Raw genomic sequence first — 57,671 nt, 5'->3', positions numbered from 1 at the left:
CGGGGATTTGGTTATTAGCCGCGTTATTGACCATGGGAAGGTCAAGGTTGTGCTTGGCCGCACAGTCTTTTGCTATGTCATAGCCTGCATCGGCATGACGCATTACACCCGTAGCAGGGTCATTATGAAGCACCCGAGCAATACGCTCGGCCGCTTTATCTGTACCATCGCAAACAATCACCACGCCCGAGTGCTGGCTGAAACCCATTCCTACGCCACCACCGTGATGAAGGCTTACCCAAGTTGCGCCACCGGCAGTATTTAGTAACGCGTTCAGCAGCGGCCAATCTGATACAGCATCTGAACCATCGAGCATGGCCTCTGTTTCTCTATTGGGTGAAGCTACCGAACCAGAGTCGAGATGATCCCGTCCAATCACCACTGGCGCGCTTAGCTCGCCACTGCGCACCATTTCGTTAAAGGCAAGCCCCAGCTTTTGTCTTTCACCCAGCCCCACCCAACAAATACGCGCGGGTAGGCCTTGGAACTGAATACGTTCTTTGGCCATATCTAGCCAGTTATGTAGGTGCGGATTATCGGGTATAAGCGCTTTAACTTTTGCGTCGGTTTTATAAATATCTTCTGGGTCACCTGATAAGGCAGCCCATCTAAAGGGGCCAATACCCTGACAGAAAAGCGGACGAATATAGGCGGGTACGAACCCTGGAAAATCAAAGGCATGTTCAATGCCTTCTTCTAGCGCCATTTGTCTGATGTTATTACCATAATCAAGTGTTGCAGCACCGGCTTGCTGAAAACCCAACATGGCTTTTACCTGAAGTGCCATCGACTGTTTTGCGTTCTTTACAACACCCGCCTCATCTTTTTGACGCTGCGCTTCGGCTTGATCCAGCGTCCAACCCGCCGGCAGATAGCCATTAAGTGGATCGTGTGCACTCGTTTGGTCGGTCACAACGTCGGGAATGATCCCTTTTGCTAGCATATCGGGAAAGACCTCTGCCGCATTGCCGAGCAGACCAATGGAGACGGCTTTATTGTCTCGTTGGGCTTCGTCAAGTAGCTGCATGGCTTCTTCTAACGAACGCGCTTTTTTGTCCAGATAGCCCGTTCGAATTCTGAAATCTATGCGGGTTTCATCCACCTCCACCGCCACCATTGAAAAACCTGCCATGGTAGCAGCAAGGGGCTGTGCTCCGCCCATACCACCCAAGCCGCCGGTTAAAATCCAGCGCTTCTCAGTGCTGCCTTCAAAATGCGTTTTGGCCACGCTCACAAACGTTTCATAAGTACCTTGCACAATACCTTGCGAGCCTATGTATATCCATGACCCTGCGGTCATTTGCCCGTACATCATCAAACCTTCTTTATCCAAAGCGTTAAAGTGCTCCCAGTTTGCCCAGTGGGGCACAAGGTTAGAGTTGGCAATCAACACACGAGGTGCGTTTTCGTGAGTGGGGAATACCCCAACCGGTTTGCCTGATTGAACTAGCAACGTCTCATCAGTATTTAAGCGCTTGAGTACTTCTACAATTTTGTCGTAAGACGCCCAGTCACGCGCCGCTCGCCCTATTCCGCCGTACACCACCAAATTTTGTGGGTGCTCTGCGACGTCTGGATCGAGGTTGTTCATTAACATGCGAAGCGGCGCTTCAGTTTGCCAGCTCTTTGCATTTAGCGTACTGCCTCTTGGGGCACGAATTTCTCTTGTAGGGTCGAGGCGTTTCATAAACTTCTCCTAGGCATCTTTTTCTTTTACTGAAATATTTTCGTTATAAGAAGCAGTATCTTTATAAAAAGCGCCTTGAGAGTTAGCGTCTTAGGCGCGTTTGCACTTAAAACTCCAAGTGTCCTCCCAGTCGGTATCTACTGCCAGGGTGGAACAACACAGCGTGGCTAACCACAGCGGCTGACCCATTGTCATTCCCTGTTCCACGAGAAAATGTCCTTCGAGTAATCTTTAGGCAAGGTTCTTTAGGCTTTATCAATAACGCTTGTGCAATATCTTTTTCAACAACTACAGCTTCTACACTGTGGTCGGCTTGTGAAAGGGGCGCGACCTGGTTCAAATAAAAGTTTGCGGTTTGCGCTTTAAAGTCTTTATCTAAGTAGTCACCAATCCATGTGGGATTAACCCACCGTTCTTCATACTGAACAGGTAAGTTGTTCTCGCAATGCACAATGATGCTGTGAAATACTGGCGCTCCTACATCAACGGCTAAGCGCTGGGAAATGGCCTCACTAGCAGACGCGGTTTCCAGCACCAAAATCTCGTTAGTGTATCTATGCCCTCGCTGCTCTATTTCATCGCGAATGCTTTTGATCTCAAGCATTGAGCTCATAGGGCGACTATCTGACACAAACGTGCCTATCCCCTGGCTGCGCATTAAAATGCCTTCGTCCACCATTTCACTTAACGCTCTTCGCGCAGTCATTCGGCTAACACCGTGCTGCTGTGCAAGCTGGTTTTCTGAAGGCACTTGGCTGCCCGGCTTCATCTCGCCACTTTCGATGGCATCCAAAATTGCTGTTTTAATTACTCTGTAACGAGGTTGCATATCGTGGGTTCACAACTAAATTGCTAATAATATGTTAACAGCATACTTGTATATACAAGTGTACACAAGTACACTGAAATCAAAATTTACACTGCGTTTCAGTAAAAATTCTGAACAAAGCCAAGACAAAGAATTAGACGACCAATTAGAAGAAAAACAAGACAAGGGGTGGCTTAGAGTGGAGCAGGTTATGGGTTATCAATACGACACGCTTATTTACAACGTTCGCATTGCATCTATGCAAGACAATGGGTTGCCTTATGGCGAATTAGCGCCACATGCCATTGCCATAAAAGACGGCAAAATTGCTGCATTACTTCCTTGCGATGACTCACTGGGCGAAGTGTTTACGCAGGCCAAAAACGTAATAGATGCCGCTACTCTAATTCCACGAAATGAAGGTGAAGATGAAGGAGCAATAACCAAACACCCATGGCTATTGCCTGGCTTCATCGATTGTCATACGCATCTAGTGTATGGCGGCAACCGCGCCGAAGAATTTGAAATGCGATTGCAGGGCGCTAGTTATGTAGATATTGCGCAGCGCGGCGGTGGCATTAAAGGGACGGTTGAAAAAACACGACGCGCTGACGAACACACTCTGCTTCACACTGCAGTAAAACGCGCAAAGCGACTGTGCGAAGAAGGTGTTACCACCATTGAAGTAAAATCAGGATACGGCTTGGATTTAGGCACTGAAGTGCGCATGTTACGGGTGGCTAAATCCCTTGAACAGCATCTTCCTGTGAGTATTCAAACTACCTATTTAGGCGCTCACGCCCTGCCCAATGAATTTGCCGAGGACTCAGACGGGTATATCGACTTTATTTGCGAAAAGGCACTTCCTTATATTGCTTCGCAAAACTTGGCTGATGCCGTTGATGTATTTTGTGAAACTATTGGTTTTTCTACTTCACAAACTGAACGTGTATTTAGCAGTGCACATAAGCATGGCTTGCCAATTAAAGCTCATGTAGAGCAGCTTAGCGACAGCAAAGGTGCAGTTCTAGCAGCTAAATACGGCGCACTATCGGTAGATCACATCGAATACTTAGCTGACAGCGATATTCCCTTACTTGCGCAAAGTGGCACCGTTGCCGTGCTTTTACCGGGCGCATTTTATTACCTAAGTGAAGTTCAAAAGCCACCGGTAGACGCCCTAAGGGCGCACAATGTGCCCATGGCCCTAGCGACTGACTTTAATCCAGGTAGTTCTCCGCTAGCCTCAATCCTTACCGCGATAAATATGGGATGTGTGCTGTTTCAACTGACGCCACAAGAAGCGCTACGCGGCGCTACTGCACACGCGGCTAGCGCACTCGGGCTAAACGACCGAGGTATTATCGACATAGGGAAGCTGGCAGACTTCACCTTATGGGATATCGAAACGCCGGCAGAACTTGCCTACTGCATTAATGGCCACCGCCCTATTGCTGTGTACAAGGAGGGGAAACATGTTTAAGTGGCAAGGCAGAGTAGACAGTGAGGATGGGGTTGAGGGCCTACGCTGGCATCAAAAAGTAAACGAACTTGAAGTGGGCGAAGCGTGTTCATTGACCAACTCCGTTACCCTTGTCGGTTTTGAAAGTGATTTGGGCGTGGCATTTAACAAAGGGCGCGTAGGTGCAGCTGCGGGACCAAACGCTATTCGCCAAGCACTTTCAAACTTACCTTGGCACTGGCCTACCGCGTCATTAATTGATTTAGGAAACGTCACCGCCAAGGAGAATTTAGCCCAAGCGCAAACCCAATATGCCGACGCCATCTGCTATGCGCTCAAGCAAAATGATGGATTGGTCATTGGGCTGGGAGGGGGGCATGAAATTGCTTGGGGTAGCTATCAAGGCGTTTTCAATGCTAAGCCACAAAGGGCCCGCATTGGTATTATTAATTTCGACGCCCATTTTGATTTAAGAAAGCCTTCACCAAACACCAGTTCAGGTACGCCGTTCAGGCAAGTGTATGAGCACTGTCAGTTACACGACACACCGTTTCATTACGCTTGTTTGGGCGTATCGAAAGCAGCCAATACACCAGCACTGTTTAACTTTGCCAATACGTCCAACACGCGCTATTTAACCGATGTGGCGTTAAATGATGAATCACTGTGTATGCAGCGACTAGATGAGCTGCTATCGCCGATGCTAAAAGACATCGACGAGCTTTACGTCACCGTGTGTTTAGATGCATTTCCAGCAGCACAAGCACCTGGCGTTAGCGCGCCCAGTGCGCTGGGAATTCCCCCCACACTTGTCATCAACACGCTGCACTTTTTAGCACAGCACCAATGTACTTACGGGTACCAATGGAGACTGTGTGACGTTGCAGAAATGAACCCCAATTATGACATTGATAGCCGCACAGCTAGGCTGGCTGCACGGCTAATTTTTGAAGCAGTAGATGCAATAAGCACGCAGACTTAACGAGTTAACGCTTTAACGTTTACTTGCCGCCTGCCCTTTCACACGCAGCGGCGGTAAACAAGACATCGGTGGAGCTATTTAATGCTGTTTCAGCAGAGTCTTGCAGTACGCCAACAATAAAGCCCACCGCAACCACCTGCATAGCCACTTCATTGGGTATATTAAACAGACTACAGGCAAGCGGAATAAGCAATAACGACCCGCCAGCAACACCTGAACTTCCACATGCTGATACCGCAGCAATAACGCTTAACAGTACCGCAGTGGGAAAATCTACAGAAATACCCAAGGTGTTAACCGCAGCTAGCGTCAACACGGTTATTGTGATTGCCGCCCCAGCCATATTAATGGTGGCGCCTAACGGAATGGATACTGAATAGGTGTCCTCATCAAGCTTTAGGCGTTTACACAACGCCATGTTTACCGGAATATTCGCTGCCGAACTACGGGTGAAAAATGCCGTAATGCCGCTTTCTTTCAGGCATTTGAACACCAAAGGATAAGGGTTCTTTTTCGTTGCCCAAAATACTAATAAGGGGTTGGTCACAAGTGCGATAAATAGCATTGCGCCAATCAGTACCGTTAATAAATGAGAGTAGCCAAGCAATGCGTCAAAGCCCGTTGTAGCAATGGTATTGGCTACCAAGCCGAAAATACCGAAGGGCGCGAGTTTAATAACAAAACCCACCACAGTTGTTACGCTATCTGCCATATTTTGAAGTAGCGCTTTTGTTGCCTCGCTAGCATGACGAAGACCTAAACCTAGACCTACAGCCCAGGTAAGAATACCAATGTAATTTCCATTTACTAATGCATTTACCGGGTTATCTACCATGTTATAAAGCAAAGTAGTAAGGACTTCCGACACACCTTTCGGTGCAGCTTGGCTAACTTCTGAAGTCACTAAGCTTAAGCTTGTAGGAAAAGCAAAGCTTGCCAGCACGGCGGTGAGTGCGGCCATTAACGTACCTACAAGGTAAAGCACTAAAACAGGCTTTATGAAGGTTTGCTCGTTTTGCTTGTGGTTGGCAATGGATGCCATGACCAAAACAAAAACCAATAAAGGCGCAATTGCTTTTAGGGCTTTTACAAATAAGTTACCCAATAGCCCTGCTGATTGAGCAGCTGAAGGTGAAAAACTCGCTATCGCAATACCACATACGATACCAATGATAATTTGCAGTACCAAACTGCCATTCATGTAGCGCTGAAACAGGTTCGGGCGTGACGTTGAATCCATAAATGTTGGTCCATTATTATTTTTGACGACGCACCATAATGTAAAACCCCAGGCAAATGAACCTGTTTGGTCTTAGTTACTCGCAAATAACCGTATGCTTGCCGTTTATAAGGGTTTACATGCCTTCAAGTATCTTTTGCGTATAAGACGTCCACTGGTAAAGAGGACGTTCTCCATCAATATAATAGTCTGGCTGAATGCCTACCCCATCAATGGCCATATGCGGAATGCGTAAACTTTTAGTCAGGCTGTAGTACAAAGTAAAAGTACCGCTCGGCGAATCAGTTTGATACATGTTAGATATATCAAGTACACCTGCGGTGGTTTGCCCAAACAACTTTACTTTTTTGCTTTGTTTAGCCGCCAGTAAGAACTGCTCAGCGGTGCTGCCATTACTTGAATCAACAAGTACGCCAATACTCTTCGGCAAGGGTTCAATTTTATCGAATGTCTCCACCGTTACGTCTTCTTCAATATTGATGTAGCTGCCGATATGCTGCTGAAGAATGTCGTACCCGTCTTTGGCCCACTGCTTTTCTTCTTCACTAAAATGAGGGTTGTGCAAAAAGCCCAGCATTCTAGAGTTATTAAGCTCGGTAGATAAGTATTCCATGCCTACAGTGCGAATAGGGTTGGTGTATAAAATAGGGAGTAAAGACGCATAGCTTACGTCGCTACCGCCACCGTTCCCTCGGATGTCGATAATGAGGTTTTCAGTTTTTAAAATCGTGTCTAGGTGCTTAGCGATAACCGCGTCGATATCTTTTTTGAAGGCATGGTCGAAAGCCGGTATGCGAACTAATACTGTGTTCTCTGAAATTTTCTCGAACAGCGGAGTCTTTGTACTAAGCAGGCGCACATAGCGTGTTATTTCAGGCGACGATTCTTGTCGCGGTTCCTCACGCGACATAACGATAAAGCTATTTCCCAATACCACTTCATTGTTACCCAAGAGCGTCATGGTATCTATTTGTCGGGTGGAGTGATCGCCCATGAAAAACGTCACTCTTGCAGTATTGTTGTTTTCAGGGTCGTTAACGATGAACTTTACTTGTCCCGCCTTCCAAGAAGGGTTAGCACTTTCAACGATATAAGCTTTATGGACATTGCCCTCTTTTTTTAACGCAACCGTATAGCTTGAGAATTGCCAGATCCCCTCAAGCGTCTCGTCCCGTTTGCTTTTTAAATACTGTTTAAATGCCGATACGTCGAAATCATGTACTGCCGATTCGGTTACCGTTTCGTTTGAATTATTTGTATTTAGCGCAAGACCAATATGGCCCTTGCGAAAAAACGCTAGCCATTCGCTAAGCACAGAGTGGCATTGCGCTTCGCTTTTCGCGCTTTGTACCCGGTCCAGAATAGCATTATTGTGAGCGGAATAAAGGTCGAGCCCTTTCTTTTCAACAGTATATTGAAAACCGGCATCGTTGTTTTCAAACGTGCTTTTTAGCCATGTAAACTCACTTTCGCACTGAAAGGTACTACCAAACGAACAGAAAGAGGCAACAAGAGGGAGTATCGCAAGTCGTTTCACTAAATATGATGTCCATATCTATTATTAAGAACGATAAAGTAACACAAATCTGCGAGCCAACTAGAGCTATATATGTAAATAGATTTTACAATAAGGACTGATAAAAGAATGACGTAATGTTTAACTGAAAAACCACTGCCGTATTGGACAGCCATCAAGCACGTCGTCTTTCAATAGCTCAGCACTTTTTGCCCTGCACCTAGCAGGTATAATTACTACGATTTGTTGCGTGTAACGCTTACATTATCAGGCAGTGAGGTTCCTTTGAGTTTTCATCAAGATCCATATAGTTCTTCATGACTGAGAGAACATTCCTAGCGAACGATTCCGTATCTAGAGAGCTAGTGAGTTTATCTAAGTAACGATGAAGCTGGTTACGCAATGTAGGGTTAATCTCTTGAAAGGCATCCTCTTTGAATCTTGAATTGTAATTCATCCAGACTCTGTTCGAATCAAGAATATAGTCTCTGCATAAACTCACGACCTGACTTGCCCAAATGACCTTTTCAGCGCTGCTGTTGCCCGTGTATTTCTCTACACAACCATCACTTAAGAAATTTAATAGGGATATACGTTTTGATTCTAGCTCCACTTCAGTCGCGTATCTGGGGCCAAGAGCCATAATTTCTGTCGCCAGTTTTTTCATGTACGCGGCTTGACCAAACTGGTCGTAGAGAATTTGACTCATTTCAAAGCTGACCGGAAAAAATGGGTGGGATGCAGCGTGTGAATCGCACAGAATGTTCAGTGCCTCACGAAAGTTAAGGATCATTGCCTGAATGAGAAAGCCATCCACTCGCTCTTGCTTTCTGTACCCTGTTTGGCAACTCTCATCGATTACAATTACATCAACGTCTGACTTGTCGTGCGCTTTGCCGTTTGCATAGGATCCAAAAAGCGCAATTGCTGTAACTTGCTGACAACTCTGCTGGCAAAACTTAACAATTATTGAGGTTAAATCGATCGGATTCTCTTGTGCACTCATATTTTTCCCTCTTAACTTTGTTTTTAACTTTTAATAAAGCCTGTAGTTGCCGCGCCGAATGCCCAACAATTTAAAAAGAACGCCCAATAAGCGTTATTTATATCGGTGTAATGCCAAAAGCAAAACAGCGAAATGATTGAAGGTGTAAAAATTAGAATGCTTGTTACTGACGCTAAGGCACTAGGTATTGACTGCCCTTTTGGTAACTGTATTTCGTTTCGATAGCTAACGATGCTAGCCACCGCAATGTTTATCAGGCCGTAAATGATTAATTTAGGCTCTACATTCGACACAAAGACGATAACGGGTACTATGCTAAAAATGAGTGCAAACAATTCAAATTCAGATTTCTTCATTGACACATTTCCTAATTAAAGTACCCGTAGAGAGTTCTTTAATATTGCCGATAGTTAGCTAAACCAGCTTCCGAACGTACCACCTATATAAGCACCAAGGCCACCGCCAATAGTGCCACCAAATCGCCCTCCGATGTAGCCACCAATAAATGCTCCTGCAACCGTTCCTGCAGGACCGGCAATACTGCCAATAACAGCACCAACTGCTACACCGGCTGAACGCCCACCAGCCGTACCAGCAATCCCCCCTGCGACACCGCCAATAGAAGCGCCCTCTCGCGTATAATCTCCACCTGAAACTACTAAGATTTCATTATCTGATAGTGGGCGAATCTCGCTGTTCACCGCCATATTTGTATTCATGATTTTTCCTTATTACATATGAATATCTTCTTACACTGAGCATAAGAAAACTACCACCGACGAATTTCGGTGACGAAGTAATTTGCGCAGAAATCTTCACGTAACACAAATTTCGCAAAACTCTGATAATTTGTTAATAAACAGAAGCTTAAAATCAAACATTACTATATGATAAGGAATAAATCATACAATATAAGACAAAAAATGGAGAGCCTCTGCTTTTTTTGGATGTACTTTTCGTCGGAAGGAAGTCGGACCTATTTAGCTTTATATGAAAAAGTTTATATAAATAAAATTCTGCTACTTCTTGCATATTTAAAAACAGTACTATTTAACGATAGTAAACTGCCCGTTTTAGTTCACCGCATATGGCTTTTCTAGTGCACTTAAGCCCACGCCGTTGCGTTTAATTACTTTTAACTGAGTAGGAATACGCTCTTTCATGGCTTCAATATGGCTTATCACACCAATCATTTTTCCGCTGGCATTTAAGTTGTCTAGTGCATCAAGGGCCACATCTAAAGTTTCCGCATCTAGGGTGCCGAAGCCTTCATCTAAAAATAATGAATCGATACTGGTCTTGTGACTGACCAAGTCAGATAAGGCTAAAGCCAGCGCTAGGCTTACTAAGAAGCTTTCTCCGCCAGACAGGGTTTTGGTATCTCGCACTACGTCACCTTGCCAAGTGTCTAATACACTTAAACCCAACCCTTCGTTTTCTTTTCGAATTAGCTGATAGCGACCGTGTAATTTATCAAGCTGCTGATTAGCAAGCTGTACTAAGTTGTCCAAAGTAAGCCCTTGGGCAAAACGCCTGAATTTGTCGCCGCTTGCTGAACCAATCAGTGAGTGCAGGTAAGTGATATCATCGTAATAAGCCTCGAAGGCGGCCATTTCGTCCACAAGCTGCTGCTGCTTTTCACGGGCTTGATTGTTAGCACTGAGCTGCTGTTCTATGTGTCCTATAGAATATAACAGCGTGTCACGCTGCTGGGTTTGTTGGGCAATTTTTGTATCAAGCCACTGTGCACCGTGCTCTTCTAACTCGCTCTGCCACTGCGCAGCATTGGCATGGGGTTTTAGTGATTGTTGGGTAGCTAGCGCGTTTTCCAGCTTTAAGTCTGATTGTTGTTTTTGCTGCGTTAATCGTTTTTGTAATTCAAGCAAGGTATTGCGGGTTCCTTCGTCTAAAAGTGCATTGCTGAACGCTTGCTCGTCGGCAAATGGGCTGCAGGTCAACTGGTGCTTAAAGTGCTCTGTTGCCTCTGTAAGTGCCTGCTCTTTTTCGCGCATTTGCTCATTAAGCTGGGCAATTTCTGCTTCTAAACGAGACAAAATAGTGTCCGTTTGTTGCAGGCGAGATTTGCATTCATTTACGTTTCGCTCAGCGTGTTCTTGGGCTACGCTTGCCTTATTCCTTGTTTCCGCAATATCACCTTCAGGAAATACGGTTGAACGTGAATCACGCAGCGCTTTCAGGTTGTTGTCTAGCCGCACAAGATCTTCGCATACACCCTTAAGCTGATTCTCAGCGCTTTCGATATCACGATTGACCACAAGCAAGGTGCTACTTACCTCTTGTAGCTCATCTTTAAGTTTGGCGTGTAGCTGATGATTGTGTTTATAGGTCTTAAGCGCTTCGGCTTTTTCATTTAACCACTTAGCAATTCCATCAATAGACAGGTTGTGAATGTCAGCACCATGCGCGATCATCGTTTCGCTGAGCGCTAAAATACTATCGTTAATCCCTTGTGTTTTGCTCGCTAACTCTGCATTGCGTTCGACGAATTGCTTTTCCAAGGTTTCGCGCTGCTGCAATGAAACAGCGCGCTCTGACTGTTTGGCTTGTAGCACCTGTTGCGCTTCACTTTTAGCCTGCTGTGCGGCGTTTAAGGCTTGCTCGCACTCTTCTAAACGCGTTAATTGGGCACTAATGTCATTGAGACGGTTTTTAAACTGCTCGGTAAATTGAGTGACGCTTTGCGATGTGTTGATGTCCACCCGCTTAAAGCACGGCAGGTCGGCGCTAAGTACGCTTGAAATCTGCTGCCACTTGTCTAACAACGTATCTCGTTGCGCGCTTACATGGTCTAGCTGCTTATTTACCTGAGTAAGAGTGAATTCAGTGTGTGTAACGCTTTCTTTTGCCCGCGCCCCTTGCTGCTCAATGTCATCTAACTGCTGCTTTAAGCTATCTCGCTTTTGGATAGTTTCAGGCACATCAATCGCCACGCTAGACGTGGTGTGCTCGTTAGCCCCACAAACAGGACACGGCTCGCCACTTTTTAATTGTGCGCGCAGGTGCGCCACTTCAGCATCCAGAGCGATAAGCGCCTCTATGTCTTTCAAATTACTGCGAATTTGCTTGTAAGCGTCAACCAAGGCTTGGCGGTCAGATTGCTGCTGCGCTAGTTGCTTCGCCAAGTCGTCTTTCTGTGCACTCAGGATTACTTTGTCTTGCTCTAGTGTCAAATATTGCTGTTGTATATGCCCTATCTGTACCACGTTATCCCAGTGATGAAGCTTGGTATCGCGCTCTTGCTGAAGGCTTGCTTTGCTAAATGCACTGGCATTAGCGCTAGCACTATTAGTATCAGTTAATTTGTCAGATAGCGCAGCATGAAGTGCCTTTTCGCACTTGGCAACTTGTACGTTTTTGTCATCGAAGGCCTGCGTTAACGCGCTTAACGACTCATTTGTTTTTACAATGGCTTCATCTAGGGATGAAAGCGCCTGACGATCATTCTTTACGCTTTGTGTCAGTGTTCCTAACTGCTTTTTATCATGTTCAATATGGCGCGCCGTTTCACTCCAGCCACTTATAAACTCCGCTATGCCGCTAAGTGAATGATGTTCACGTAAGTAAGTCTCCAGTTCAACAAGTTTTGTCTTGTTATCTGCCGACGCGCTCTCTATTTCCGTGCGCTTTAGCGTTAACGCGTTTATTGACTGCCTTAAACTTTCCGCGCTTTCGTTTGCTTTTTGCTGTTCGGTAGTGTGTTGCGCTATTTGGTTGTCTAGCGGCACCACCTGCTCATTTATGCGCTTTTCAAGTTCACTGCTTTGTTGCTTTGTATGCGCTAGCGCTTGTTCAGCATCGGCCACTTCCAAACTGAGCTGTGCCTTTTGCGTTTTTAAGTCGGGCAGTTGCGCTGCCTTCTCGTTGAGCTTTTCTTTATAACGGGATACGTCTTGCTGAAGCCCATTTCTTTGCAAGAATGGCAGGCGAAGCTTCTCAGCTGGCTCACTTTGGGTTAGAAGATCAAGCTCATGCTTCGCCTCATCAATGGCGTTTTTTGCGGCCTGGTGTGCTTCACGGGCCTCTTTAATAGTTAGCTCGTTAGCATTAAACGCTTGTTGCCACTGCTGTTGCTTTTGCAGTTCAGCAAGTGTTTGGTTAAACGCTGCGACTTGGCGCTTGGTTTGTGCTTGATCTGCTTCAAGCTGGGCGATTTGCTCGTCGCTTAGCAAGGTTACGCCTTCTAGCTTTATCGCAAACTCTTTTTTCTTTTGTTTAGCGTCACTAAATTGCTGATGCACCGTCTGTGATATCTGCCCGTAAATTTCGGTTCCGGTTAACTCTTCAAGCAGCTCGGCCCGGTCGGCCTCGTTGGCATTTAAAAACGCAGCAAAATCCCCTTGCGACAACATCATAGACTTGGTGAAGCGGGCAAAATTAAGGCCGGTCAGCTTTTCAATCTCTTCACTTTTTGGCCTAACTTGAGTAGCCAATACCTTGCCGCTTTCCACTTCGGCAAGCTCAACATCGGCACTTTGCAGGTTACCGTCTACTTTCCCTCTGGCACGGCGCATACTCCAAAACGCGCGGTATGCTTTACCTTTAATATCAAACTCAACCTCCGCCAAACACTCCGTCGTGCCGCGAGTCATGATGTCGTTGTTCGACGTTGAAATTGGTCCCAAGCGAGGGGTTTGATGATAAAGCGCTAAACATATGGCATCAAGCAGCGTGGTTTTACCCGCCCCGGTTGGGCCAGTGATAGCAAATAGGCCATTGTCGATAAACGGCGACTGAGTGAAATCTATCTTCCACTCTCCTTTTAGGGCGTTTAAGTTTTTAAGGCGTAAGGTCAATATTCTCATTGTTTTACTCGCCTTTGTTTTCTTTAGTGTTTGCCAATGATGCCTCTCCTGAACCACCGGCATCTTCATCATTGGTCTGCACCCGCTCTAGCGCTTCATTAAACAGCTGCCTTATCCGGTTTATGCGTGAAGCGCTTTTCTCTATGCCTGCTTCTTCCGCTTCTCCGGCGCTTTGGTCATCATTTAGCAGGGTTCCTTGTGCCGACTCACTTGGTGCTGACTCACTTGTTGGGTTATCTTCTATGCTCTCCAATGCCAAACGCGCTTCAAATACATCGTTTACCGACAGCTCGCTAAGTTGAACGTTTTGCTTTTCCGTTAAGCTATTTACCGTGCGCTTACGCTTGCGTTTTAACTGTAAAATTTCAGCGTTTTTCCCCTCTAATAAGCCCTGAATACGCTGCTGTAGATCAGTCAGATAGTCTTCTGTTTCAACTTCAATGCACAACCATACAGGGTCTTTTGAACCAAACGCTTTCTCGAAAGAACTTGAAGTATCATTATCGGCGAGAAGTTCTGAACTAGCGTTTTGCTCTTCGCCCGCTAGAGAAGCTTGTGCTATGGCTTCGCTTTTATTAATGGCCTTCTCAATCGTTTTTAAGTCACCTTTGATGACTTCCATGGCCTGAAAACGCGGCACCGGAAGTGATGAGATACTTGGCGTGGTATTTTCAGATTCAAACGACACTAACACCACTTGTTTCTGCGTGTTTAGTTCATCAAAACTTAGCGGTATGGGAGAGCCTGAATAGCGAATGTGCTCGGTTTTAGCCACTTTTTGTGGCCTGTGAATATGCCCAAGTGCAATATAATCAGCGGGCGGAAACCCTTTGGCATCAAAGCCTTCAAGGGTACCAATGTAAATATCACGCACACTTTCTGACTGACTCACACCTAAAGCGGTCAAATGCCCGGTAGCAATAATAGGCATGGCTGCACTATTTTCACTGCCCTCTTCTACTCGCTTTTCTTGTATCGAGGCGCGCAGTGACAGGGCTTCATTATAAAGCGAGGCATAATGTTGCTTAATCGCATCACCAAGTGCTTGACGCTTATCTGTTGCGCTTTGCCCTGCCTCACTGACCAGCACATCACGTGGGCGAATAAATGGTACGGCACACAGTACTGCACTGGGCTGCCCCTTGCGATCGTTAAGCGTAATGACTTGTTCACTTAATTCGCCGTATGTACTGGCAATTACGTGGCTGTTTAGGTATTTCAGTAGCGCCTTACTTTCATTTAACACCGACACTGAATCGTGATTTCCCCCCAGCACCACCAATGTACACTGCATGCCTTGAAGTTCACCGATAAACGCATGGTAGAGTTCTCTTGCGTAGCTAGGCGGCGTGCCCGTATCAAACACATCACCAGCGACAATAATCGCATCTATTTGATGCATTTCTACTTGTTGAAGAAGCCATTTAAGGAAAGCGGCATGTTCGTTTTTGCGACTTTTCGTAAAAAAGCTCTGACCTAAATGCCAGTCAGATGTATGCAGTATTTTCATGTAGAAGTGAACCAGGCTTATTGCATTGGAGATAGATAAACGCATTCGGCGCTGTTGCGCTGGAGCGTCGATGTTGGAAAACGCGCCGTACCGCAACTATAGAGATTTTGTGGTTTTATGACAATGGCTGATAGTGGGCTTGCTAGATATAAAATGTGACGTAAGTGCAAATCAAACTGGTTAATAAATATTATCCTAATAATCATTGAGTATCTTTGTTTGGGCCAAAGCGTTGTAATAGCATTGGGTGGTCTTATTAGTTCGAATGTTTCTTGTTAGATGGAAATAGTTACCGTACTGTAACAATGAAAACAAAAACTTATAAATAAATTAAGCCTAATTGATAATCCATTAGGCATAGACTTCGCCTAATAACTAAACGACATAAATATTAAATATAGTTAACATAAACTACACTGATACTTGATTATACTCGTAATTTTCGGAGACGTTATGTTCGTATCAAGTTCTCGATACAATAATGACATTTCGGCTCTTAGGGAAGAGAGCCAAGGCTTGCTTGGTACGCTGGATGCATTCAAAAACACAATGGCCTATGCCATCTACAGGACTGATGGACAGTGCACATTTGCCTCTCCCGTATTACTTTCCATTTTGGATTACCCAAATTCAACCGCAACGTCGTTTTCCCATGCGGCTATGCGCGTTGAAGGTGTTGAACCTGAGTCACAGTACAAATCGTTTTGGCAACATTTGGTCAATGGCGGCAGCTTTAGCGACACGGTTGCAAGAAAATCGGCGCTAGGTGAAACGAAGTGGTTTAAGGCAAGCTACGTGGCGGTGAATATGCGTGGCGTTACAGAAATTCATGCTATTTACCATGATATCACTGAACATGAAAATGCCTATTTTGCTGGGAAAGCTGTGACTGACGCACTAAACAAGTCGATGGCGGTAATTGAGTTTCATCCTGATGGAACAATTATCACGGCAAATAAGAATTTTACTGACACAATGAAACACCGTTTGACCGACATTCAAGGCAAGCACCACCGCATGTTCTGTCGCGATAAGTTCTATCAGGAAAACCCTAATTTTTGGGATAATCTTGCTCGTGGTAATTTTTCTTCAGGCCAGTTTGAACGTGTGGATGCACACGGTAACGCAGTGTGGTTAGAAGCGACGTACAACCCTGTATTTGATGCCTCAGGCAGTGTGGTGAAAGTCATTAAATTTGCATCTAATATTACCGACGCAGTTAACGAAAAGAATGCAATAGCACAAGCAGCGGAACTCGCAGTATCAACGGCAGAAGAGACTTCGCAAATTGCTTCTGATGGAGCGTCGTCACTTCAACGAAGCGTTGAGATTTTCAATACAGCCATGTTAGAAGTTGAGCAAACCAATCAACTTATGCAAGAACTCAGCGAGCAATCGCTAAAAATTGAAACCATTGTTACAACCATTAGTGGCATTGCTGAGCAAACCAACCTTTTAGCACTAAATGCCGCTATTGAAGCTGCGCGGGCAGGCGATCAAGGTAGAGGATTTGCTGTAGTAGCAGATGAAGTGAGGCAGCTGGCGCAACGTACCAGCGATTCGACTGTGGAAATTGAAAGTGTAGTGGCAGAGAATAGAAAGCTGGCTGACAAGTCAACGAAGAAAATGGCAGGCGTTAAAGACAGTGTTGACCAAAATAGTCAACAGATTGCGCAAGTGCAAAGCATTATTGACGAAATCCAAAAAGGCGCATTGAATGTATCTGAAACAGTGTCAGGCATTCTACGCTAACAATCATGTAAAATTAGTGAAAAGGGCTGTTGTATAATCAATAGCCCTTTTTTTACCCACTTTTTCACACAAACGATTTTTTGCGTACGCATACGTACAGGCCTAACACCGTTTAATTGTGGGGGTCATTTTGCGCGTGCCACGCTAGCAATTTGCTGCTGTTGAATATTCAGGTACTTCTTGATGCTTTCCCCATTCTTACCATATTGATCAACAAACGCAGCGACCGATAGTCCGTTACACGTCATATCCTGTGCTACGTACTTTTTATCTAACGCTGTTTCTTTAATTTTTTTATGTAGCTTCCACTTGTTCCCAGTGGCGGCTGCAACGCAAAGGCTGGAAGTAACCGAATCGTCGGTAGGCTCAAATTCTACAGAAGCTAAAGCACTTCCAGTGAAAGCAGATGTAAAAACAACAATAGCGATAGCAGTGATTCGTGATTTCATAGCATGATTTCCTTATTGGAACGAGGTTACGTTGTTGTGGCGCTACACCTTAGCCACATTCACATTAACTATTACAATCACCGCGCCAACTTTATAAAGCTATTTAAATTCAGAAACTTAAATAAGAAAAAAGAAATAAGAGCCTGCTAGAACGGTAAACGAAAACCGACCTTTCAAGGTATTTCGCCAAATAGTAGTACTTTTGACCACTGTGTTCTATATGAGCTTATCAACATCGAAAATTTCGCCTTATTTAGCGATAAAACACAGCACTTATATTATTAAGCTTAAATAAAGAATGGTCTTGGCTTACAATGTGCCGATGACTTATCCCGTTCCTGCCAAACAGGTTGAAACCCTGTACGAAATAAAAAAAAGTAAATTCATTGCTTGTGCCGGCTTTGCCAACTCTCGTGAAAGCGCAATGGCGCTTTTAGAAAGTGTTAAACAACAATACCCCGACGCCAGACATCACTGCTGGGCTTACGTTTTTGGCAACCCCAACGCACCAAGCAGTGCGGCAATGGCCGATGACGGTGAGCCTAGCGGCACTGCCGGAAAACCCATATTAAATGTACTCCAGCACAAAGATATCGGCGACATTATGATTATTGTCACGCGGTATTTTGGCGGCATTAAATTAGGTGCTGGTGGGTTGGTAAGGGCTTACTCGGCTGCTGCACAGCAAGCCATTGATGTTCTTGAAGTAAGACAAGAGATTAAGCTTGAACGGCTCAGTGTAGACATCGATTTCAAACACGAACAATTTGTACGTCATCTAGTGGAACAAGCTCAAGGTAACATTGCTAACTGCCGCTATGGAAGCAGTGTAATTGTAAATGTTGAACTACCTTTAGATGCACTGAATGACTTTAGAAAGCAGATGGCGCCCATTGCTTTGTCGGTATCTGTGGAAAACGAGTAAGCTACAGAAAACAAGAAGTTTACGTTGACTTATGAATTCGCTTAAGGTGTTTTTAGTATGTCAATAAAAAAGGCCCTCTTAAATACTAGGGCCTTATTTTTTAACAACATATTACCGTTATCACCGGTTAATCTCAGGCTTTAAACGTGCCTCGAATAGGGTAGTTATTTTCTGGGTTGCGAATAAACTCTAAGCCCGACACGAGTTGTTCTAAGTCTGGGCGTACAAAAGGCGCATTGGCAATTTCAGCAATATGGATATCGTTATCGCCGTTAAGAACAAACAATGCGGGCTCTGCGAAATTGTGATCCGTTTCTTTTTCTGAACGCGGCTCAGAAATATATAACCCCAGTTTTTCCATATCGCTTTGCGACAACCCGTAAGCAATAGGGAAGTTTATAGACAAGTCATTTAAATGTTCTTCAAGCTGCGTTTTACTGTCGCCACTTACTGCAACAACGTCAATATTAAGCTCGCGTAGTCGGCCTGTGAAATCTTCAAGTTTGTTCAAGTATTTGGTGCAAATTGGACAATGCTTACCACGATAAACCACTACCATTTTCCAATCGCACCCTTCGCTTTTATCCGCTAATGATATTGTTTCTCCTGTTTGTAATGTTGCCTTAACTTCAGGGAAAGTAGTGGCTGGGTGCATTTTTTGTGTATACATGAAAACTCCTTACTGTTTAATTCAAATCCTTCATCGTGCGCCTAGCAATTAAACTGCGAAGGTGCACTTGAACTACACTGAGTAAATACTAATACGCTACAGCTCACTTTAAGATCGCCCACTTGAACAGTTGTTCAAATTTTAAAAATTAATTTTAGTTCACTTGGCAATAAAAAAGCAGCGCCTATTGCGCTGCTTTTATCCCACTAATGATACAGCTAACGCTTAATTCACATAACCTTCGTTAGCTTTTACCGTAAGTGGATGATATCCCGATTTCGCTTCTTCAAACGCGCGCTTTGCAAAGGCTTTGCCTTCTGGCGTTTTAGATAGCTCACGGTAAAGGGGTTTAACAAGCTTATTGCGACCTATCGACACCAAGTAGCTATACAAACGATCATAGGCTGGCTGATAGTTATTCTCTACCGCTATCATCAACCAACTGTGAGCAATTTCGTTGTTTTTAGTCGAAGTGAGTGAAAACGCTGAATCTAGCTCAGCCAGCTGTGTTTCGCTTAACGAACCAGGCATGTTGTTAAGGAAATACAACCACTCGTGTACAGTCCATTGTGCAGTTTCAATTTCCGCTGCTTTTACGTCGCCAGAAAGCCAAGCGCTTCGCGTATCATCAATTTTGGTGAAGGCATCAGATTCTGGCTGTGGCGCACCTTGTGGAATGCCTGGCTCGAAAATCCATGTGTGAATGCGCTCTGCATCAAGTTTATCTGGGTACTGTTTTAACAAGGTATCATCTAAATAAGCGATGAACGTGTCGGTAGTAATGCTCTTGAAGGCAAAGTCTTTAAAGTACTGCATTAAGAACGCATCAAAGTTTTCGCGACCAATATTTTGTTCAACTTCACGTAAGAACAGTGCACCTTTTTCATAGGGAATATTTGAGAAAACATCGTCCGGATTGCGGCCACGAAGGTCGATAGCGAGGATTTCATCATTCTCATCTAGAGCTGCAATATCGTTCTCTAAATCTTGATAACCCAGCACGGCTTCTTTTTTGAAACGATCATGACCATAAATCATTTCCATAATTCGGTAAGTTAAATAGGTCGTGAAGCCTTCGTTTAACCACAGATCGCGCCATGTAGCGTTTGTCACAGTGTTACCAGACCAGCTGTGTGCTAGTTCATGGGCGATTAGTGAAACCAAGCTTTTATCACCTGCGATAACCGTTGGCGTGATAAATGACAGGCGAGGATTTTCCATACCGCCAAACGGGAACGACGGCGGTAGAATTAGCAGATCGTAACGGTCCCATTGATAAGGCCCATACGTTTTTTCTGTTACCTCTAGCATTGCCTCGGTATCTTCAAATTCTTTCGCTGCACTTTCCAGCAGCGCAGGCTCGGCATACACACCGGTACGCTCCCCCATAGCTTTAAATTCCAAATCGCCTATCGCCAGCGCAATAAGGTACGAAGGAATGGGTTGTGGCATAGTGAACGCGTACTCGCCGTCGCGCTCGGTAGTAGGATCGTTTGACGCACTCATCACCGCCAACAAGGCTTCGGGTGTCTTAATGGTCGCGTCGTAGGTTACGCGCACTTGCGGTGAATCTTGAAGCGGAATAAAGCTTCGAGCGTGAACCGCTTGCGCTTGAGTAAACAGGAACGGGTGCTTTTTACCTGCAGTTTGCGCTGGCGTTAACCATTGTACGCCAGACGCTTCAGATGAGGTCGAATACGCTACCGTTACTGCGTTTGCAGTGCTAGGTAACGTTATCGTAAGCGGTGTACCTAAATCAGGATCAGTCTCTCCCATTTCAAAAGGCACACTTTCACCGTTTACGGTAACGCTTTGAATATCTAATGCTCGCGTATCTAACACCAGCGTATTGTTGTTGGGCGTTTCACGCTTTACATCAAGGGTTACCTCGCCAACAAGCTGCTTGGTCTCAAAGTTTGCAGTTAGGTTTAGACTAAGATGGGTAACCCGAACCTCATTAGGGTTCGCGAAAGAGTGATAGTCTACGCCAGAGGCAATCGCTGCCTCGGTGTGGTTTTCTGCCGCGGTACCCTGTGCTTCAGCTTTTGCTAAATTGACGTTTTGTGCTTTATCTGTCTTGGCTGTGTCTACATTGCTGTTGTCACTACATGCAAACAACATAGGCGCGCATACGAATGTAGCCAGTAATCCGTATTTTTTCATATAACTTCCTAAAGGGTGATTGATACAAACTCAGTGTATCAATCTGTTATATGACTGGCGACTCTAATTCGAAGAGCTGTCATTGACGTGCGCTATAATTCAAAACCTTATTTTTCCAACGCAGTACAGCTAAATTTGAAGGATTATATCAATATCAACTGGCTGTGAGGCTTACCGTGAAAACTGACGCTATGTTTTCAAGGGGCAGAAGGACTTAATACAAATATTTACGCCCGCTGTGGCGGGCGTAATTGATGAGCCTGCTATCGTATGGTTAGGCTAAGGTGATGTCTACTTCAATATTATCGCGGGTCGCATTTGAATAGGGACATACCTGATGCGCAGTGTCCACCAAGCTTTGCGCTTGTGATTTATCCATATCGCCTAAATCTACTGTCAGTTTAACCGCTATGGCAAAGCCTTGCTCAATAGGGCCAATTGCTACATCGCCCTTCACACTAATGTCGTCGGCCAGCTTAATCTTTTGTGACGCAGCCACATGTTTAAGTGCGCCGATAAAACATGCCGAATAGCCTGCCGCAAACATTTGTTCGGGGTTGGTGCCTTCTCCACCAGTGCCCCCCAATTCTTTGGGTGTAGACAGTTTAAGGTCTAGCTTACCATCACTCGATTTCGCTGTGCCTTCACGGCCACCCGTTGCTGTAGCACTTCCGGTATAAACGACTTGTTGAAGCTTATGCATAGTTACTCTCCTCATAGGTTTATTTAAACAAATACTTTGCATGCAAATTAAATTAACATCGGACCAACTTGCAGATCAAGTATTTTGTATGCAAAATATTAATGGTAAATTAAAAAATGTATCGATAAGGGTTAAGCGACATGTCAGAATTATTAAAGTTGGAAAATCAGCTTTGCCACCGTTTTTATACGCTGTCGAATGCATTCACTCGCGCTTACCGTCCCCTTCTTAAAACATTAGATATCACCTATCCTCAATATGTCACCCTAATGGCACTGTGGGAAAATGACGACATCACCATTGCCGACCTTTTAGAGAAAACGGCCATCGACGGCGGGGCTATGTCGCTAATTCTTAAAAAGCTACAAGACAAAGACTTTCTCGTTATCACTAAAGATAATGCCGACAAACGCGTTAAGCGCGTTCAACTCACCGAAACGGGCAAAAAAAAGAAAGCCATAGCAGAAGACGTGCCTGTGCAAATGCTTTGCAAGCTCAACGGCATGAGTGTAGATGAAAGCCGCACGCTAAAAGCCCTGCTGGACAAATTAGGCGGTTGTTTCGAGAATGCGCACTGATAATTTCTCCTTGTAATCTAATTGTCATCACGTCATTTTAGTTATCTGTTATTAATTTTGTTTTGAGCGAACAAGTGTGCGCTATAATTGTCTTAATTGTGTGAATAGACACAAAAGAGGTGCGCATATTTCTACCGATGACAAAACAGGAGACGTGATGACAGACGTAAAAGAACAAACAAAAGCTATTTCTGCCAAAGCTTATTCTGTATTAGAAGAGTGGCTGAACAGTATTAGTCATGGGGTTGGCTTTATTGCCGCTATCGTAGGTTTAGTATTTATGTTGTATCGAGCGGAGGATACGCTCGCGTTAACTACTGCAGCTATTTATGGCTCTACACTCATTCTGGTGTTTTTAAGCTCAACCCTTTATCACGCTATTTCTCATCAAAAGGCAAAGGGATGGCTTAAGCTATTTGACCACAGTGCAATATACTTATTGATAGCAGGTACTTACACACCATTGTTACTGGTTTCGATTGGTGGCGTATTGGGTATTACCATGACCGCGATTATCTGGAGCTTGGCAATTGGCGGCGTGGCGTTTAAGCTCGTAGCGCAGCATCGCTTCCCCAAAGTATCTGTGATGACGTATTTGTTGATGGGATGGATTGCACTAGGTCTTATCTACCCTCTTTATGTCGCCCTTCCGAGCGCTGGCCTGTGGTTATTGGTAGCAGGCGGGCTGTGTTTCAGCGTAGGCGTGTGCTTTTATGTAGCAAAAAAGGTAAAGTACACCCATGCGATTTGGCACATGTTCGTTATTGGCGGATGTAGCTGCCATTACTTTTCCATTTATTATTTCGTTGTGTAACAAAAGGTCTTAGATAACGCAGCTATGCAAGAAGCTGAGAAACAAGAAAATAGCGCTACGGTAACCTCGAAGAATATCGCATGGTTTTCACTACGCGCTGGTCAAATATGCTTAGGGAAAAAGCCGGTTGAAAGTGACTTTAAACGCCTTAAGACAGTGGGCGTTACTCACATAGCAACAGTACAAACCAGTGAAGAACAAGCGCCTGTTATTCGCAATAATTCACTTGCTGTCGGATTAGAGTGGCTGTGGGTTCCTTTCTTACACCCATCGTCAGAGTCGCCGACAGAGGATGTACACCTACACCAATACCTTCATGAGTTGTCTCAAATGCTGACGGAGGGGGCTAAGATATATTTACACTGCGATGGTTCACAGCACCGCTGTAGTCTTTTGTTCTATGCACTTTGTCACTATTGCCGTGTTCCATCTAATAGCGCTTACAATGCGCTGCACAGCTTTGGGGCTAGTGCGGCAAATAACCTTAAGAGATCCGAACTCACATGGGCTGCAGAATTAGGGCATATTGCACCTAAAATGTAGGCTGTTAAAAAAAGCGCCTTTGTTAACAACGCTCATTAACGAAGGCGCGCGCGTTGTTTCAACAGAGCAAAGCATTCATAAGTGCCCTTAGCTATCTGTTTAAAACTGATAAATATTAGCGTTGGTAAGAAGCTTATTCGCGTCTATTTTTTCTTGAACACAGCGCACTATATCAGCACGAGTAAATACATAAATTCGATCTTTGCGCTCTCGGCTGTCGTCCATCTCAAAATCTTTCAGCACCATGCTGATATGTTCATTTTCCGGCAGACCCCGCAAGCCTGACCCAAATCTGCATAAGGTCTCGCTCATGCCCGACTCAAAACCGGCCAGAAACGTTTTGTAAGCTTGCTGCTGCTGCGCTTTACGCGCCTCCAGTTGTTTAGTCTGCTCTTTCTCAATTGCTTTAAGCTCATCTTTCATGCTTTTTTCTTTCGCTCCTAATTGCTTAAGCTGCTCTCCAGACCGCTCTTTTTGCGCGAGTAATTCTTTTTTTCTTGCCTCGTCTGCGTGACGCAGTTCAAAGGTAATATCTCGCAGTTCACGTTCTACTTCCCTTGCTTCCCACGCAAGCTCACGCTGCATGTTGCGTAAGTCCCGTAAGCGACTGTTGTTGTCAGCAAACGCCTGAGAAAAACGATGGCTGGTTTCCTCTGCGTACGCTTCCCACTCTCTGGCTGCTTCAAACACAATGTCGTCTACATCGCTAAACCCGTTTGCCGACGGGACTGGTGGTGCAGGCGGGGCCGGTGGCACTGAGCCAACCAATCCTTCTACCAGCGTTTCTATCTCTCGTACCCAATTACCGCTTTGGCCTCTTACTGAAAAAGTAAATACTGCCCCCTGCCCCGCAAGATAACTGGTTTCAATTTGACTCACTCTCCAAGCTTCTGTCGCGGCATTTTGTCGTAAGGACGTTTTGAGTACCCCTGACATTATTTCTAACTCATTCGATAGCGTGTCATATTTTTGTGCACTTTGTGCGTTCGCAAAACCACCAGCAGCAGAGCAAAGTAGTACAGCAGTTAATAAACGTTTCATAATTTCACCTAATTACATTAATCATCTAGCGACGACTGTGGATTGTTTGTTTCATACGGCATGGTTAATGGCACTTCAGAACGGCTGTTAGGTAAATTTACCGCACTGTACCCTATTTCAATGTCATCAATTTCATCCTGTAGACGCGTAAATTGGCGTGCATAGAATCTTTGATCATCAATACGCTGCTCGTTGATAAATTTAATAAGCTCGGCAAAGTCGTGTTTGCGTTCTTCTCTACTCGACGCTAACAAGTACTTAGTAAGCTCTGCGCTGCTTTGTTGCTGCTGTGTAGATAGCGCCTGAGCGTATTCTTTGAATAGTGTGTGGTTTGCTTGTTGATAGAAATCACGTTGCTCACCTAAAGCTTTAGCAACTTCTTGCGTAACGCGCTGCTCAACCATTTCATCCACTGTGTTGGCGCTTTTATTTGAAAACGTAAGCGCTATACCGTTATCGCTATACGACAGCTTTGCACCGGTGAGTACGGCTAACAGCGCACACGCCGACATGGCCATGGCACACGCTGGCAAGCTAAACCAAGACAAAAACGAACGTGGTTCATCTTTCTTAAAAAAGATCTGTTCTTTGTCCCACAGAGGAAGTGCCGGAGCGACGAAGCTTGCACTTGCGCTGTTCAAACGGGCGCTATTTTCTACCGCCTGCGCGAACTCAGAATCTGAGTCACACAACGCGTTAAACTGCTTTTCCTGCTCGCTATCCAGCGAGTTCTCCAGATAAGCTGAGAATAAGGCTTCTTTGTCATATAAGGTCATTATTCCAACTCCAACTTCAACTTTGCTAGGGCTGCGTAAAGTCGCGACTTAGCGGTATTTACTGAGATATCCATTTGCTGTGCAATTTCTTCGAACGTGAAGTGGCCGAAGAATTTCAATTCCACCACCGCTTTTTGGCCCAAAGGTAGGGTCTGCATAGCCTGTGTTAATGCTCTACTCTCTCTGTCACTATAAAGCTGCATTTCAGGGCATGGCGCGCTGCAAAGCGGCGCCTGTATATCGTCAATGTCTGAATGCGGCTTTCGCTTACGATACAGTTCAACGCAGCGACAGTGGGCGATGCGATAGAGCCAACTTTTAAAACTGCCCTCACCTTTAAAGCAGGCAAGGCTGCGAAACACAGAGATAAACGTCTCCTGCATTAAATCTGCTGCATCATGGCTATTCCCTGTCATTCGAATACCGTATTGATACATAGCGGTTTCGTAGCGAGATATAAGCGTAAACCACGCTTTTTTATTACCCTGTAATGCCTGTTCCACGAGTTTTTCATCTCGTTTTTTAAACACGCCGTTCCCCGTTTTTACGCTCTGTTTTTTTACTTAACCATTAAGTCGATAAGCGTTGCAAAAAAGTTTGTTTAAATGATAAATAAATTGCCATTTAAGCATTAACTCAGTGAAATGGCGCTTTGAGCAAAGGATGCAGGACTTTTTTGGGGAGTAATGCGAAGCGCAATAATTTATGTCAGCAATAAAAAAGCGGCTGAACCTGCAGGCTCAACCGCTTTAGCTAAATATGAAAGATAGCGCGCTCAGCGCCAACACTACTTTAGTGTGGGGATAGGCAGTAGTGGCGAGATAATTTCGCCGATACGACGAAACAGCTGCATGCGAGTTGTGCCTGAACGCCATACTAAGCCAATCTCACGAAACCCCTGCTCTTCCGCTGGAAAGCTTTTAAGACCGGTGTGTTCAAGAATAGATTGGTTTATCGCAAGTTCAGGTAAAAAAGTGTAGCCCATTTTGCTATTTGCTAATTGCACTAAGGTATATAAGCTGCTTGCCGCCACGCTGCTGATTTGGTCGCTATGCTGAAGATTGCACGCGCTTACCGCATGCCCGGTCATACAGTGTTCTTGCTGAAGTAAGAAAATACTCTTTTTAGGCAAGGTTGAAATGTCGACAGGATTAGGAAGTTGCTCGGCCATATCTTTGTGTGCAATAAGATGGAACGGGTCGTGCCCCAAGACCATCTGTTTGCACCCGGGCGTTTCCATTGGCAATGCTAGAATAAGTAAGTCCAATCTGCCGTCGGTTAACTGCTGTAGCAACTTCTCCGTAGTGTCTTCCTGCATTTCCAAGTTAATTTCTGGTAGGAAAGCTGAAAATGCCCCCATCATGCCTTCAAAAAGAAACGGCGCAATGGTGGGAATAACACCTAGTTTCAAGGTGCCTCGCTGCCAGTTGCCCGCATTTTGCGCATACTCAACCAGCTCTCCCGCTTCCTGAAGTAGCACTTTACTGCGCTCAACAATATCTAGCCCCAATGATGTAAACACAAAGGTTTTATGTTCACGTTCAAGAAGTTGGCTTCCAAAGTGCTCTTCAAGATTCTGAATGGCCGTACTCAATGTGGACTGGCTGACATTGCAGCGCTGGGCAGCACGATGAAAATGTTGCTCTTGATGTAGCGTCACCAAATAGTGCAGGTGCTTAAGGTTAGGCCATTTCATGGGCGTCTCACAGTTATTTAAAAATGGATTAAAAAATATTGGATTAATCTAACATAAAGATTAGATAGCGCCTAGGGTTGAAGCCATGGTTGGCGAATACTATCTTCTATTAACCACAGCCGTATTTTTCTTCCTCCGTAAAACCGAAGCAGATAATTCTGTTTAGCTCGTAACCTATAAGAAGCTTTTAAGAATTTGTTGTTTACCGCTGGAAAGCCTTTATAAGTAGCGTTAGGATTAAATTAAAGCGTTATTTACAACATATTTTTACAGCGAAGTAAGACCCGCTCTTGTATCATTCAGTCAATAAAGCGATTAACTATTGAGGGCAGTATGAAAGGACATTATAAGAATATTTTATGTGTATTGAGCGACTCTCACCGACAAGACGATACGGTTGCCCAAGCACTGCATATCGCCAAAGCACATCAAGCCTCGCTAACTATTATGCTTTCGCTAGAATCTTTGCCGCCCAATGCTAGTATGGTGATGGAGTCTTTCTCTTACGTTGATTCTCAGCAAACTATGGAAACCCAAGCCCAGCATTGGTTAAAAGAACAAGCGGAAAGCTGGGGAAAACACTATCCCGTGTCTACCGCGGTAACGGTAGGTCAGCCGCTTATTGACGTTGTGCGTTATGTAAAAAAGAACAATATTGATTTAGTGATTAAACGGGCAGAAGAAAGCTTTCTAGATAAGTTATTCGGAAGCTTAGATATGCGTTTATTCCGAAAATGCCCTTGCCCGGTTTGGATCATTAACCATAAGCCTCGCAGTCAGTACAAAAACGTAGTGGCTGCGCTGGATTTGAATTATCACTACCCTCAGCATGAAATATCAATTAGGCGAGACCTTAACCGCGACATTTTACGTCACGCTAGCCAGATAGCTCTGCTAGAGTTTGCACAGCTACACATTGTTCACGTTTTTGATGCGGTTCCTGAAAATATCGCCAGAGACGGTTTTATTACTGTCGATAACGATAGAATGGAAACTGATCTTGCTAAAATTCATGCCGAACGTGAAGCTGAACTAGATAGGCTGCTTGAAGAACTGGGTAATGAACTCGATGACAACGTATTAGAGTACTTAAAGCCTCAGAAACACATTGTTCACGGTTATCCTAGAAGAGAAATTGCAGCTACTACCACATCGCTTGATACCGACATTATTGTGATGGGTACAGTGGCACGTTTGGGCGTTCCGGGCTACATAATGGGTGATACCGCAGAAGAAACTATCCATCAGCTTAAGTGCGCTGTGGTAGGTGTTAAACCCAGAGGCTTTGAAACACCTATCTCTATTGATTAGGTTATTAAGCAAACGCTTAACAAGAAAAAAATACGAAACAAATAAAAAGGCCGCGCTTCACTTCAAGCACGGCCTTTTTAATGCTTTTCGCTTAATACGAACGTTTGTAAGTGCTAAGTTCTAGGCTACGCCAAACGACGCTTTAAGAATATAGAAGAATATGATCGAAAGAATTGCGCCCGCAGGCAAAGTAACAATCCATGATACGATGATATTTCTCACTATGCCTAGGTTGAGCGCCGATACACCGCGCGCAAGGCCTACACCTAATACCGCACCTACAAGCGTTTGGGTAGTCGAAATAGGTAAACCCGTCCCCGATGCAATAACTACCGTACACGCAGCAGCGAGTTCTGCTGCAAAACCGCGGCTTGGTGTTAAGTGAGTAATACCTTGACCAATGGTTTTAATTACGCGATGTCCAAATAACGCAAGGCCGGCAACAATACCTAACCCACCTAATGGTAAAATCCACCAGGCAAGCGTGGTGCTTGAGTTAATCTCACCACCGCTGGTAACGACACTTACTACAGCCGCCAGAGGGCCAATCGCATTTGCTACGTCGTTAGAGCCATGGGCAAATGCCATACAGCACGCAGTCACGACCATTAGCAATGCAAATACTTTTTCAACATTAGCCGCTTGTAAGTCTGCATCTTCCGAACCGCTGAACTTCATACGGCCGATAAACCATTTCCCCAAAAAGCCCAGCGCGACAGCAATTCCAATTGCCAATAAATACCCGTTAACTGCGCTTAGCTCTAAACCAACGTGTTTAAGCCCCTTCTTGATGGTAACAAGCGACATAACAAAGCCCGCCAGTGCCATATAAAATGGTACATAACGCTTCGCATTGGCGAACGGGGAGGCTGTTTGGAAGATGAGCTTGTGCGCACTCATGAATATAAGATACGCGATAATGCCTGATATAGCTGGGGTGACTACCCAACTACCAACAATACCACCCACTTTGTCCCATGCCACTGCGTCCATGCTTACGCCGGTTGCTGTAAAACCGATGATTGCACCGATAATGGAGTGGGTTGTAGATACAGGCCACCCCAACCATGACGCTACCGCTAGCCAGATTCCAGCTGCAAGTAGTGACGAAATCATGCCCAATACAAGGTATTCAGGTATGTCTATAAAATAGGTTGAGTCGATAATCCCTTTTCGAATAGTAGACGTTACTTCGCCACCTGCTAGGTAGGCGCCAGCAAACTCAAATATCATTGCAATGATAATGGCTTGTTTTATGGTTAAAGCTTTAGAACCTACCGACGTACCCATTGCGTTGGCAACGTCATTCGCTCCAATACCCCATGCCATGACGAAACCAACGCCGGCGGCAAGGATTATAAGAATTAGGCCATAACTTTCAAAAAATTCCACGGATAATCGCTCCCGATCTAAACGCGATTTAGGCTGGACGCTACTTGAGTAAGTAGCATGATCTCTTCACCACAAGGGCTAGAGAAAGAAGTTAAAGACAAATTGTGTTTTATCATACGGTTCGATTAAATTTTGCACGATCTGTTCTTGGCTGCGGCGCATGATAACGTAATCATGTTAGAAGCCATAGCGAAAATCACTGAAAAACGATAAAAGTATGCGGAATTATTTGAATACGATGATAAATCCACCAAATATTTCAGTTTTATTACAAATAAATTTCGCATGTATCCATATTTGAATATCAATACGCAAAATCGCACTGACCATTTGGACAGGATTACGTCAAATCTTCCAACTTTTGCTGTATATTTTCCAGCGGTGTATGCCTAACATCAGTACCGCGAGTAAGATAAACCACATACTCACACACGTTTTTGCATCTATCACCAATTCGCTCTAACGAGCGCATAGCCCACAACACATCCAGCCAATCCTGCATATCTTCAGTGCTTTTCTGCATTTCGGAGGTGGTATACGACAGCAATCGCTTGTATTCGCTATCTATGCGGTTGTCTTGGTCGTACACTTCTAATGCAGCGGCTTCATCCTGACGGGCAAAAGCATCGAAAGTACCCCGCATCATGGCGGCTACCCGCTCTCCAATAAGCAACATGCTGCTCTTAATAGTATCTGAGCTCGGCAGCTTATTACGCGTTACCAGTTTAGCAATACGCTCTATTTCATCGCCCATTCGCTCAATATCGGTAATGGCTTTGGAAATAGTCATGATTAAACGTAGATCGCTGGCGGTAGGGTGGCGTTTGGCAATAATGCGCAAGCATTCTTCGTCAATTTGAATTTCCATGGAGTTAATTTTTAAGTCGTTTAACACCACCTTTTCAGCCAGTGCAGCATGATTGTGCTTAACCGCTTTTAGCGTATCGACCAACTGCTTTTCAACTTCGCCCCCCATGGTGAGTACCGAGTTACGCAAGTTCTCCAACTCGATATTAAACGTCCCCGAGATATGCGTATTTAAGGCTACCTGTCGCATAGTGATTCCTCCTCACGGCTCAAGCTCGTGTTAGAACACGCGTCCAATGCTACGTTATCCATATCGCCCCGTTATGTAATCTTCGGTTTGCTTCTTTTCTGGCATAGTAAACAAGGTGTCGCTGTCTGCATATTCTATCAGCCTACCCTGATGGAAAAAGGCCGTGTAGTCGCTTACTCGGGCTGCTTGTTGCATGTTGTGTGTCACAATAATTATTGTGCACTGTTTTTTTAATGCATCCATTAGCTCTTCAATAAACAGTGTAGTTAATGGATCAAGGGCCGAAGTGGGTTCATCTAAAAGTAGAATGTCAGGCTTTAACGCCAGTGCTCTAGCAATCACCAAACGCTGCTGCTGACCGCCAGATAAAGCATGTGCGGATTCAAACAGGCGGTCTTTTACCTCATCCCACAATGCAGCTTGTTTTAATGCGCCTTCGACGGCATCGTCTAAGTGCCGACGAATTTTCACGCCCTGAAGCTTAAGCCCGTAACACACGTTCTCATAAATGCTCATAGGAAAGGGGTTGGGTCGCTGAAATACCATGCCCACATTTGTTCTGAGGCGTGACACGTTTACTTTGCGGCTATTGATGTTTCGCTCATCAATAATAATTTCCCCCTCGTATTTGCAGCCATCGTATAAATCGTTAAGGCGGTTGAAACAGCTGATAAGTGTGGATTTTCCGCAACCACTTTGACCAATTAAAGCGGTTATTTTGTTTCTGGGAATTCGCATGCTGATGTCATTTAACACCTGCTTATTACCAAACCACAGGCTAAGGTTTTTTACCTCTACTGCGGTTTGATCTTTATTAATATCGTTTACGTTTAGCGTATTGTGTTCAAACAACTTCAACATGTTACAAACCCTGTATTATCCTTTGAGATAGCGTTTGCGCAAACGCGCTCTAAGTACAACTGCCAGAATATTTAAAACAAACACCACTACGAGTAAAAGCAAGCAAGCGGCAAACATCATACTTGCGCTTTTTCCATCGGTTTGGCTGTGGAATGCGCCGTCATAAATAAGCACGCCCAAATGCATAAACTGTCTATCAAGATGAAGATAAGGGAACTCTCCATCTATGGGCAAGGTTGGCGCAAACTTGACCGCACCGACTAACATGAGAGGGGCAACTTCACCTGCCGCCCTAGCTATAGCTAGAATTACGCCGGTCATAATACCTGGCGAAGCGATAGGCAATACAGTACGCACTATAGTTTCAATTTTGGTCGCCCCCAGTGCGTAGCTGCCTGCTTTCAATCCTTCCGGTACTCTGCGCAAGCCTTCTTCAGTGGCTACAATCACAACGGGTAAGGTTAAAATTGCCATGGTTAAGGCCGCCCAAAATACACCTGGGCTTCCCATTGTTGGAGCCGGCAGTGTTTCACTGAACAACAGCTCGTCAATACTGCCGCCCAAGGTGTAAACAAAAAAACCAAGCCCAAACACGCCATATACAATAGAAGGAACACCCGCCATGTTGCTCACACTCACACGAATAATGGTGGTCAGCGCCGTGTTAGGTGCATATTCGCTTAAATAAATGGCGGCTAATACACCAAAAGGCGTTACGATGATGGTCATTAAGAACACCATGAGGATTGTGCCAAACAACGCAGGAAATACGCCGCCAGAGGTGTTTGCTTGCTTAGGGGAGTCGGAAAGGAATACGCCAACCTCTGAAAGTACCACTTTCCATTTTTCAAATGTGCTTAAGCGACTAACAAAATCCACATCTTGAATACTTGAAATGGGAATAATGAACGGCGCCCCATCTGCAAAACTTACCGATAAGGTATACTCGGCCCGTGTTTTCTCTAACACTTCTACTCGCTTTTGATATTCTTTAAATGACGCGACTAAGCGCTCTCTAGCTGGCGCGTCTGCCACCACGTCACGTTTATCAAATTGAGATAGTGCTTCATGGATAGACGCAAGATGACGCGTGTTGAGCTCTTCAATTTGCGCACTTATCTGGGCAACGTCCTCTATAATGGCATCAATTTTATCCAAGGTTTGAGGCGGTTTAGATGGCACGACGATATGTTCGGGAATAGCCAATACGCGCCTACCATCTAATAGTTTTATTTCTGCACTCTCGTTCGCAAGTAGAGAAGTATCGATTTCCTCTCTGGATAACTGAATTTGAAAACCATAAGGATGCTCAGTATCTGAATATTTAAGAGTGACATCTTCATTTGCTGGTTCATCAAATACGTTCGCAAGCACCGAAAACGTTGTACCGTCATGATGTGTCCCAGTAACCATATAGATAGGCTCTGGCCAAAAATATGCTGTACCGCGAAAACTAATTAGTATGAGAACGCTAACTAGCGCAATAAGCAGCAGGCTGGTGAAAAAAGCCGTTAAGCTAATAACTAATGATTGGCGCTGTACCGCACTTATCCCAAACGTTGTTCGATTAACCATAGTACGCCCTACTTCTTATACGCTGGCGCAAGAGCTCTGCCATGGTGTTTACCAAAAAGGTAAACAGAAACAAAATACACGCGGTAAAAAAGAGAATTTGATAGTGCGCCGATGATACATCAGCTTCTGGAAGTTCAATTGCCAAGTTAGCAGTAAGTGCTCGCAAACCTTCTATCAATCCCCAACTGGATATTGGCGTATTTCCCGTAACCATTAAAACTATCATAGTTTCGCCAAAAGCGCGGCCAAAGCCTAGCATTATAGCGGCAACAATACCCGGTAGTGCTACGTGTAGCACTACATGAAGCAAGGTCTGCAATCGCGTGGCGCCCAGAGCGAATGAGGCATATTTAAGATCACTAGGAACGCCGTTTATGGCATCTTCCGCTAGGGAATAAATACTCGGTGAAATAGCCACACCTAACGCTAGCGCTACCACTATAGTAGTTTTTCCTATGGGGCTATCGGACTCAGCTGCTAACATTGCAAATCCGTCTCCTCCCATTAGCGAAAAAATAAGCGAGGGCGCATATTCCACGCTGATAAAACCTAAAAGGAACACACCGCTTACTGCAAAAAGTAATTCAGCGCCATGTCTTAACTTCTTTGGTAAGTATTCCGCAACAGGGCGCTGTACCAAGGCAACGACAATAAGCACAAAAGGGATGACAATAAGGAAAAAGGCAAAGGAAAATAGAAACTGCTCGGCTTTTGGCGATAACCAAATGGCCGCGATAAAACCGATTAACACACTGGGGATCGCTTCTAAAAGTTCGATAGCTGGCTTGATAACATTGCGTAAGCGACTTTTAGCAAAAAAAGCGGTATAAATTGCGGCTCCGATAGCAACTGGAATAGCAATAAGCAGCGCTAGAAGCGAGGCTTTGATACTGCCTATTAGTAGCGGAGTTAAGCTAAATTTAGCCTCCTGAAAATCAGAAGCGCTGGTGGTTTGCCATACGGTTTCTTCTGTTTCATACCCTTCGTAGTGCTGCGGTTCAAACAAAGAAGCCCAGGTAGTAACGCCGCTTAAGTACTTACCTTCCCATACTGATAAGGTGCTATCTGAATAGCCATAGAGCTTATCGCCGTACCAAACGATATTCTCAGCAGAACGCTCTATCTGTTGTGATGCCACTACATCGCCCGATACACGGTTTACCAACAACACCCTTGCTTCATCGGTCAACACAGCCACTAAGTTCATACTGGCGTGTTCTGCCACATCCTTAACTTTCTCTCCTGGTAGCGCTACTTGGTAGGTTTGTTCAAAGGTAAGACCTTTGTCGCTTTTGCTCAACACCCAGCGAGTAAGCACCTGTGTTTTATTATTCATTAGGAAAAAGGTGCGGTCTTTAGCAAGTGGAAATACAATCTTCTCATCTAACGACGCTGTGATGTCTCCTGCTATGGGTATTAGTGACGCCCCTTCATCTGTGAGTCTATTAAGGAAAAGCGCATCATCCACTTGAAGCAACACGCTCTGACTGCCGGGTAATAATACGAGTCGGTCTATATTATGAAGCCGTTTATCCACTACTTGTGTAGGGCGAAGCCGATTTACCCAACGGATAAACACGTCATTGCCTTGAGCGATTGAAACCACTGCCCATTTTGAAGACAGTGCTATGCTCCAGTCACTGCGACTCTCCCACTCATCTTTGGGAAGCGCGAAGGTAATGCTGCTTGACAACGCTGCTTTCGGCGTACTTGTGGCAATATCCTCTGTGCTGCCGTCGGCCATATTGAATGTTCTAACCGGCAAAACTCTCACTTGAGCGTTGGGAGAGACATCTACGATATAGTTCTCTCCCATCACGTTGTGGGCCGACAGCCTATGCTCGCACGGACGAATATAATCGTGATTGGTCACCAGAGCATCGCCTTTAAGCAACTTTAGCCCCAATCGACAGTCAGACTTCCTAACCAGCATTGGCTGACTATTAATGATGTCGCCTGCGCTGATAATTTTTTCATTATCTGGCGTTTTCAAGCTCAGGAGATGATTTAAACTAGGAGTATATGCCAACGGCAGAGCTTGGCTGATTAGATGGGTGATAAGAATAACAAGGGTTAACAAAACAAGGCCGCCAAAGCCGGTCACGATATAACGTGACCATCTGTCGCTTCGCTGGCGTTTTTTGTTTGTGCTGTTGCTGTCGAAAGTCATGCGGCTGTTTAGTAATTCTTATTTTCGAAATTCTTCATTTTTAAGAGGAATAACCCTAAATTGCACTGGTGAGCAGTGTAAGTTTTGTTATGCTAATAGCAAGTGAAAGTTTAAAGCATTACCTTCGCGCAACCTACTCTGCGCCTATGGTATTACCCTACAGGAAGACGATCAAAGTTTTTCTCTACACGCCCAATAAGGAGCATCGTATGCAATCATTGGTTATAAGCATTATGGGTAAAGACAAGCCTGGTTTGGTAGACGCACTGGCTAAGTGCGTATACAAGCATGAAGGCAACTGGCAAGGGTCGAGTTTTGCGCATATGGCGGGAATGTTCACCGGCTTCGTAGAAGTGCATATTGCCGATGACAACAAACAAAGCTTAATTGATGCGCTGGACGCTATTAAAGATTTGTCGGTGCAATCAGTAGCGGTTGCTAGCAGTGAACACAAGAACACCACCAAATTGACGGTTGATGTGATGGGTAATGATAAAACAGGCATTGTTCAAGAGCTCACCTCTGTTCTAAACCAGTTCAATTTGAATATTCTCACTTTTGCTTCACATTGTGAAAGCGCGCCCAACTGGGGCAGCCTGATTTTCAAAGCAAAGGCAGAAATTGCAGTACCTGAAGACTTTGACGACGGTGCACTGCAAGACTCCCTGGAGTCGTTGGCTAACGATTTGGTGGTGGATATTACCGCAAAGCGATAAAAACAAGGGCGTACTTGTGATGCCATACACTATCCTGCACATCACAAGTATTAGCTCATGATATTGAAAGTTAAAGGAATAACCGCAACGTAATGCGTGCACATTTGCACCGGAATACGTGTTGTCACAGTAGTGTCACTGACTGATGGCAGTCTTTGACCATTTTTATGAACGTGAATTGAGACATTATGGATAACGACGTTTTATATTATCCCAAAGAATTAAGCTGGCTTGCGTTTAACGAACGCGTATTGCAAGAAGCCGCAGATAAAAACAACCCTGCTATAGAACGCATTCGCTTTCTTGGTATTTATTCTAACAATCTAGATGAATTCTACCGAGTTCGCGCTGCCGATGTTAAACGCCTTATCACTATTGCGCAAAATGACGGCAACGAAGAAGAAGCAGAACGTCTTACTGCGCTTATGGGACAAATCCAGAAAAAGGTAGTACAGCTTTCTGAGAAATTTGACCAAATTCACAAAGACGTCGTGAAAACTCTCGCCCGCTACAACATTGATATACTGCGCAAAGATGACTTAGACGATTATCAAAAGCAGTGGGTACGCAATTATTTTATTAACAAAGCGTTACGCCATATTGCGCCTATTCTTATTGATAAGAAAACCGACCTGCTAAGCCGTCTAAACGGTAACTCTGTTTATCTGTATGTGGCACTGCGTAGAAAAGAACGCAACCCTAGGTTTGCGGTGATTCAAGTTCCCACGTCTGAGATGTCGCGCTTTATGCTGATCCCACCGCAAAAAAGCCGTAAGAAAAAGAGCATTGTAATGCTCGACGACATGATTCAGCTGTGCATTGAGGATATCTTCCGCGGTTTTGTAAAATTTGATGAAATTGAAGCGTTTTCATTCAAAATGACGCGCGACGCAGAGTATTCGATTAACGAAGAAATTGATGAAAGTTTCGTTGAAAAAATGTCAGAAAGTATGAAGCAGCGTCTTATTGCTGAGCCTGTACGTGTTATCTACGACACAGACATGCCAGAAGATATGCGGTCAGATCTTCGTAAACGCCTTAAGATCACCAAGTTAGATACCATGCACGCTGCTGGGCACTACCGTAATTTTAAAGACTTTATTGGCTTTCCCAATGTAGGCCGAGAGTATCTGGAACATACGTCGCTACCAGCTATCGACAGCAAAGCGTTTTCCCAATACAACACCGTTTTCGACGCCATTACTGCTCGAGACATCCTACTGTATTACCCGTATCACCGCTTCCTGCACTTCACCGAATTCGTTCGACAGGCGGCTTTCGACCCAAATGTAAAAACTATACGCATCAATATTTATCGTGTTGCCAGTAATTCACGCATTGTAAACTCACTAATTGACGCGGTAGATAACGGCAAGAAAGTAACCGTTGTGGTAGAGCTTCGCGCCCGCTTTGACGAAGAAGCCAACATTGAATGGTCTAAGCGCATGACCGATGCAGGTATACGCGTTGTACTTGGCGTGCCTACCCTTAAAATTCACTCTAAACTTTGTATTGTGACCCGTGAAGAACGGGGTAGTTTGGTGAACTATGCGCATTTTGGTACAGGTAACTTTAACGAGAAAACGGCAAAAATTTATACCGATTACAGCTTATTCACCCGTAATCAAGAATTGGCAGATGAAGGAGTAGCGGTATTCGATCTTATTCAATACCCTTATCGACGCTACAAGTTCCAGCACCTTCAAATATCGCCGTTAAACGCTAGAACTAAAATTCAGTCGTTAATTCGTCAAGAAATTCAGCACTTAAACCAAGGTCAAAAGGCCCAAATCACCTTCAAAATTAACAACCTTGTTGATAAAGAACTCATTGATGATTTGTACCGCGCCAGCCAGGCAGGGGTAAAGATCCGCGGTATAGTACGCGGTATGTGCTCACTGAATCCTGGGATAAAAGGAATAAGCGAAAATATCGAAATTATCTCTATTGTTGATAGGTTCCTTGAACACCCTCGCGTGATGATTTTTGAAGGCGGCGGAGAAAGAAAAGTATATATCTCATCTGCCGACTGGATGACCCGTAATATGGACAACCGCATTGAAGTGGGCTGCCCAGTGTATGATAAAGGTCTTCAACAGCGTATTGTTGATATAATGGAGCTACAATTTAAAGATACCCTGAAGGCTCGAGTGATTGACAAGGATCAGAGCAACAAGTACGTTCGCAGGGGAAATCGTAAAAAACTTCGCTCGCAAATAGAAATTTATGACTATTTGAAGAAGTTAGAAGACACTTTGTAGGATAGAAAATTAGTACATGACCCAGCACGAATCAGTTTTTAATGACGTGGAAACCCGCGAAGTCAATAAAGTCGCAGCACTAGACATTGGCTCAAATAGTTTTCACCTTGTAGTAGCACGCATTGTTGCTGGGGCTGTGCAGATTCTGCATAGAGTTAAACAAAAAGTCCGCTTGGCCGAAGGCCTTAATGACGACGATATGTTGTCTGATGAGGCGATGGAGCGTGGGCTTGCTATGCTAAAAGTGGTAGCAGAAAGCCTAAAGGGTTTTGAGCCCGACTCGGTGAGAATTGTCGCCACCCACACGTTACGCAAAGCGCGTAATGCCCGCAATTTTATCAACGCAGCAAAAGACATTCTTCCCTATCCTATTGAAGTGATTTCGGGGGTAGAAGAAGCTCGTCTTATTTACTCAGGCGTTGCGCATACTAACCATTCGGACGGCCAACAGCTAGTTATTGATATTGGCGGTGGCTCAACCGAGTTCGTCATTGGTGAAGGGTTTACACCTTTACTTTGCCGTAGTCTCCAAGTGGGCTGCGTGAGCTATACCAAACGATTTTTCCCAGACGGTGAGCTAAAGGCAAAAGCCTTTGACCGAGCTATCACGGCCGCACAACAAGAGCTTGAGTTAATAGACAACAAATATCGCAGACTGGGTTGGGTACAGTGTATCGGTACATCGGGTACCATTCGTTCTCTGTTTACACTTTGTCAGCAAGACAGACCTAATGGACACGATATTCCGGTGACACTTAGAAGTTTGCGCAATTTAATGAAGCAATTCATAAGCGCAGGCCATATAGACAAATTAAGCTACCCAGATTTAAGTGAAGATCGCCGTGTGGTTATCGCTGGCGGCCTCGCTATTCTTATCGCCGTTTTCAAAGCACTGGAGATTGAAGGTTTGGTGTATTCGCCTGCCGCCTTGCGTGAAGGCGTGCTTTATCAGATGGAAGACGAGCTTCATCACGCTGATATTCGCGGCAGAACCGCGAGTAGTTTGGCGACGCGCTACGATGTAGATACGTCCCAAGCCACTATGGTGCTTAACACAACCCTCTCACTTTTCAGTGATGTTGAAAAAGCGTGGAAGCTTAAAGGGCGTGACTTTAAAAGTATGCTCGGCTGGGCAGCTTTACTTCATGAGGTCGGCATGCAAATTAACTCTCGAGGCATTCAAAAACACAGCGCCTATATTCTTGGCAATGTAGACATGCCTGGGTTTACGCAGGAACAACAATTACTGCTAGCTACTCTCGTGCGATTTCATAGAAAGAAGATTCGTACCAATGAACTCCCCACGTTCAATCTTTTCGATGAGCGGTCAGTAAAACACTTAATCGCGTTACTTCGTTTGGGTGTATTGCTGAATATTAAGCGCCAAGAGGGTTTTGTACCCGATCTGGTGGTAAATGCAGAAAAGAACGAACTTACCGTTACCTTCCCAGAAGGCTGGTTAGATGAAAAACCCATTATCTCAGCTGACCTACTGCGAGAAAGCCATTACTGGAAAGCCCTTGATTTAAAACTATCTGTTGTTCCTGATATTGAGCAGTTACACCCTGGTGTTGAATAAATACATACCGACTATCAACACCTCGAACTGAGCGTTTTACAGGCAAATATCAGTATTATTTGCCTACAAAACGAGTATACTGCGCATTAGATTTTTCTTATTTACCCCCCCACAATTGGTGTTATTTCTATAGGTGCTAACAGTAGTTATGTTTCGTAGTATCTGGATTTTTTTGTTGCTGATTGCAAGTTCATCTTCCTTTGGGTCCTCAAACCACGTATATTTTTTGAGCGAGGTTACGCCGCCCTATTACTGGATTAATGAGGATGGAAAAGCTCAGGGCGTCAACGTCGACCTCGCTAGCGCACTTAAACCTCTGCTGCCATTTAGTAGTTCGTTAGAACACATGCCGTGGGCCCGTGCAGTACAAGAAACCCTCGACAATCCCAATCTGGTACTTCTATCTTTATTGAAAACACCGAACAGGGAAGATAAATTTGAGTGGATTTCATCAGTGAATCATATGCAGGCCTCGCTGATCCGCTTAAAGCAGAAAGAGACAGCGCACGTCAGTTCCTTAGACGATGCAAAGCAGTTCCGAGTAGGCTCAATACGCGGCTATGGCTCAGCATCGTTTTTGCAGCAAGAAGGTTTTGAAGAAAATAAAAACCTCGCTTTGGTTGCTGAGCCAGCACTACTGTGGAAGCTTTTGTATATGGGGCGCATCGACTTTGCATTAGCCAATTTTGAGACAGGAAAGTATGAAATCAGCGACGCAGGCTTTAACCCTAACGACGCAACGAGCGAATATGTTATCGAAGCATTGGGTGCCGATCTTTATGTTGCCACTGGCCTTAAGACTGGGAAAGACAAAATTAGCTCACTTAAAAACGCGCTTTCTATCTTAAAGGCGAATGGCGAATATGCGCGAATACTAAAAAAATGGGGCCTTGAACCGATTGAATCGGCGCATTAGCCCCATTTAGCCTCAGCACACTAATTATTGAGCTTCAACTTGCGTACTTTGTGACTGCGAGCTGTCGTATTTTTTAAACCACGCCAAGATATTTTCAACTTTACCAATCATTCTAGAAGGCTTAGAAGCAATCCCGTGCGGCGATCCAGGTACTTTTACCAGCACGCTATCAACCTTTTGAAGCTTTAATGCTTGATAGAACTGCTCAGTCTCAGACATTGGCGTGCGCTTGTCCTCCACTCCCGTGATCAGCATGGTGGGGGTCGTTACATTACCTACTAGCGATAGCGGTGAGCGCTTCCAGTAGTGCTCTACGTTATCCCAAGGCTTGCCCGGAAATTGGAAAGGGATTTGATATAGACCTGAATCGGCAGTCAGCACTTTCGATAACCAGTTGATAACGGGTTTTGCGACTACGGCTGCTTTAAATCGGTTAGTAAGGCCAATGGCATAGGCTGATGCAATGCCGCCTGCTGAACCACCAGTAATAAACAGTCGCTCTGGATCAGCGATGCCTTTTTCAATAAGCGCATCTACGCCCGACATATGGTCTGAGAAGTCATATTCCGAACTGTATTTCCCTTGAAGTAGCAATGCAAAGCGTTCTCCATAACCTGTACTGCCTCTGTGATTATCATAAAACACCACGTAGCCCTCTGCAGCCATGCGCTGCAGTTCAGCAGTGAAAACAGGGCCATAGGCGAGATTAGGTCCGCCGTGAATTTCTAAGATAAGCGGATACGTTTTCGAGCTGTCATAGTTTGGCGGCAGAATGTACCACCCCTGGATTTCTTCGCCATCAATAGAAGACGGATAGACAATTTCTTTTACTTCGCCAAGTTGCTTATGACCTAGAACGTCTTCGTTGAGCGATGTAAGCTGTCGCTCGTTTCGCGTAGTGACATATAAATCAGCGGGGCGGTCGGTACGTCCTTTGGTATACGCCACTACATCATCAACAGCGTGATAAGTGCCAAACACATAAGGTCGTCCTAACGTAGTACCACCCAGCCCCTTAGCTACGGCTTTTACGCTGCCCGATAGCGATACCACATCCACCTGCGCTAAACCGCGAACCGACTGCTGAAAATAAACGTGCTTATTATCTTTCCAGTGAAAGTTAGACACTGAATTATCAATGTCTTTTGTTAAATTTTGAGCATCTGTACCATCGCTCTTCATCACATATAAATAGCTATTTTTGTACATCACTTTTTCGTCATCGCGGCGTGCGTAAGCAATGTGCTTTCCGTCAGGCGATACGACAGGCGATGATTCAAGGCCTTTATCGTTGGTAAGCTGTGCGATATGCCCCATCATATCCACAGAAAAGATGTCCCCCTCAACAGGCTCATACTCCCAATTGTCACTGCGGTTGGCAGAGAAATAGATTTTGTCGCTATCAGGAGAGAAACTTAAGCGCCCATTGTGGTGATAGTTCCCTGAAGTAAGCTGTCGTGCTGTGCCTCCGTCAGCAGGAACAATAAAAATATGGGTATAAGCAGGTTCAAGAATACCTCGGCCATCTGCTTGATAGCGCGCTTTGGTAATATATTGAAAGCTAGGAGACCACTTTGCACCGTCAGGCTTTTTAGGCATTTTAACGTCTAGCGGCTTTTCCTTGGCATCAACGCTCATAGTGAAAGCAATGTGCTTACCATCTGGCGACCAAGTGATGTTACTTGGGTTTGAGGTGACATTTGTTACGAGTGCCGTTTGCCCTGTATCCATCCAACGCACATACAATTGCGGTTTACCTTCTTCATTAGAAAGGTAAGCCAATCGGCTACCGTCTGGTGACCAGCGAATAGAATAGTAACTCTTTTTCGACGACAGTAAGGGGCGGTGTGACTTTCCATCAACCGACGCTAGCCAGACGTTAGCTCGACTGCTGTCCGACATAATGTCGTTTGAACGGCGCACATATGCAACATATTTACCGTTTGGCGACACCTGAACTTCGCTCACGTATTCCAAATTAAAAATATCTTCCGATTTAAAATAGCGTTCAGAGTCGGTAGTAAGAGGTTCTCTCTCATTGCTTGCAAGCGCTGTGGATGACATAGCTAGCGTGCCTACGCTAAATAGTGCAGCCCATATAGCAAACCGTTTTTTGACTGACGGGTACCTGTGATTTCTCGTAAAAGACATATCTCACCTTAATCTATTTGTTCTTATCCGTTCTTTTTTATGGGGTGATCACGTTGTAGTGATGCATTTATCGTCTCCATATTACTGAATATATTCAGCCAATAAAGATTAAACGTTGAGCGACATCGCTAGGCGATTAAGCGCAGTACACAGGGGCGCTGGCTTTAGCCGAATGGTTAGTTGCGTGATAGCAGTAAAGTGCTAACTTCTCTATAAGGCTTAAAGGTAATGCCCATGAATAATCCACACGGCGAGTTTGAATGTAGCTTAAGCGGTCAGTTGCTGCTCTTCTCAGCGCGCGGACCGTGGAATGACGAAACCATGAGAAATGGCGTAGTTAAGATGTCTTCTGACATTTCACAATTCGAAAAGGGCACTAAATGGGCACAAGTAAGCTGCCTTTACGGTGAAAGCCTGATGCCCCCTTCCACCTTTGATATTTTTGTAAAACAAACTCGGGTAAGAAAAACCCGCGGCCTGTCGTTTCTTGCCGTGGTGATATTAGATACCGACATTATGCTGACAACTAAGCATCAGATTTCTCAGTGCTACGACGCTGCCGAGGTTCCTTATGGCTTTTACGAAACGGTAGAAGATGCTTTAGAAGCGATGACGAATAATGGCTATGATTTTGATAGTGACGAAGCTAAGCGCTTTTTTGCCCGCTTTAACTTTACGCGTTAACATTTAACACCGCATGCGTTCTGCTTTTGTCACACGTTGAGTCTGAAATTCACCGCCAGCTTTTGATAAAGGCGAAAAAAGGAGAGCGAGCGCTCTCCTTTTTATTTCAAGACTGCCATCCGCCTCCGAGTGCCTGATACAAATCGACCAATGCGGCCATTTGCTGCTGACGAGTTTCAATAAACTCGCTACGCGCTTCCAGTGCTTCTCGTTGCGCAAGCAGCACCTCTAAATATTCACCATGAGCTGACGAAAAAAGCCTATTGGCAATATCAATCGACTGTTCGAGTGAAGCAATTTGATGACGCCTTGCTTCAGCACTTTTCTCCAAATTATCGAGCTTCGACAAACTGTTTGTTACTTCAGCTACCGCCGTTAAAACGGTCAGTTCATATTCGTAAGCCGCTTCAATTTGTTCGGCGCTGGCATTTTGATAAACCGCTTCAATCGCTCTTCGGTTTATTAATGGCGCAAAAACATCACCAGATAACGAATATGCCAATGACTCAGGCACATTAGACAAGTAGCGACTATCGAACGCCGATAAACCTAACCCTGCTTTTAGCTCAAAAGAAGGGTAGAAGTTAGCTTTAGCCACATCGATATTTAACTCAGCTGCTTGGAGCGTGAGTGCAGCTTGTTTTATATCGGGGCGATTGTCTAATAGCGCAGAGGGTACACCCACCTGCGGGCTTATTATCTCAGCATTAAGCAACACATCACTGTCCCTTTTAATAGGTTGTGGAGTGCGCCCTATCAACAGATTGAGCGTATTCTCTTTTTCAAGAATTTCCTGCTCAATCAAGTAACGCTCGCTCTCGTTTTTCTTCACTTCCGCGTTAAAGCGCGCAACGGGCAGCGATGACGCCCGCCCGTATTCTTTCAACGCATTAATAGTGTGAATAACGTTACGCTGTAGCGAAATGGTTGAGTCGAGGTTTTCTAGCTTGTTATCTAACGCCAGTAGTTCATAGTAAGTACGCGCAACTTCAGATACTAACTGGGTAACGAAAAAGTTCTTACTTTCAACCGACGCCAAGTATTCAAGCGAGGCCACTTTAGACGCATCTCTCAGCTTATGCCAAACGTCAATTTCCCATGACGCATTAAGGCCTAGCTTTAGGTTTGCCAGCGGGTCAGGAAATTCTTTATCCTCCTTGATATTTAACTGTTCTTCTACTGCGCCTTCCCGGGTATATTCGCCAACCTTTTCGGTTTCAGCGGCTACCCCCGCAGAGAGTCGAGGCAAGTATTCCCCCTCCCGTGCATACACTTCATTCGACGCCATATTAATGCGTTGAATTAATATAGACACCTCTTGGTTGTTCTTAACTGCAGTTTCCACCAGCGCAGAAAGCGTCGGGTCGTTAAACCACTCACTCCATTGAATATTTGCTTGCGTACTCTCGTTAGCTCCATGAGCAGCCTGTGTATCCACTTGCGAAGCTTTCGCATTAAATTGCTCGGGCAAATCAAGAGCAGGGTGTCGCGTTTCAATGGAAGGAATGGCACATGCCTGTACTAACAACGCACTACTAAGCGCTAACCACAACGGCTTATAGGTAAATCGCTTTTTATTTGTCATCGCTTAGCACCTCATCGTTATAGTGGTATGTTTCAGTAAGGGGAACGTGATCTTCGTTTTTGATTAATGACTTACCTTCTTCAAATTTGGCGAACAAGTAGTAAAGCCCGGGAATAACCAGCACACCAAAAATAGTGCCGAACAAGGTACCGCCTAAGGCAGAAGCACCAATAGTTCTATTTCCTACTGCGCCAGCACCCGTTGCAATAACAAGCGGAATTAACCCTGCTACAAACGAGAACGATGTCATTAAGATTGGACGGAAGCGCTGTTTGGCCGCTTCAACCGCTGCGTCAGCAATGGATAAGCCCTGCTGATTTTTTTGCACTGCGTATTCCACAATAAGCACAGCGTTTTTACCGAGTAAACCAACCAGCATCACTAAACCAAGCTGCGCATAAACATCATTGGCCAGTCCCATACCTTTTAGAAACAGGAATGAGCCGAGAATACCGGTAGGTAGTGAAAGAATGACCGCAAAAGGTAGAAGCAGGCTCTCGTATTGTGATGCCAGCACGATATATACAAACAACAATACTACGGCAAAGATAACGATGGCTTCATCACCTCGTTTAGCCTCGTCAAATGACAGGCCTTCCCAACCAATGTCATATCCCTTTGGCAAGGTTGCAGCCGCCACTTCTTCAACCGCTTTTATCGCTTGCGCCGAGGTATACCCTGCTGCAGGCTCTGCGCGAATTGCCGCCGAGGTATAAAGGTTGTAGCGCGTAATTTCATTAGGGCCTTGAGTTTTAATCAGCTTCATAAAGGCCGAGTAAGGCACCATCTCACCCTCTTCATTTTTCACGTAGTAATCCAATAAGTCACTGGGATAACGACGATATTCCGGTGCACTTTGTGTGTACACTTTGAAGAAGTTATTAAAACGCGTGAAACCTTGCTCATAAGTACTACCAATAAGAATATTCAAATTCTCCATAGCTGCGCCAATAGATACCCCTTTCTGCATAGCAGCTTGGTTATCTATCTCAATTTTATATTGAGGATAATCAGCAGCATAAAAAGTGAATAAGCCTTTTAGCTCATCACGTTTAGCTAACTCTTTCATGAAGGCTTTATTGATTTGGTCGAACTCTTGGTAGTCGGTTGTGTTGGTTTTATCGAGTAAACGAAATGATAACCCCGAAGACGCGCCATACCCAGGCACTACTGGCGGTTCAAAGTACTCAATAACCGCGCTTAAGTGGTGCGTTTTGGCTTCCAGCTCTTCAATAATGTCACGTACCGACTGTTCGCGATTAGCCCAGTCTTTAAGGTTAATCAAGCAGGTACCTGCGTTTGAGCCTCGACCTTCCGTAAGGATTTCGTAGCCAGCCAGCGAGGACACCGAGGAGACGCCTTCAACGTCCAGCGCTAAGCTTTGCAGCTCTCGCGCTACTGTATTCGTCGCTTCAAGGGTACTGCCTGGCGGTGTTTGAATGATGGCATAAATTTGCCCTTGGTCTTCACCGGGAATAAAGCCCGTAGGTAATGCCTGATTAACGCCAAAGGTACTTACCACAAAGCCTGCAAGCAGCACTACAGTAACAGTGCGGCGCGTAACGATAGCTTTGATAATGCCTGTATAACGACCAGTTAATTTATTGAAATAGTGATTAAACCCGTCGATAAACTTACTTAATGGCGTTGCCTTTTTCGTGTGTGAATGCGGGTTTTTAAGCAGCATTGCACACAGCACTGGCGTTAATGAAAGCGCCACAATACACGAGATGATAATTGACGATGACATGGTAATGGAGAACTGCCGATAGAAGACGCCCACAGGCCCAGTCATAAAGATAAGAGGCACGAAAACCGCCGTCATCACCAGTGTTATCGCGATAATAGCTCCCCCCATTTCACCCAGTACTTGTTGGGTTGCCATATAAGGGGTTAGGCTGGCGCTCTCTTCCATTTTTGCGTGAACCGCCTCTACGATAACGATAGCGTTATCCACCACAATTCCTATCGCTAACACCAGAGCGAACAGGGTAATAAGATTAATGTTCACCCCTGTGGCCTGCATGCAGAAAAATGTTCCCACCAGTGAAACCGGCACAGCAAGAAGCGGGATAAGTGTTGAACGCCAGTCTCCCAAGAAGATGAACACCACCAAAGAAACCAAAACAAAGGCTTCAAACAGGGTATGTAGCACCTGCTCAATTGAGGCATCTAGAAACTTGGAAACATCGTAGTTAATCTCGTACTTCATGCCTTCTGGAAACGTTTTCTCTAGTTCAGCCATGGTGGCTTTCACCTGAGAGATCACCTCGTTGGCACTGCTCCCATAGTTCTGCTTTAGCACTATCGCAGCGGAAGGATACCCGTCTTTGTTTGAATAGATATCGAAGAATTCACTGCTTAACTCAACATCGGCAATGTCACCTAATTTGAGCAAGCGACCGTCAGAGTCGGCGCGAATAATGATATTTTTATATTCTTCAGGCTCGTCGTAACGTCCTTCGTAAATCAGCACGTACTCTTTGGACTGAGCAGTAATGCCTGAGCTTCTGCCGAGTCGTCCAGGGCGTCCAATCAAGCTTTGCTCGTCTATCGACTCCATGATCTCATCCACAGAAACATTGTAAGCACGCATGCGATCAGGCTTTAACCAAATTCGCATGGCGTACTGGCGACTTCCCAATATTTTTGCACTGGCAATCCCGTTTACCCGCTGTATCTCTGGGATAAGGTTGATATTGGAATAGTTGTACAGAAACTTTTCGTCCGCAGTTTCGTCGGTGCTATAGACGTTTATGTACATCAACATGCTAGGCTGAACCCGCTCTAACACCACCCCTTCTAGCTGCACCAGCTGGGGCAGCCGGTTCATGATCTGGTCAAGCCGCGTTTTCACATTAATGAGCGCCTGATTCGGATCCACATCTAAATCGAAGATAACTTGAATAGTGGCTTCACCCGCGCTGGTCGCATCCGACACGATGTATTTCATGCCCGGCACACCGTTGATTGAACGCTCGATGGTAACTAGGGATGATTTCACCAGTACATCAGCACTTGAACCGGGATAGGCCAGAGAAATAAGCACCCGCGGCGGCGCAATATCGGGAAACTGTGACGTGGGTAGGCTAAACACCGACAACACGCCCAAAAATATGATCATTAGCGATAGCATGATGGCCATCACTGGACGTTTAATGAAAACTCCAAACATAGCGCCCCCTTATTCTGCGTGCAGTGACAGTTCAGCTAATGTGTCGCTGGCTGAAATAAGTTCAGGCTCTATCTCATCGCCGTTCGAGACTCTTCGCAGACCTTCAATCAAAATAGTGTCACTTGGCGCTAAGCCGTCAGACACCAGATAGATGTTAGGGAGCTCTGCTGCTATATTAATGTGGCGCGTTGCTAGCTTGTTCTCGCTATCCAGCACATACACAAAGCTTTGATCGAGAATTTCGAATGTGGCCTTCTGAGGGATAACCAGAGCATCCGGATAGGCAATATCTACCATGATATTACCGGTCTGCCCATGTCTTAGCAGCTGGTCTGGATTAGGGAAAGACGCGCGCATTTCTATAGTACCGGTGTGATTATCAAAATCAGCTTCAATGGCATCTATCACGCCTTGATGCGCGTAAATACTGCCATCGGCAAGCTTTAATCGCACTGAAGTTTGCTCATTTGACGCGCTGTTCTTCGCGTACTTTAAATACTCAGATTCAGGCACGTTGAAGTATACCCACATTGTACTGATATCAGACAATGTGGTGAGCAGTTCACCCTCATCGAGTAAACTTCCCGTTCGCGCTTCCAGTCGGTCCATTTTGCCAGTGAACGGTGCTTTAACGTCAGTAAACGCCAGGTGGGTCTTCGCCAGTTCAACTTCTGCCTGTGCTTTTTGAAGCTGCGCTTCAATAACGGCGAGTTCGTTAGGAGAAACAATGTTCTGCTCAACAAGCGACTTGGTATTCTTATACTCCATCTCAACCGCTTTAGCCTCAGCTTCAGCGCGATGTAGCTCAGCTTCGTACACGTTCGGCATTATTTTGAACATGGGTTGACCACGCTCTACCGTTTGTCCTTCATCAACAAAGGTCGATTGAAGATAGCCTTTTTCCATAGCTCTAACTTCAATGTGTTGGATGGCACGTATTTGACTGACGTACTCTTTTACCAGCGTTGTGTCTTGTACGATGGGATGAGTAACGTTGAATTGAAGTTTTTCGTGATGCGCAGCATGTTCTTCATGACCACACCCACCTAACAGTGCGGTAACAATGCTTACTGCAAGAAGTGCTTTTTTGCTCATAATGTAAATTCGTAATTAAAGGCTAATCGTGACGTGCCTCGTAAAAAGACAGCACGCCACTAGCGCGCGTTCAGCAGTTAAATTCAGTGCTGAAAATTAAGCGCGCAGAAACATCCAGCGAAAAGGGCTGGCGCTATGTTATGAATATCGAATTAACGTGTTTCTAAGTAAGCAGCTAACTGCTAAACCTAAAAAACTAAGCAATAGGCGGCGCTCGCGTTAACGGCGTTGCGTAGTTAAGGGATGTTTTGAAATGCCAGCGCGAACGTGGCTTTGTGGTCTCAGTGAAGGAATCCGCAAGGTAATCCAGCACAATATATTGTGGCGGCGCGGGCTCTTCCGGCGCACTTTCCTCAGTATCAAACTCGAAGGAATATTCAGAAATAGACGCATCAAAATGATGCTTGAACGTGATTGGCTTGTAATCCTGTTTGAGTCCAGATAAGCAAGTAAACAGCAACGCAATTAATGCGTATATGGTGTACTGCTTCATGTACTGAGGATTATTCACCGATGATTATTCCAGAAATTCAATTATATAAGGAAAATTTCGGCATTATGCTACACAGGCGATTACGCTTTTACAAGAAACATTCTTGCTAGTAAACGCAGGCAATAAGCGATTGCACGTTTTCAGAATCGACAAAAGCGGAATGAAATAAGAAGTAACAAAACCGCACAACGAAAAAGAGCGCGATTAGGCGCTCTTTACAATCAATTTAAAAGGAGAGAATTAAGCTTTAGACGCTTGGTAGATACCTTCAATGGCAGTATCTAGTGTTGCTTCAAATTCTTCTTGAGACTGCTGTGCAGAAACGCCTTCGGTCAGTGCGCGAGAGAAACTCGCGATCATACCTTGGTTTTCTGCCAGTTTGGCGTTTGCCTCTTCACGGCTATAGCCGCCGGATAGCGCTACAACTTTCAGTACGCGAGGGTGATCAACGAGCTCTTTGTAGAAATTAGCTTCTGTTGGAAGCGTTAGCTTAAGCATGACTTCCTGACCTTCGTTTAGCAGATTAAGCTGGGTCAAAATCTCTAGCTTAAGTAATGCTTCTGCTTCTGCTTTTTGTGGGCTGTGGATGTCTACTTCTGGCTCGATAATCGGAACAAGGCCCGCGGCTAAAATTTGCTTACCCACTTCAAATTGCTGAGCAACAACATCTTTGATACCTTGGAGATTCGCAAGCTTAACAACACTGCGCATCTTAGTGCCAAATACATCTTGCGCCACCGCTTTAGCTAGCAGTGCATCAAGACCAGGCATTGGCTTCATTACCTGCACGCCGTTGCTTTCTTCAGCTAGTCCTTTATCTACCTTTAAGAAAGGAATAACACGCTTTTTCTGCCACAGATAGTGTGCAGAAGACATGCCTTCGATGTCTCTATCAAGAGTGTTTTCAAACAAGATTGCGCCAAGAACGCGCTCGCCGCTAAAAGGGGTGCTGGTAATAATGCGCGTACGCATTTCATGAACAAGATTGAACATCTCTTCGTCTGAGCTATATTCAGACTCTTCGATGCCGTATAAGCGTAACGCTTTAGGGGTACTACCGCCGCTTTGATCTAACGCTGCAATAAAACCGCTTTGCGTCTTCAGTTTATCCAGCATTGCCTGCTGAGCTTGTGATGCCATTGCAACACTCCTTTTGTATATTACTGCCTTAATAGACAGGTGTAGGGTTTATTGTTATACCAATTCTATTAAAGATCTGTTTGTCTCAAACGCGGCATGCCGGTACCTTAAGTAAACACATCTGTAATAAAATTGGTATTTATGCCTGCGTACTTCACTGTTTCGCAGGTGTAATCGTTTCCGATTAAAAGGTCACGCTCAAAAATGCTGTTACTGAGCGTGACGCATGGGGTAACGTTTGTACTAGGCCTTAGCTATCTTGAGCTTTAAAACGCTGCGTTTACATGCAGCGCTCAGGCTTATTTATTTTTTTCTTCTAGTACTGCTACCGCAGGTAGTGTTTTGCCTTCCAAGAATTCTAGGAACGCGCCACCACCTGTTGAAATATAAGAAACCTTATCGGCAATTCCGTATTTATCAACTGCCGCTAGTGTATCACCACCACCTGCAATTGAGAATGCATCGCTTGAGGCAATCGCCTCAGACAGCGCCTCTGTACCCGCACTGAACTGTTCAAATTCAAATACGCCTACAGGACCATTCCATACAATAGTACCCGCGTTTTTGATGATATCTTCTAACGCTTTTGACGAGTCTGGGCCGATATCAAAAATCATATCGTCGTCGGCAACGTCACTGACGAGTTTAAGCGTGGCTTCGGTGTTTTCATCAAACGCTTTGCCAACGACCACATCTGTAGGCACTGGAATATTACCGCCATTCGCCTGCGCTTCATTCATAAGCTGCGTGGCTTGCTCGATTAGATCCATCTCTACTAATGACTTACCTACATTGTGGCCTTGTGCCGCGATAAAGGTATTGGCGATACCACCGCCAACAATTAACTGATCTACTTTTTCTGCCAACGTTTTTAGCACGGTTAACTTGGTTGATACTTTAGAGCCACCGACAATGGCAACCATTGGGCGTTTAGGGTTATCCAGCGCCTTGCCTAGTGCATCTAGTTCCGCAGCTAATAATGGGCCAGCACAGGCTTTTGGTGCAAATTTAGCAACGCCGTGGGTAGACGCTTGTGCACGGTGAGCAGTACCGAACGCATCCATTACAAAAATATCGCAAAGTGCTGCGTACTGTTTTGCTAACGTTTCGTCATCTTTCTTTTCGCCATTATTAAAACGTACGTTTTCAAGAATGACGAGCTCACCTTCGGTAAGTTCAACACCGTCCAAGTAATCTTTTACTAGCTTAACCGGCACATCTAGGGCGTCGTTAAGGTAATCAACAACAGGTTGAAGAGAGAACTCATCAGCAGGCTCGCCTTCAGTTGGGCGACCCAAGTGAGACATCACCATAACTGCCGCACCTGCGTCTAGGGCTGCTTTAATCGTAGGGATTGATGCTTTGATACGCGCATCAGAAGTTACTTTGCCGTCTTTTACCGGCACGTTTAAATCTTGTCTAATTAATACGCGCTGACCTTTTAGGGCCATATCGCTCATGCTTGGAATTGCCATCGTCTTTCCTTTGTTAATTTAAATTCAGTAGAGCGTGTTTTAAAGGTAAGGCACGCTCAAATTAACGGTGAAAGCTGCGCGGGCTGGTGCTACCAACCCTTGGCAGCATCAATGCTTTACTTTGCGTCGAACATCACTTTTGCTGTGTCGAGCATACGGTTTGCAAAACCCCATTCGTTGTCACACCACACCAGTGTTTTAACCAGTTGCTTGTGACTGACTCTTGTTTGTGTGCCATCTACAATACACGAGTGAGGGTCGTGATTGAAATCTACCGATACCAATGGCTCTTCGGTGTAATCCAAAATGCCCTGTAAACGCCCCGCTTTTGCATTGCGAAGGGCTTGGTTCACTTGCTCAATGGTTACCTTAGATTGAAGCGTTACGCTCAAGTCCATGGCAGTAACATTGATAGTCGGCACTCGAACCGCAATAGCTTCGAACTTTCCTGCAAACTTAGGCAGAATGCGCTCTATACCGGCAGAAAGTCGCGTATCAACGGGAATAATCGACTGACTTGCAGCACGGGTTCTACGCAAATCTTCGTGATAGGCGTCGATAACCTGCTGGTCGTGCATAGACGCGTGAATGGTTGTGATCGTACCACTTTCCACACCGAACGCAGCGTCAAGAGCTTGGATAACAGGAACAATGCAGTTTGTGGTGCAAGAGCCGTTAGAGACTAATTTTTGTTCACTGGTCAACGTGTCTTCGTTGGTTCCGAAAATGACCGTATTGTCTAAATCTGGTGACCCGGGCGACGAGAAAAGCACTTTGCCAGCACCTGCATCTAAATGTGCTTGCCCCGATGCTCTGTCATCAAACTTGCCCGTACACTCAAGCACAATATCAACGCCTAAGTCTTTCCACGGTAGGTCTTTGATATCACTTATTGCAAGCAGTGTAATATCGTCGCCTGCGACATTAAGCGTGTTGTTTTCTAAGGCCACATCAAAACGGAACCGCCCGTGGGCGGTATCGTATTTAAGTAAATGTGCGATGCCTTCGGGTTTAGCAATGTCGTTAATGGCCACCACATTAAATTCATTATTGCGCCCGCTTTCATACAGCGCGCGCAATACGTTGCGACCAATACGACCAAACCCATTTATGGCAATATTTACCATAGGCTTATCTATTACCTCTTACAGAGACAGTGCAGCCTCTACTACAGCGTCAGTGGTAATGTTGAAGTGCTTAAACAGGTCGCCCGCAGGCGCAGACTCACCAAAGGTGTCCATGCCCACGATAGCGCCATTAAAGCCAACGTATTTGTACCAGCTGTCTTTAGACAAGGCTTCAACTGCTACGCGTTTAACAACGCTAGAAGGCAGTACACTTTCACGGTAATCAGCCGACTGGCGGTCAAATACATCAGTTGATGGCATAGACACTACGCGAACCGCCTTGCCTTGCTCGCTAAGTTTCGCAGCGGCTTCAACAGCAAGTTGAACCTCTGAACCGGTGCCAATAAGAATAAGTTCTGGCGTACCTTCACAATCTTCAAGTACGTAACCGCCTTTCGCGATATCTGCAACTTGTTGAGCGGTTCTTTCTTGTTGCGCTAAGCCTTGGCGCGTGAAGATTAGTGTTGTTGGGCCGTCAGTGCGCTCAATGGCAGACTTCCACGATACAGCAGACTCAACCTGATCACACGGACGCCAGTTATCAAGGTTAGGCGTTGCACGTAGCGCAACTACCTGCTCTACCGGCTGGTGCGTTGGGCCGTCTTCACCTAGACCAATTGAATCATGGGTGTAAACGAAAATTGCAGGCTGCTTCATTAGTGCCGCCATACGTACCGCATTACGTGCATATTCCATAAACATTAGGAAAGTTGCACCGTATGCCTTGAAGCCACCATGAAGGGCAATGCCATTCATCATGGCAGACATACCAAATTCACGTACACCGTAATAAATATAGTTACCTGATGCATCGTTTGCTTCAACGCCTTTGCTACCTTCCCAAATGGTAAGGTTAGAACCAGCAAGGTCGGCAGAGCCGCCTAATAGCTCAGGAAGTAGCGGACCAAATGCGTTTAACGCATTTTGCGACGCTTTACGTGACGCAATGTTTTGTGGGTTAGCTTGAAGTTCAGCAATAATTGCATCTGCTTTGTCGCTGAAATCTGCTGGCAGTTCGCCATTTACACGGCGTTTAAATTCTGCTGCAAGCTCTGGGTATGCGGCTTCGTATGCTGCGAAAGCGTCATTCCACGCGTTTTCCGCTTTTGAGCCTTTCTCTTTGCCATCCCAACCCGCGTAAATATCGTCTGGAATTTCGAACGCGCCATGGTTCCAGCCGAGCTTTTCGCGCGTGGCTACAATTTCGTCTTCACCTAGTGGTGCACCGTGACATGACTCGGTACCTTCTTTGTTAGGCGAACCAAAACCAATGGTGGTTTTACAACAAATAAGTGTAGGCTGCACCGTGTTCGCTTGTGCTTTTTCAATGGCGGCTTTCACTTGCTCTGCATCGTGACCGTCAACACCTTCAATGACTTCCCAGCCGTAGCTCTTGAAGCGCGCTGGTGTGTCGTCGGTGAACCAACCTTCTACTTCACCGTCAATTGAAATGCCGTTGTCATCCCAAAATGCGATAAGTTTACCAAGGCCTAGTGTACCGGCTAGTGAACATGTCTCGTGTGAGATACCTTCCATCAAACAGCCGTCGCCTAAAAATGCATAGGTGTGATGGTCAACAATGTTGTGGCCGTCGCGGTTAAATTGTGCCGCCAATACTTTTTCAGCAAGCGCCATACCTACGGCATTACTAATACCTTGGCCTAGTGGACCTGTGGTGGTTTCAACACCTGGAGCATAGCCATACTCTGGGTGGCCTGGTGTTTTAGAGTGTAATTGACGGAAGTTCTTTAACTCTTCAATTGGCAGTTCGTAGCCTGAAAGGTGAAGCAAAGAATACAACAGCATTGAGCCGTGACCATTTGAAAGTACGAAGCGATCGCGGTTAGCCCAAGACGGGTTTGCAGGGTTGTGTGATAAGAAATCACCCCAAAGTACCTGTGCGATATCAGCCATCCCCATTGGGGCTCCTGGGTGACCAGATTTAGCTTGTTGAACGGCATCCATGCTTAATGCACGGATTGCGTTGGCGAGTTCACGACGAGAGGGCATGTTGTCTCCTGGTTTATTTTGTATCTTTTGTTTCGTATCTTAGCGGGCTAGGCAAGCTAGACGAGCGTAGAGGTAAGGCGTTCGCTCTACTTCTTTATACGAATGAATGTGGCGTTATTCTTACCTATGCCACCTTACAGTTCAATGGGTTTTGATTGCCAATAGTGAAAGTCATAGTAAAAAATGGTCTATACCTCAACCATCACGTATTCCCAATACGACTAAAACGGTTATATCTAACGTCTGGTTTTATAATTACATCATTCGCTTCGATAATCTCGACCTGAATAACCCTATAAGTGATCAGGTTGTGTCAACTATTCGTAACGAAGAGACTTTTAGACGTCTAGAAGTAAAGACTGGTATTTATAACTTGTTTTAGTACAATACACGACTATTTTGATAATTTAACGCTTACGGAGCATTTATGGCCACGCATTTATTCACATCCGAGTCAGTGTCTGAAGGACATCCGGACAAAATCGCTGATCAGATCTCAGATGCGGTTCTTGACGCTATTTTAGAACAAGATCCTCGTGCTCGGGTGGCCTGCGAAACGTATGTAAAAACCGGTATGGTTTTGGTAGGTGGTGAAGTAACCACCTCTGCATGGGTAGATATTGAAGAACTTACCCGAAAAACAGTGAAAGAAATTGGCTACACGCACTCAGATATGGGCTTTGATGCCGATTCATGTGCAGTGTTAAACGCTATTGGTAAACAGTCACCTGACATCAATCAAGGCGTTGATCGCGCAAGCCTAGAAGAACAAGGTGCGGGTGACCAAGGTCTAATGTTCGGTTACGCCAGCGACGAAACTGATGTACTCATGCCAGCGCCAATTACATACTCTCACCGCCTTGTTCAAAAACAGGCCGAAGTACGTAAGTCTGGTAAGCTAGACTGGTTGCGCCCTGACGCGAAAAGCCAAATTACGTTCAAGTATGAAAACGACAAGCCTGTTGGTATCGACGCGGTTGTGCTTTCAACCCAGCACTGTGATTCAGTAAGCACTGAAACCGTTCGCGAAGCGGTGATGGAAGAGATCATCAAGCCAGTACTTCCAAGCGAATGGATTGATGCCAACACACGCTTCCACATCAACCCAACGGGCAGATTTGTTATCGGTGGTCCAATGGGCGACTGTGGCTTAACCGGGCGTAAAATCATTGTTGATACTTACGGTGGTATGGCCCGTCACGGCGGTGGTGCATTCTCTGGTAAAGATCCATCAAAAGTTGACCGCAGTGCAGCATACGCGGGGCGTTACGTTGCTAAGAACATTGTTGCAGCAGGTCTTGCCAAGCGTTGTGAAATCCAAGTGTCTTACGCCATTGGTGTGGCAGAGCCAACGTCTATCAGCATCGATACCTTTGGTACTGGCGTAGTAGATGAGAAAACACTCGTTGCACTAGTGCGCGAACATTTCGACTTACGTCCTTATGGCCTTATTCAAATGCTAGACCTTGAGCGCCCAATTTATCGCCCAACGGCTGCATACGGTCACTTTGGTCGTGATGAGTTCCCTTGGGAAGCAACAGATAAAGCAGAAGCGTTAAAAGCATCGATTTAATTCGATAATCAAGTAATGCTTTAAAACGCGCCGTTCAGTTTTTGTCACGCTTTGCACAAAAGCGGTTTAATAAACCAGCGGCGCTTTTTATTTAAGCTTTGTTAATTAGCTAAATCAACGAAACAAATAAAAAACAGCAAAGAATATTTTCATCATTTATTTTTTGCAGCTATGCTTAAAT

45 protein-coding genes (1 of these 45 running past the window's edge) are annotated in these 57,671 nt (G+C 45.1%); 14 read left to right on the top strand and 31 right to left on the bottom strand.

Going from position 1 to position 57,671, the window contains the following annotated elements:
- A protein-coding gene (gene hutU, locus V7R42_RS05755) for a urocanate hydratase (protein WP_334019239.1) crosses the window boundary here: on the bottom strand, positions 1–1,687 show its 5' portion. 53 nt of this gene lie to the left of the window's left edge; 1,687 of the gene's 1,740 nt are visible here — the first part of the coding sequence; the start codon lies at positions 1,685–1,687; the stop codon falls past the left edge of the window.
- 106 nt (positions 1,688–1,793) lie between these two features.
- Positions 1,794–2,516 (bottom strand): histidine utilization repressor, encoded by a 723-nt coding sequence (hutC, locus tag V7R42_RS05750; RefSeq protein WP_334019238.1) that lies wholly within the window; start codon positions 2,514–2,516, stop codon positions 1,794–1,796.
- 190 nt (positions 2,517–2,706) lie between these two features.
- Between hutC and hutI the strand changes: the two genes are divergently transcribed.
- Positions 2,707–3,978 carry an imidazolonepropionase gene (hutI, locus tag V7R42_RS05745; RefSeq protein WP_334019378.1) on the top strand — a complete coding sequence of 424 codons (1,272 nt, stop codon included), beginning with the start codon at positions 2,707–2,709 and terminating at the stop codon, positions 3,976–3,978.
- Positions 3,971–4,939 carry a formimidoylglutamase gene (hutG, locus tag V7R42_RS05740; RefSeq protein WP_334019237.1) on the top strand — a complete coding sequence of 323 codons (969 nt, stop codon included), beginning with the start codon at positions 3,971–3,973 and terminating at the stop codon, positions 4,937–4,939. The genes hutI and hutG overlap by 8 nt, the downstream gene beginning before the upstream one ends.
- Positions 4,940–4,958: 19 nt before the next feature.
- Here the strand turns inward: hutG and sstT are convergent, their stop codons facing one another.
- The 7 genes from sstT to sbcD form a co-directional block, all read right to left on the bottom strand.
- The gene (gene sstT, locus V7R42_RS05735; RefSeq protein ID WP_334019236.1) at positions 4,959–6,179 is read right to left on the bottom strand and encodes a serine/threonine transporter SstT; all 1,221 of its coding nucleotides are present in this window, start codon (positions 6,177–6,179) and stop codon (positions 4,959–4,961) included.
- A gap of 115 nt (positions 6,180–6,294) precedes the next feature.
- Positions 6,295–7,716 (bottom strand): S41 family peptidase, encoded by a 1,422-nt coding sequence (locus tag V7R42_RS05730; RefSeq protein WP_334019235.1) that lies wholly within the window; start codon positions 7,714–7,716, stop codon positions 6,295–6,297.
- A gap of 238 nt (positions 7,717–7,954) precedes the next feature.
- A complete protein-coding gene (locus V7R42_RS05725) occupies positions 7,955–8,701 on the bottom strand; it encodes a nucleotidyltransferase domain-containing protein (protein ID WP_334019234.1) in 747 nt (248 codons plus the stop codon).
- Between the two features lie 23 nt (positions 8,702–8,724).
- Positions 8,725–9,057 (bottom strand): hypothetical protein, encoded by a 333-nt coding sequence (locus tag V7R42_RS05720; RefSeq protein ID WP_334019233.1) that lies wholly within the window; start codon positions 9,055–9,057, stop codon positions 8,725–8,727.
- 54 nt (positions 9,058–9,111) lie between these two features.
- Positions 9,112–9,420, bottom strand: coding sequence for a hypothetical protein (locus V7R42_RS05715; RefSeq protein ID WP_334019232.1), 309 nt, complete (start codon positions 9,418–9,420; stop codon positions 9,112–9,114).
- 354 nt (positions 9,421–9,774) lie between these two features.
- A complete protein-coding gene (locus V7R42_RS05710; RefSeq protein ID WP_334019231.1) occupies positions 9,775–13,524 on the bottom strand; it encodes an AAA family ATPase in 3,750 nt (1,249 codons plus the stop codon).
- 4 nt (positions 13,525–13,528) lie between these two features.
- The gene (sbcD, locus tag V7R42_RS05705; protein ID WP_334019377.1) at positions 13,529–15,034 is read right to left on the bottom strand and encodes an exonuclease subunit SbcD; all 1,506 of its coding nucleotides are present in this window, start codon (positions 15,032–15,034) and stop codon (positions 13,529–13,531) included.
- Positions 15,035–15,487: 453 nt separating this feature from the next.
- Here sbcD and V7R42_RS05700 point away from each other — a divergent pair, with 453 nt between their 5' ends.
- Positions 15,488–16,786: a methyl-accepting chemotaxis protein gene (locus V7R42_RS05700; protein WP_334019230.1), complete on the top strand. Its 1,299-nt coding sequence runs from the start codon at positions 15,488–15,490 to the stop codon at positions 16,784–16,786.
- Between the two features lie 125 nt (positions 16,787–16,911).
- On the opposite strand, the gene V7R42_RS05695 is transcribed toward V7R42_RS05700, so the two are convergent.
- On the bottom strand, positions 16,912–17,235 hold the full coding sequence (locus V7R42_RS05695) for a DUF3718 domain-containing protein (RefSeq protein WP_334019229.1): 324 nt from the start codon (positions 17,233–17,235) through the stop codon (positions 16,912–16,914).
- Positions 17,236–17,557: 322 nt separating this feature from the next.
- Between V7R42_RS05695 and V7R42_RS05690 the strand changes: the two genes are divergently transcribed.
- The gene (locus V7R42_RS05690) at positions 17,558–18,160 is read left to right on the top strand and encodes a YigZ family protein (RefSeq protein WP_334019376.1); all 603 of its coding nucleotides are present in this window, start codon (positions 17,558–17,560) and stop codon (positions 18,158–18,160) included.
- Between the two features lie 133 nt (positions 18,161–18,293).
- Here V7R42_RS05690 and V7R42_RS05685 read toward each other — a convergent pair whose 3' ends face one another.
- From V7R42_RS05685 to V7R42_RS05675, 3 genes are all read right to left on the bottom strand, one after another.
- The gene (locus V7R42_RS05685) at positions 18,294–18,830 is read right to left on the bottom strand and encodes a redoxin domain-containing protein (RefSeq protein WP_334019228.1); all 537 of its coding nucleotides are present in this window, start codon (positions 18,828–18,830) and stop codon (positions 18,294–18,296) included.
- A gap of 225 nt (positions 18,831–19,055) precedes the next feature.
- Complete coding sequence (locus tag V7R42_RS05680) at positions 19,056–20,993, bottom strand: M1 family metallopeptidase (RefSeq protein WP_334019227.1); 1,938 nt, start codon at positions 20,991–20,993, stop codon at positions 19,056–19,058.
- Between the two features lie 274 nt (positions 20,994–21,267).
- The gene (locus V7R42_RS05675; RefSeq protein WP_334019226.1) at positions 21,268–21,696 is read right to left on the bottom strand and encodes an organic hydroperoxide resistance protein; all 429 of its coding nucleotides are present in this window, start codon (positions 21,694–21,696) and stop codon (positions 21,268–21,270) included.
- A gap of 140 nt (positions 21,697–21,836) precedes the next feature.
- Here V7R42_RS05675 and V7R42_RS05670 point away from each other — a divergent pair, with 140 nt between their 5' ends.
- The 3 genes from V7R42_RS05670 to V7R42_RS05660 all read left to right on the top strand — a co-directional run bounded on the left by V7R42_RS05670 (position 21,837) and on the right by V7R42_RS05660 (position 23,631).
- Positions 21,837–22,274 carry a MarR family winged helix-turn-helix transcriptional regulator gene (locus tag V7R42_RS05670; protein ID WP_334019225.1) on the top strand — a complete coding sequence of 146 codons (438 nt, stop codon included), beginning with the start codon at positions 21,837–21,839 and terminating at the stop codon, positions 22,272–22,274.
- Positions 22,275–22,431: 157 nt separating this feature from the next.
- Positions 22,432–23,088, top strand: a complete 657-nt coding sequence (gene trhA, locus V7R42_RS05665) for a PAQR family membrane homeostasis protein TrhA (RefSeq protein ID WP_334019224.1) — start codon at positions 22,432–22,434, stop codon at positions 23,086–23,088.
- Between the two features lie 24 nt (positions 23,089–23,112).
- Positions 23,113–23,631, top strand: coding sequence for a hypothetical protein (locus V7R42_RS05660; RefSeq protein WP_334019223.1), 519 nt, complete (start codon positions 23,113–23,115; stop codon positions 23,629–23,631).
- A 99-nt stretch (positions 23,632–23,730) separates the two neighbouring features.
- On the opposite strand, the gene V7R42_RS05655 is transcribed toward V7R42_RS05660, so the two are convergent.
- The 4 genes from V7R42_RS05655 to V7R42_RS05640 form a co-directional block, all read right to left on the bottom strand.
- Entirely contained in the window at positions 23,731–24,672 is a 942-nt protein-coding gene (locus V7R42_RS05655) for a hypothetical protein (protein ID WP_334019222.1), read from the bottom strand.
- A gap of 17 nt (positions 24,673–24,689) precedes the next feature.
- On the bottom strand, positions 24,690–25,448 hold the full coding sequence (locus V7R42_RS05650) for a hypothetical protein (protein ID WP_334019221.1): 759 nt from the start codon (positions 25,446–25,448) through the stop codon (positions 24,690–24,692).
- Positions 25,448–25,978, bottom strand: coding sequence for an RNA polymerase sigma factor (locus V7R42_RS05645; protein WP_334019220.1), 531 nt, complete (start codon positions 25,976–25,978; stop codon positions 25,448–25,450). Before V7R42_RS05645 ends, V7R42_RS05650 begins: the two co-directional genes overlap by 1 nt.
- Positions 25,979–26,235: 257 nt before the next feature.
- Positions 26,236–27,144, bottom strand: coding sequence for a hydrogen peroxide-inducible genes activator (locus V7R42_RS05640; RefSeq protein WP_014948406.1), 909 nt, complete (start codon positions 27,142–27,144; stop codon positions 26,236–26,238).
- A gap of 333 nt (positions 27,145–27,477) precedes the next feature.
- On the opposite strand from V7R42_RS05640, the gene V7R42_RS05635 reads away from it, so the two are divergent.
- Positions 27,478–28,455, top strand: coding sequence for a universal stress protein (locus tag V7R42_RS05635; RefSeq protein ID WP_334019219.1), 978 nt, complete (start codon positions 27,478–27,480; stop codon positions 28,453–28,455).
- A 120-nt stretch (positions 28,456–28,575) separates the two neighbouring features.
- Here the strand turns inward: V7R42_RS05635 and V7R42_RS05630 are convergent, their stop codons facing one another.
- The 5 genes from V7R42_RS05630 to V7R42_RS05610 form a co-directional block, all read right to left on the bottom strand.
- On the bottom strand, positions 28,576–29,847 hold the full coding sequence (locus tag V7R42_RS05630) for an inorganic phosphate transporter (RefSeq protein WP_334019218.1): 1,272 nt from the start codon (positions 29,845–29,847) through the stop codon (positions 28,576–28,578).
- 340 nt (positions 29,848–30,187) lie between these two features.
- Positions 30,188–30,904 carry a phosphate signaling complex protein PhoU gene (gene phoU / locus V7R42_RS05625; RefSeq protein ID WP_334019217.1) on the bottom strand — a complete coding sequence of 239 codons (717 nt, stop codon included), beginning with the start codon at positions 30,902–30,904 and terminating at the stop codon, positions 30,188–30,190.
- Between the two features lie 54 nt (positions 30,905–30,958).
- Positions 30,959–31,765, bottom strand: a complete 807-nt coding sequence (gene pstB, locus V7R42_RS05620; protein WP_334019216.1) for a phosphate ABC transporter ATP-binding protein PstB — start codon at positions 31,763–31,765, stop codon at positions 30,959–30,961.
- Between the two features lie 15 nt (positions 31,766–31,780).
- Positions 31,781–33,340: a phosphate ABC transporter permease PstA gene (pstA, locus tag V7R42_RS05615; protein ID WP_334019215.1), complete on the bottom strand. Its 1,560-nt coding sequence runs from the start codon at positions 33,338–33,340 to the stop codon at positions 31,781–31,783.
- Positions 33,333–35,510, bottom strand: coding sequence for an ABC transporter permease subunit (locus V7R42_RS05610; protein ID WP_334019214.1), 2,178 nt, complete (start codon positions 35,508–35,510; stop codon positions 33,333–33,335). Before V7R42_RS05610 ends, pstA begins: the two co-directional genes overlap by 8 nt.
- A gap of 209 nt (positions 35,511–35,719) precedes the next feature.
- On the opposite strand from V7R42_RS05610, the gene V7R42_RS05605 reads away from it, so the two are divergent.
- From V7R42_RS05605 to V7R42_RS05590, 4 genes are all read left to right on the top strand, one after another.
- Positions 35,720–36,226 carry a glycine cleavage system protein R gene (locus tag V7R42_RS05605; protein WP_334019213.1) on the top strand — a complete coding sequence of 169 codons (507 nt, stop codon included), beginning with the start codon at positions 35,720–35,722 and terminating at the stop codon, positions 36,224–36,226.
- 188 nt (positions 36,227–36,414) lie between these two features.
- Positions 36,415–38,487, top strand: coding sequence for a polyphosphate kinase 1 (gene ppk1 / locus V7R42_RS05600; protein ID WP_334019212.1), 2,073 nt, complete (start codon positions 36,415–36,417; stop codon positions 38,485–38,487).
- Between the two features lie 16 nt (positions 38,488–38,503).
- Positions 38,504–40,066, top strand: coding sequence for an exopolyphosphatase (gene ppx, locus V7R42_RS05595; RefSeq protein ID WP_334019211.1), 1,563 nt, complete (start codon positions 38,504–38,506; stop codon positions 40,064–40,066).
- A gap of 148 nt (positions 40,067–40,214) precedes the next feature.
- Entirely contained in the window at positions 40,215–40,982 is a 768-nt protein-coding gene (locus tag V7R42_RS05590; RefSeq protein ID WP_334019210.1) for a transporter substrate-binding domain-containing protein, read from the top strand.
- A gap of 24 nt (positions 40,983–41,006) precedes the next feature.
- On the opposite strand, the gene V7R42_RS05585 is transcribed toward V7R42_RS05590, so the two are convergent.
- Complete coding sequence (locus tag V7R42_RS05585) at positions 41,007–43,133, bottom strand: S9 family peptidase (RefSeq protein ID WP_334019209.1); 2,127 nt, start codon at positions 43,131–43,133, stop codon at positions 41,007–41,009.
- Between the two features lie 234 nt (positions 43,134–43,367).
- Here V7R42_RS05585 and V7R42_RS05580 point away from each other — a divergent pair, with 234 nt between their 5' ends.
- Entirely contained in the window at positions 43,368–43,817 is a 450-nt protein-coding gene (locus V7R42_RS05580) for a hypothetical protein (protein WP_334019208.1), read from the top strand.
- 106 nt (positions 43,818–43,923) lie between these two features.
- On the opposite strand, the gene V7R42_RS05575 is transcribed toward V7R42_RS05580, so the two are convergent.
- From V7R42_RS05575 to tkt, 8 genes are all read right to left on the bottom strand, one after another.
- Positions 43,924–45,402, bottom strand: coding sequence for a TolC family protein (locus tag V7R42_RS05575; protein ID WP_334019207.1), 1,479 nt, complete (start codon positions 45,400–45,402; stop codon positions 43,924–43,926).
- Positions 45,392–48,577 carry an efflux RND transporter permease subunit gene (locus tag V7R42_RS05570; RefSeq protein ID WP_334019206.1) on the bottom strand — a complete coding sequence of 1,062 codons (3,186 nt, stop codon included), beginning with the start codon at positions 48,575–48,577 and terminating at the stop codon, positions 45,392–45,394. Before V7R42_RS05570 ends, V7R42_RS05575 begins: the two co-directional genes overlap by 11 nt.
- Before the next feature lie 9 nt (positions 48,578–48,586).
- The gene (locus V7R42_RS05565; protein ID WP_334019205.1) at positions 48,587–49,672 is read right to left on the bottom strand and encodes an efflux RND transporter periplasmic adaptor subunit; all 1,086 of its coding nucleotides are present in this window, start codon (positions 49,670–49,672) and stop codon (positions 48,587–48,589) included.
- A 196-nt stretch (positions 49,673–49,868) separates the two neighbouring features.
- On the bottom strand, positions 49,869–50,183 hold the full coding sequence (locus V7R42_RS05560; protein ID WP_334019204.1) for a hypothetical protein: 315 nt from the start codon (positions 50,181–50,183) through the stop codon (positions 49,869–49,871).
- 222 nt (positions 50,184–50,405) lie between these two features.
- Positions 50,406–51,305, bottom strand: a complete 900-nt coding sequence (locus tag V7R42_RS05555; RefSeq protein WP_334019203.1) for a fructose bisphosphate aldolase — start codon at positions 51,303–51,305, stop codon at positions 50,406–50,408.
- 299 nt (positions 51,306–51,604) lie between these two features.
- Positions 51,605–52,780, bottom strand: a complete 1,176-nt coding sequence (locus tag V7R42_RS05550; RefSeq protein WP_334019202.1) for a phosphoglycerate kinase — start codon at positions 52,778–52,780, stop codon at positions 51,605–51,607.
- Between the two features lie 116 nt (positions 52,781–52,896).
- On the bottom strand, positions 52,897–53,907 hold the full coding sequence (gene epd, locus V7R42_RS05545) for an erythrose-4-phosphate dehydrogenase (protein ID WP_334019201.1): 1,011 nt from the start codon (positions 53,905–53,907) through the stop codon (positions 52,897–52,899).
- A gap of 18 nt (positions 53,908–53,925) precedes the next feature.
- Complete coding sequence (tkt, locus tag V7R42_RS05540) at positions 53,926–55,917, bottom strand: transketolase (RefSeq protein WP_334019200.1); 1,992 nt, start codon at positions 55,915–55,917, stop codon at positions 53,926–53,928.
- A 427-nt stretch (positions 55,918–56,344) separates the two neighbouring features.
- On the opposite strand from tkt, the gene metK reads away from it, so the two are divergent.
- Positions 56,345–57,490, top strand: coding sequence for a methionine adenosyltransferase (gene metK / locus V7R42_RS05535; RefSeq protein ID WP_049586187.1), 1,146 nt, complete (start codon positions 56,345–56,347; stop codon positions 57,488–57,490).
- Positions 57,491–57,671 lie beyond the last annotated feature (181 nt).

This window comes from Alteromonas sp. S015 (assembly GCF_036864485.1).
Lineage (GTDB): Bacteria > Pseudomonadota > Gammaproteobacteria > Enterobacterales > Alteromonadaceae > Alteromonas.
Note: the sequence above shows the minus strand (reverse complement) of the source record. Positions and strands in the feature narration are given on the sequence as shown.

Excerpts from the sequence above, each read along its gene's own strand:
- V7R42_RS05655 (WP_334019222.1), bottom strand. The coding sequence starts at position 24,672 with ATGAAACGTTTATTAACTGCTGTACTACTTTGCTCTGCTGCTGGTGGT.
- ppk1 (WP_334019212.1), top strand. The coding sequence starts at position 36,415 with ATGGATAACGACGTTTTATATTATCCCAAAGAATTAAGCTGGCTTGCG.
- V7R42_RS05580 (WP_334019208.1), top strand. The coding sequence starts at position 43,368 with ATGAATAATCCACACGGCGAGTTTGAATGTAGCTTAAGCGGTCAGTTG.
- ppx (WP_334019211.1), top strand. The coding sequence starts at position 38,504 with ATGACCCAGCACGAATCAGTTTTTAATGACGTGGAAACCCGCGAAGTC.
- hutG (WP_334019237.1), top strand. The coding sequence starts at position 3,971 with ATGTTTAAGTGGCAAGGCAGAGTAGACAGTGAGGATGGGGTTGAGGGC.
- V7R42_RS05590 (WP_334019210.1), top strand. The coding sequence starts at position 40,215 with ATGTTTCGTAGTATCTGGATTTTTTTGTTGCTGATTGCAAGTTCATCT.
- phoU (WP_334019217.1), bottom strand. The coding sequence starts at position 30,904 with ATGCGACAGGTAGCCTTAAATACGCATATCTCGGGGACGTTTAATATC.
- hutI (WP_334019378.1), top strand. The coding sequence starts at position 2,707 with ATGGGTTATCAATACGACACGCTTATTTACAACGTTCGCATTGCATCT.
- V7R42_RS05635 (WP_334019219.1), top strand. The coding sequence starts at position 27,478 with ATGAAAGGACATTATAAGAATATTTTATGTGTATTGAGCGACTCTCAC.
- hutC (WP_334019238.1), bottom strand. The coding sequence starts at position 2,516 with ATGCAACCTCGTTACAGAGTAATTAAAACAGCAATTTTGGATGCCATC.
- V7R42_RS05685 (WP_334019228.1), bottom strand. The coding sequence starts at position 18,830 with ATGTATACACAAAAAATGCACCCAGCCACTACTTTCCCTGAAGTTAAG.
- sbcD (WP_334019377.1), bottom strand. The coding sequence starts at position 15,034 with ATGAAAATACTGCATACATCTGACTGGCATTTAGGTCAGAGCTTTTTT.
- V7R42_RS05710 (WP_334019231.1), bottom strand. The coding sequence starts at position 13,524 with ATGAGAATATTGACCTTACGCCTTAAAAACTTAAACGCCCTAAAAGGA.
- V7R42_RS05700 (WP_334019230.1), top strand. The coding sequence starts at position 15,488 with ATGTTCGTATCAAGTTCTCGATACAATAATGACATTTCGGCTCTTAGG.
- sstT (WP_334019236.1), bottom strand. The coding sequence starts at position 6,179 with ATGGATTCAACGTCACGCCCGAACCTGTTTCAGCGCTACATGAATGGC.
- pstB (WP_334019216.1), bottom strand. The coding sequence starts at position 31,765 with ATGTTGAAGTTGTTTGAACACAATACGCTAAACGTAAACGATATTAAT.
- V7R42_RS05550 (WP_334019202.1), bottom strand. The coding sequence starts at position 52,780 with ATGGCAATTCCAAGCATGAGCGATATGGCCCTAAAAGGTCAGCGCGTA.
- V7R42_RS05605 (WP_334019213.1), top strand. The coding sequence starts at position 35,720 with ATGCAATCATTGGTTATAAGCATTATGGGTAAAGACAAGCCTGGTTTG.
- V7R42_RS05675 (WP_334019226.1), bottom strand. The coding sequence starts at position 21,696 with ATGCATAAGCTTCAACAAGTCGTTTATACCGGAAGTGCTACAGCAACG.
- V7R42_RS05640 (WP_014948406.1), bottom strand. The coding sequence starts at position 27,144 with ATGAAATGGCCTAACCTTAAGCACCTGCACTATTTGGTGACGCTACAT.
- V7R42_RS05720 (WP_334019233.1), bottom strand. The coding sequence starts at position 9,057 with ATGAAGAAATCTGAATTTGAATTGTTTGCACTCATTTTTAGCATAGTA.
- V7R42_RS05690 (WP_334019376.1), top strand. The coding sequence starts at position 17,558 with ATGACTTATCCCGTTCCTGCCAAACAGGTTGAAACCCTGTACGAAATA.
- V7R42_RS05555 (WP_334019203.1), bottom strand. The coding sequence starts at position 51,305 with ATGGCATCACAAGCTCAGCAGGCAATGCTGGATAAACTGAAGACGCAA.
- V7R42_RS05670 (WP_334019225.1), top strand. The coding sequence starts at position 21,837 with ATGTCAGAATTATTAAAGTTGGAAAATCAGCTTTGCCACCGTTTTTAT.
- pstA (WP_334019215.1), bottom strand. The coding sequence starts at position 33,340 with ATGGTTAATCGAACAACGTTTGGGATAAGTGCGGTACAGCGCCAATCA.
- V7R42_RS05680 (WP_334019227.1), bottom strand. The coding sequence starts at position 20,993 with ATGAAAAAATACGGATTACTGGCTACATTCGTATGCGCGCCTATGTTG.
- trhA (WP_334019224.1), top strand. The coding sequence starts at position 22,432 with ATGACAGACGTAAAAGAACAAACAAAAGCTATTTCTGCCAAAGCTTAT.
- epd (WP_334019201.1), bottom strand. The coding sequence starts at position 53,907 with ATGGTAAATATTGCCATAAATGGGTTTGGTCGTATTGGTCGCAACGTA.
- V7R42_RS05570 (WP_334019206.1), bottom strand. The coding sequence starts at position 48,577 with ATGTTTGGAGTTTTCATTAAACGTCCAGTGATGGCCATCATGCTATCG.
- V7R42_RS05725 (WP_334019234.1), bottom strand. The coding sequence starts at position 8,701 with ATGAGTGCACAAGAGAATCCGATCGATTTAACCTCAATAATTGTTAAG.
- V7R42_RS05565 (WP_334019205.1), bottom strand. The coding sequence starts at position 49,672 with ATGAGCAAAAAAGCACTTCTTGCAGTAAGCATTGTTACCGCACTGTTA.
- V7R42_RS05660 (WP_334019223.1), top strand. The coding sequence starts at position 23,113 with ATGCAAGAAGCTGAGAAACAAGAAAATAGCGCTACGGTAACCTCGAAG.
- V7R42_RS05695 (WP_334019229.1), bottom strand. The coding sequence starts at position 17,235 with ATGAAATCACGAATCACTGCTATCGCTATTGTTGTTTTTACATCTGCT.
- tkt (WP_334019200.1), bottom strand. The coding sequence starts at position 55,917 with ATGCCCTCTCGTCGTGAACTCGCCAACGCAATCCGTGCATTAAGCATG.
- V7R42_RS05585 (WP_334019209.1), bottom strand. The coding sequence starts at position 43,133 with ATGTCTTTTACGAGAAATCACAGGTACCCGTCAGTCAAAAAACGGTTT.
- metK (WP_049586187.1), top strand. The coding sequence starts at position 56,345 with ATGGCCACGCATTTATTCACATCCGAGTCAGTGTCTGAAGGACATCCG.
- V7R42_RS05575 (WP_334019207.1), bottom strand. The coding sequence starts at position 45,402 with ATGACAAATAAAAAGCGATTTACCTATAAGCCGTTGTGGTTAGCGCTT.
- V7R42_RS05715 (WP_334019232.1), bottom strand. The coding sequence starts at position 9,420 with ATGAATACAAATATGGCGGTGAACAGCGAGATTCGCCCACTATCAGAT.
- V7R42_RS05650 (WP_334019221.1), bottom strand. The coding sequence starts at position 25,448 with ATGACCTTATATGACAAAGAAGCCTTATTCTCAGCTTATCTGGAGAAC.
- V7R42_RS05610 (WP_334019214.1), bottom strand. The coding sequence starts at position 35,510 with ATGACTTTCGACAGCAACAGCACAAACAAAAAACGCCAGCGAAGCGAC.